Consider the following 55,617-nt stretch of genomic DNA (forward strand, 5'->3'; position numbering starts at 1 on the left):
TTCGCCGATGATGTGCAGGTCGACTACTTCGTAGGCTCCATCAGCACCACCCATCTGGGTGAGCAGCTGCACGGTGCGGCAGACCGCATCCGCGAGGTGACCGATGCAGCCTCCCGCGTCACCCACCCGACGCTCCGACCTCGCGGTTCACGCTGAGCGACCTCGCACACAGCAACACCGAGCGAATACACATTCGACTCACAGCTAACTCTTAGCAATATCAACACGACCCCGGTGGGTCGTACGCCGCCCGACCCCCAGCATCGATCACCGATGAGCAAACCGGCTCGCGATACCCAGTGGATCGACGAAAATGCTTGCCGCACCGAGTGATACAGGACACATACCTGGCCCTGCCGAACTCACAGCGACCGTTCGCAAACAACCCGACAATGCGTAACCCGGAGGCAACCGAGGGGCAACTGATCGGTCGAACGGGGCTTTTACGGTACCAACCGTCAGGTACTCAGCGGTGAGTGCTCCGCACCGATTCGCCGAGGTCGGGAAGCACTTCCGACCCAGTATTGCACCGGATTCTCCGTAGAAAGCACGAGAAAATGCGCGAATACATTCTGGATGTCGCCCGGGATCTCTGCACTGCCCGCACCGACGCCACCCTCGATGAGATCGCTGCCACGGCCGGTCTGGACTCGTCTCAGATCCACGACTACTTCCGCGGCGTGAACGATGTGCGCGATGCCCTCACCCCAGGCATGGCCGTTGCGGTCCGGACGGCCTGACGATCATGAACCTCAGGCCCACCAACACAGGTTCCGCCCGATGGCGACTGTCCCCCAACGGATTCCGACGATCACGCAACACGCCGACGCTGGCCCGGGTCGGCGACGAACGCGACGCCAGCTACAGCACCGGTCCGCAGGATTGCGTCCAAGCTGCGGGCCCCGGCCCGGAATGGTCGAACAAGCCGCCGGTCGTGGCCTCGTACGCGGTCATCCGACTGTGCGAGGAACTGTGCATGGTCGCACTTCTCGAGACGATGCCGGAAGGCTTCTGCTCCCTCGGCACCCGCCAGCACCTCGGCCATCTCGGCCCGATCGCGGTCGGCGCGCAGATCACCATCACCGCCCGGTGCGTCCGCGCCCGCGGCCGCTTCAGCAGTTGGCAAGTGACGGTGCGTGATTCACACGAGACAGTCGGCGAGGGCCGGATGGACTTCGTCGCGGTGCACCGCCCGCATTACGAGGCCCGCCGCCTCGAACCGAAACGCGCCGCCCTGTCCTCGGCCCTCAGCACGGCCTGAGAGCCCGAATCCCACACGAGCGCAGGCGAAGTCGGAGGGTCTGCGACAGTGGCCGAAGCCTCCCTCTGCCGGATTGCAGAGGGAGGCTTCGGCATTCCGGGAGTCTGCTCGACGACGGCCGGGCCGGGCGTTCCGCTCGACGATCGGCTTCTCCCGGACCACGAGTCTCACCGATCCCGCCCCAGCCGTCCGTGCGACCATGGTGAACGCCGAACCAGCCGAGTCGCAGCCGCCGAACTCCGTGGCCGGTCAGCTCACCACCACCGGCGGGCAGCGTCCCGCCGTCGAACAGACAGGAGCTGTCCCATGAGTTCCGCCCAGGCCGTCATCACCGCCGTCCTGTTCGTCTGGCTCGGCATGGTGCTGGCGATCTCGTTCCTGGAAGCGCCGTTGAAATTCCGCGCGCCGCAGGTGACCCTGCCGATCGGACTCGGCATCGGCCGCTTGGTGTTTCGCGCACTCAACACCGTCGAGGTCGGCTTCGCCGCGATCACGGTGGTGGCTCTGCTGTTCGCATCGTTCGGCGGCGTCGCGGTCGCGGCGGTGATCGCGGTGGTGATACTCGCGGCTCAACTCCTGTTCGTCCGACCCGGGCTCACCCGCCGCAGCGATGCCGTCCTCGCGGGTGAGGACGCTCCCCGCTCGAACGCCCACTTCGCCTACATCGCCCTGGAGGTCATCAAGGCGATCGCCCTGCTGGTCGGCGGAATCCTGGCCCTGCTCGACGCCGTCGCCTGAGCCCGGAACCCACCGCACTCGGCACCGCTCGTCACTGCGACGACACGTCGGCTTCTGCTGGTAGCGGAAACACCGCCGTCCGCTTCCGCTGAACGGCAAGCTTTTCATCGCACCCATCACACCGGCCTGCCGGAAAGCGCTGAGCCAGTTCAGCAGTCGAAACGACGTATCGGAGGAAGTCGTGACCATCGCTATCGTCGGAGCCGGGCCGGGCGGTCTGACCCTTGCTCGGATGCTGCACCTGAACGGCATCGATGCCGTTGTGTACGAACGGGATTCATCGCGCGATGCGCGCGGTCAGGGCGGCATGCTCGATATTCATTCCGGGCAGCGAGCGTTGCGCGAGGCCGGTCTGATCGATCGGTTCCACGCGATCGCCCGCGGCGAAGGCCAGGACATGCGTCTGCTGGAGCCGGACGGCACCCTGCTGTTGCAGGAGGACACGCCCGACGACGCGCCGCTCCTTCGCCCTGAGGTCGACCGCGCCGATCTGCGCGATCTGCTGCTGGATTCGCTCCCCGAAGACGCGGTGCTGTGGGGACGCACATTCGAATCCGCCGACGACGGCGTACTGCATTTCGCCGACGGCAGCAGTGCGACGTACGACCTGCTGGTCGGCGCGGACGGTGCGCAGTCCCGGGTTCGCACGCTGCTCACCGACGCCCGGCCGGTACATATCGGCCAGAACGTCGTCGAGGTGAGCATTGCGGACATCGACCGCAGGCATCCCGACCTCGCCGCGATGGTCGGGCGCGGCAGCTACTGGGTGTTCGGCGACGGACTGTCCCTGGCGGCGCAGCGCAACGGCGACGGCTGCGTTCGCATCGGCCTGAACTTCTACAACACCCCCGAGGACTGGTTCGCCACCAGCGGGATCCCGTTCGACGACCCGGCCGCCGCCCGCGCGCGGCTGATCGACCTGCTGCCCGGCTGGGACGCGCGGTTCACCGCGCTGATCGCGGCCTGCGACGACACGATCGTGCCGCGGTCGATCACCACTCTGTCGCTCGGCCTGACCTGGCCGTCGTCACCCAGCGTCACGCTGCTCGGCGATGCCGCGCACCTGATGCCGCCGGTGGGCGAGGGCGCCAATATGGCGCTGCTCGACGGCGCCCTGCTCGGTCTCGCACTGGCCGCGCATCCGGACGACTTCCCCACTGCCGTCGAGGAATACGAGCGCGAGATGTTCGAGCGCACCGGCGCCGCCGCCCGAATGTCCGCGCAGATGCAGGAGTTGCTGAACGCGCCGGACGCCGCCCAGCGATTGCTCGCCTTCTTCCAACCGGCCCCAGGGACAACCTGATACGACCGGGCAGCCATCGAAGACCGGACTGTCGCGGCGCGCCCGACGCTCCTCCTGCACGTCCGGCCGGTCACTCACCTACGCGGGCGTCGTCGCGTCGGATCGGCAGGATCGGAAAGTGGCACCTAAGCTGAGGCTCCGAACGTCCGGCGAACGGGGGAACCTGAGATGAGCATCAATCCCGGCAACTGGTCGCCGCCGCCGAAACCGACGGCGAATCGGAAATACCTCGCTGTCGTGATTCCCGTCGTGGTGGTGCTGGCCGTCGCTCTCGCGACCGGCGTCGGGCTGCTGGCCCGTAATGCGTTCGCGACGGAGATTCGGGGCACCGCCGTCGCGACGCCCGGAGCCTCGTCGGCCGAGCATGTGCTGGCCGACGGCGCGGTCCGGATCGGTGATCCGCATGCGAAGGTGACGGTTCGGGTCGTCATGGATCTGCAGTGCCCGTACTGCAAGATGTTCGAGGCGAACAACGGATCGGTGCTCGAGGGTGCGGTGCGCGACCACACCGCCGCGGTCGAGTACAGCGTCATCACCTTCCTCGACCGCGCGAGCACCACGCAGTACTCCTCCCGTGCGGGCAATGCCTCGTTCTGTGTCGCGAACTCGGGCCTCGAGCACTACCAGTCGTGGCTGGCCGCGATGTTCGCCCAACAGCCCGAAGAAGGCAGCGACGGCCTCACCGACGATCAGCTGATCCGCATCGCCAAGACGGCCGGTTACGCCGAAGACGCTGTGGCGCAATGCATCATCAACCGCAGCTACGACACATACCTCCGCGCCAAGACCAAAGCGGTACTCGCCGGCGGTGTGAACTCGACCCCCACGGTCACCGTCAACGGCAAGCAGATCACCTCCAGCAGCGCCCTGATGACGCCGGGCGGCCTCGCCCCGCTGATCGCGGCGGGCTGAGCCGCCGGGTCACCAGGACGGCAGTCCGATGCGTCGGTCACGCCACCCCGGAATTCGGTCGCCGCGCCGGGAACCGTTGCGGGAGTAACGAATCCGAGGGGAGCCCCTGCTAATTCAGCAAGCCCTGTTCGCGCAGGCTGCGACAGGTGGCGATGAGAGCCTCTTCCGGGGCCTCGACGAATTCCTCAGCGGGGCCGCCCTCAGCGCGATCAAACTGACCCGGCATCGGCGACTCGGACTGGAAGAGGCCAGCGCCGCCGCCAGCCTGTTCCTCGACGGCAGCCGCGGGGACGCCTCGCGCCGCTCGACCACGTCATGTCCCGACCGCGACGTGGACCATGTAGACGGCGGACGCCAGCGCGAACAACAGGTAGAGGCCCGGAAACGCGAGGTTGTAGAAGACGCGCGCTCTGATGTGTGCGACGACCGCGCCGACGAAGAACAGGATCAGACCGACACCGGCCGCCACGCCGAGCCAGGGCAACCAGATCAGCCCGGCGACGAGCCCGAGCGCCCCCGCCAGTTTCAACGTCGCGAGGTAGGGCACAGCCCATGCGGGAACGTGCACCTCGGCGGAATTCTTCAGCACGAACCCGGCCGGGACATAGTCGGCGAGCGCGATAGCCGCATTCGCCACGATGCACACGATCGTGACGACGAACAGGGCGATCATGCGCCGCACCCGGTCTGCGCTCGGTCACGATCGGCGATCGCGGGGATCTGTCGGGATATGGTCCGGGCCCGGACTTTCGATACGCTCATCAGCAGGTTGCTTCCTCGAGTAGTGGTGAACTTCGGATCCGAGATGGTGGTCTCGTTCGTCCCGACGTCGCGCGCCTCGGAAAGGTGACACCTGGTGGTACCGATTGCGGAATTCGAAGCGGCCCGCCCGCAACTGTTCGCGGTGGCATTCCGATTGCTCGGATCCGTGCACGACGCCGAGGACGCCGTGCAGACCACCTGGATCAAGGCATCGACCGCCGACGCGGTCGATGTCCGCAACCCGGCGGCGTGGTTGACCACGGTGCTCACCCACGTCTGCCTCGACCAGTTGCGAACGCGGCGCAGGCGCGGCGAGGAGCCCCTGCTCGCGGACCTGATCCCGGCCGAGGCCCGCACCGCGGACGAGCACTGTCTGCGGCGTGAGAACATCTCCCGGGCCCTGATGGTGGTCCTGGACCGCCTGACTCCACCGCAACGCGTCGCCTACGTCCTGCACGATCTGTTCGACGTCCCGTTCCGAGAGGTCGCGCACACTCTCGGCACCAGTTCCGACAACGCGAAGAAGCACGCCAGCCGCGCACGCCGACGGATCGAGCAGGCCGATCCCGCATTCGCAACCACCGCCGAGGAGCGCGCGGTCGTCGACGCCTTCCTCGACGCGGCCGCCGGCGGTGACATCGACCGCATGCTCGCCCTGATGACCGACGACTGCGTGCGCGCCGCCGATCCCGCACTCGTGCCGTCCGGTACGCCGCCGGTCGTCAGCGGCGCCCGCGCGGTCGCCGAGGAGACGAGGCTGTTCGCCGACCGAATCCGCGCCGCCGTCCCGATGACGGTCGCCGGACGGCCCGCGCACGTCATCGCCCCCGGCGGTCACCTGCTCGCGGTCGTCGAGGTCACCCTCCGGAACGGTCGCGTCAGCCGGATCGACATCGTTCGTCCCCACCCGGACACCGCCATCTCGATGCCCGCAGTCGGCTCGCCACAACCCACCTTGGACCCGCGTTCGAACTGACCATCGTCACCAGATCTCCCCCCACCCGGACACCGCGCCTTGACAGCAAATAGGCAGCGAACAATCGTGGAAAACAATGGAACCCGGAACCGTTTCAGACCGCCTGCAGTCCATGTCGCCCGAACCGCTCGGCGAGATCATTCGCGGCACCGTGGAGCGGCTGCTCGATGCGCAACAGCCACGCGAACTCGATTGCACGGCAGCCGATCTGCTCCGTGCGGCCATGGGCGCCGACATCGAACACCATCGACCGAAGGGGAATCTCATGAAGATCTCGGTTATCGGCACCGGACTCATCGGCGCACAGGTGGTCGGCGATCTGACCGCGGCCGGGCACGAGGCGAGCGGGCACTCCCGCTCGACCGGCGTCGATCTGCTCACAGGCGACGGACTCGACGACGCGCTGCGCGGTGCGCAGGTCGCGGTGAACCTGACCAACTCACCCACGTTCGACGACGACTCGCTCGACTTCTTCCGCACATCGGTGACCAATCTGCTGGCCGCGGCGCAAGCGGCAGGCGTCGGGCACCTCGTGACGCTGTCGATCGTCGGCGTCGACCAGGTGCCCGACATGGCCTATTACCGGGCGAAGACGTTGCAGGAGAAGCTGGTCGAGGCGGGGCCGATCCCGTACTCGATCGTGCGCGCCACCCAGTTCATGGAGTTCATCGCGCCGACGATGGAATCGACCACCGACGGCGAGGTCGTACGCCTGCCCGCCACCCCGATCCAGCCGATCAGCTCCGCCGAGGTCGCTGCCGCGGTCGCCGAGGTCGCCATGGGTTCTCCACTGCACGGTATCCGGAACATCGCCGGTCCCGATGTCTTCACCCTCGACGAATTGGGCCGAATCACGCTGGAAGCCAAGGGGAATCACCGACACGTCGTCACCGACCCGACCGCCGGACTGTTCGCCGTCGTCAAGGGCGACGTGCTCACCGCACCACAGGGCGCACGACTGTTCGGCACCCACTACCGCGACTGGCTACGATCGCACTGACCCGGCGCCCACTACACCTCCATCCGCCGAACACACTCGCGCTCAACAAGTTTCGGCGAATTATCACCCCTGCCACACAGCACGATGGCAGGTCCGCTCCCGGCCTCCGGACCACCGACACCCGAGGCCGACACAGAGGCGGGCGCGGACAGCTACCATCGGCTCTACCTCTCGTCACTCTCCTCGCCAGCGCGGCGGTCGCTTCTCGGCGAAGGCGCGGGCGCCTTCCTGCGCGTCGGCCGAGGCGAACACCGGGCCCGTGATCGCCCGCTGCCGTTCGAACATCGCGTCCGGCGGCCACTGCACGCTCTCGTGGATGATCCGCTTCGAAGCCCGCACAGCAAGCGGCCCGTTCGCCGCGACCGAACGGGCCAACTCGATCGCGGTGTCGAGTGCATTCCCTTCGTCGGCAAGACGATTGACCAGGCCGAGAGCGAAAGCTCGCTCGGCTCCGATCAGGTCGCCCGTCAGCGCCAGTTCCATCGCCACGGCCGGCGGGATCCGCCGAGGCAACCGCATCAGCCCACCGGCCGCGGCCACCAGCCCACGTTTGACCTCGGGTATGCCGAATGTCGCTGTGCGCGAAGCCACCACGAGATCCGCGGCGAGAACGGCCTCGCAGCCGCCTGCCAGTGCGAATCCCTCCACGGCGGCGATCAGCGGTTTCTCCGGCGGAGCCTCCACCAGGCCGAGGAATCCCCGTCCCGGGATCACCGGTGATTCCCCGCACACGAACGCCTTCAGATCCATCCCGGCGCAGAACGTGCCGCCCGCGCCGGTGAGTACGCCGACCGTGAGATCCGCGCGGGCATCGAGTTCGGTCATCGCCGCGGCAACCGCCTCGGCGACAGCGAGATTCACCGCATTGCGCGCCGCGGGCCGGTTGAGCGTGACCACGAGGACGCCGTCCTGGACATCGACCAGCACCTCATCACTCATCGCGACACCGCCGAGTCCGCGATGCCGAATCGGCGGCAGTGCCGGGTGCCGAGCACGTGTTCTCGTTCGAGGTTCATCTCCGTCTTTCTGGCTGGGCGCCGTATCATCCGGCGCGAGAAGTGTTGCCGCACAGGAAGAGCCGGATCACCGTGCGGTGAGGCCACCGTCCGCTGCGACGACCGAACCGGTCATGTACGACGATTCCGCCGACAGCAGGAAGGCGATCACGGCCGCCATCTCCTCAGGGTCGGCGCGACGAGCCAGCGGAGTCGCGGCGACCGCATTGCTCGTCACGCCCTCCACCTCCCGGGCACGGCGCGCCAGCGGGGTGTCCACCACTCCGGGGCACAGGCAGTTCGCACGCACGCCGCGATCGGCATAGCCGACCGCGATCGACCGCGTCAGCCCGAGCACGCCGCTCTTGGACGCGTCGTAGCTGGGGGTATTGGTGTTCGCGGACACCAGCGAGGCGACCGATCCGATGGTCACCACACTCGACGCGCCCGCTTCCAGCAGGTACGGCAACGCGGCGCGGATCGCGAGGAACGTCCCGTTGAGATTGACCGCGATCACCGAAAACCAGTCGTCCAAGGCCATTTCGTGCGGCAGGCCCGAGCGGGCGATGCCCGCGCAGGTCAGCACGCCGTCCAGTCCGCCGAGTTCCCTCGCCGCGGCCGTCACCGCGGTGTCGAGCGATTGTTCCTGCGTGACATCGCATTCGAACGACGTCGCGTCGCCCAGCTCGGATGCCAGCTGCCGCGCCGCATCGGCGTCGGTGTCCAGGATCGCGACCGCGGCTCCTTCGGCGGACAGTCGTCTCGCCGCCGCGGCGCCGATCCCGCCCGCTCCGCCGGTGATCAGGATTCGCCTGTCGCTCAGTCGTTTTCCGTAGTCCATCGCCCTCTCCGTTCAGCCGATCCGGCGGCCGCAGTCCACCGGCAGGGATACGCCGGTCACGAATCGCGCCTCCTCGGAGGCGAGGTACAGCACGGCGTTGCTGATATCCACCGCTTCGACCCAGCCCTGTCCGAGAACGTCTCCGGTGCGGGCACGGTCGCGCAGATCGTCGGGTGTCGGATTCGCCAGATCCGGGCAGAAGACCCGGAGCGTGGAATCGCTGAACAGCATGTCGGTGGCGACGTTGCCGGGATGCACCGCGTTGACGCGGATCCCGTGCTTACCCAGTTCCTCCGACAGGGTTTTCATCAGCCCGACCACACCACTCTTGGACGCGTTGTAGTGCGCGACGTTCGCGGCGCCGACGAAGGTCACCACCGAGCTGGTCAGAACCACCGAACCGCCACGACCGGCCGAGATCATGTGCGGTACAGCGGCTTTCACCGTGCGCCACACTCCGGTCAGATTGATGTCGAGCATGTCCTGCCATTCGGTGTCGGACAGGTCGAACGTCGGGCGGCAGCCGCAGACGCCCGCATTGGCGCTCACGATGTCGATGCCGCCCAGGGTTTCGACCGCGTCGGCGGCCACCTGGTCGAGACCGGCCTGATCGCGCACGTCGACCTGGCGGGCCAGCACCCGGCGACCCAGATCGCGCACCAGCTTCTCGGTTTCGCGCAGGTCGTCCACCGTGGCCATCGGGTACTCCAGCGACGGCACGTCCGAACAGGAGTCGACCGCGACGATATCCGCCCCCTCCTGTGCGAGCCGCACCGCGTGCGCTCTGCCCTGTCCGCGTGCCGCGCCGGTGATGAACGCGACCTTCCCGGCAACCCGTCCCATCCGCTTTACCTCCATGTCCTCAGTCCAAGCTCAACAGCCGCGCCGGAACCGTGCCGGCCATCAGCCGCAGGTCGTGCTCGTCGACGCCTTCGTCCCACAGGGCGTTCACGTACCCCTGCAAACCCACCGCCGGGTGCGGCAGAGTGTCGGTCCAGCCGTAGTCGGTGGACACGATCGCCCGTTCCGGGCCGATCCGGCCGATAGCGGCAATGACCTGGGCGAACGTCGACGGCTTTCCCATGCAGGTGTGCGCGGCGAACTCGATCACGGCGCCCAGATCGGCCAGCTCCACGACCTGATCGATGGACAGCCCCGGCCCCGCGCTCGCATGCATCGCATGGGTGACGACCAGGTTCCCGCGCCCGCAGAACGCACGAGCCACCGCGTAGTGCTCGTCGGTCGTGATGTGCCCGGTGGCCAGCACCGCGCCGCTCGCGGTGACGAGATCCATGATCTCGCGCACCTCGGGCACCAGCGCACCGTCCGGACGCAGCACCGGAATCCCCTGCGGCACACCGAATGCCGCCTCGACCGCACGCGGGCTGTTCGAGGCCGAGGACAACGTCGGCAACCAGATCACCCGCGCGCCCGCGCGCAACGCGGTCTCCACCGCCTGCGGGTTCAGCCCGCCGACCGGGTGGTCACAGCACATTCCCGCGATCGACAGGACGTCCGGTACGGCCTTGTTCGCCAGGTCGGCCACCGCGGTCGAGGGGAACTCGTGCGCCTTCAGCACGATCGCGCGCATCCCACCGGCCGCCGCCTCCCGGGCGGCCTGGATCGGGTCCACCGCGTGCGGATGCTTCGCGAGTTTCTCGACCAGCGGTTCCGGGCCGAAGTGGCAGTGCATATCGATGGCGCCGTCGAAAAGGATAGGGGCCCGGCCGGATTCGCGTGTCATTCGGCGGTGACACCCCCGTCGGCGAGGATCGCCTGGCCGGTGACGTACGAGGCGTCCGAGGACGCGAGGAATGCGACCACCGCGGCGATCTCCTCCGGTTCGCCGTACCGGCCCAGCGGCACGTTCAGCGGCTTGGAGGGGTTGCGCACCGTACCGGCGGTCGGGACGATCGCCGCGGTATTGCTGCTCAGGTTCGTCTTGACCGCACCCGGGCAGACGCTGTTGACCCGGATGCCGTGCGACGCATATTCGACCGCGAGCGTCTGGGTGAGCATCTTGACCCCGCCCTTGGACGCCCGGTACGGCGCGAGGCCGCCCTGGGTCGCGATGAAGGAGGACGTGGAACCGCAGGTGACGATCGAGCCGCCGCCGCGACGCAGCATCGATGGCAGCGCGGCCTGGATGGTGAAGAACGTACCGCTCAGGTTGATGTCGAGCACACCGCGCCAATCCTGTTCGGACAGCTCGTGACTGTCGATCCGCGCGCCCGAGACCCCGGCTCCGGTGAACACCACGCCGACGTCGCCGAACCGCGTGACGATCTCGGCCACGACCTCCTGCATCCGCGACCGGTCCCGCACGTCGGCCTCGAAGGCGGCCGCGAGCCCACCGGCCCGCCGGATGTCGTCGGCCGTTTCCTGCGCGGCGGCGGAATGCAGATCGACGACGGCCACGGCCGCCCCTTCCGCGGCCAGCCGCCGCGCGGACGCGGCTCCGATCCCCGAACCTCCGCCGGTCACCACTGCGGTGGTGTCCTCGAGCCTGCGCATGCCCGGCCTCCTGTAGTCGTCCGATTTCATCCGAATCATGCACATCATTAGATTGGATGTCAATCGTTGACGTAGGTCATATTCATGCTAATAATTCGCAGTGACCGTAGGACCCGATGAGGAGATGCCATGACCGAGGTGGCCGATAATTCCGCCGGCGTACGCGATCTCGGCGGATGTCCGGTGTTCCACACCGACTACCGCGTGGAACGTCCCGCGCTGGAGACGCACCGACTGCTCAATGCCGACCGCGAAGCCGCGCGATTCGCCTGGAACGACTCCACCGAGGAGGGTTTCTGGGTCCTGAACCGGTTCGACGACGTGCGCGAAGCGCTGCAACGGGACGCCGACTTCAGCAACGACCAGGTCAGCTCCCTGCACCGGTCACCGCCGGGAATTCTGTTGCCGGAGAACCTGAACCAGCCCCAGCACGCCGAGATGCGGCGGATCCTCAACCCGTTCTTCGCGCCCAAGCTGGTCCGGCGCATCGCGGATCGGGCGCAGGAGCGCGCCGTCGCACTGGTCGAACAGATCGCACCGCGCAAGTCCGAGGATATGGCGACCGGATTCGGCATGACCTACCCGACCGAGCTGTTCCTGGCGCTGCTCGGCCTGCCCGTCGAGGACGGGCCGACATTCCAGCCCTGGATGGAGGGCCAGTTCACCGGATTCTTCGACAAGTCCCCGCAGGCACAGCAGATCGCCGCGCAGACCCGCCGGGAACTGGACGCATACTTCGCCGCGGCGATCGCCGACCGCCGGGCGAATCCGGGCGATCCCACGACCGACCTGGTGACCCGGCTGGTCACGGCCGAATACCAGGGCGCCCCGATCCCCGACGAGATGATCCTGACCATCTGCATGACGATCATGGCGGCCGGGCTCGACACCACCCGCAGTGCCCTGGGCTACACGTTCCTGCACATGGCCACCCATCCGCAGGACCGGCAGCGGCTGCTCGACGAGCCCGAGTTGTGGCCGAATGCGATCGAGGAGATCATCCGGCTCTACGGCCTGATCATCCAGGACGGCCGGGAAGCCGCACACGACATCGATTTCCACGGCCTGCCGATCCGCAAGGGCGATCTGGTGTGGCTGGGCCTGGCGGCGGCCAACCAGGACCCGCGGGTGTTCGAGGACCCGCACCTCTTCGACCCGGACCGGCCGAACCTGCAGCAGCACCTCGGATTCGGCGCCGGATACCACCGCTGCCTCGGGATGCATCTGGCGCGTGCGGAACTCGTCGTCGCACTGACCGAGTGGCACGAACGGATCCCGCACTATCGGATCGCCGAGGGCGCGCAGCTGCGCGAGCGCGGCAGCCAGCTGCGACTGCAGCATGTCCCCCTGGTCTGGGACTGACTGCGGCGCAACCGGATTCACATCAGCACACCGACCGGCGGCCCGGCATCCTTCACGAGGATGCCGGGCCGTGGTGTTTCCCGGAGCGTTCCGGGGAACCGCGGGAATTACGAATCGCGTACCGCGATGGCCGATTCCGGGCACGCGTGCGCCGCCGACTCGGCCTCGGAGGTCAACCCCTCCGGGACTTCCCAGCTGCGGCCGCGCTCGGCCACGAATCCCTCGTCGTCGTCGGTCAGCAGCCGTTCGGCCATCGCATAGCACCGGCCGTGCCCCATGCAGCGGGCCCCATCGATCGAAATGAACATCGTCGTCCTACCTGTCGGTCACGTTCTCGCGTCGGGTCGTCGTACCGGCTCCGATCGGCCGGGCGTCCACGCTGATCAGGACGCCCGACCGATCACAACCGACTACCTCGGCCACCACGCCGAGGAGACAGGGCCCCGCATCCGGCTGGATGCGGGGCCCTGCCCGGAGTCATCAGGCCGACTCGGCCACAACGGACTTGGGAGCCCGGATGAGCGCGACGAGCAGCAGGCCGACCACCGAGAGCACTGCGCCGATCACCCAGCCCAGCTGGAAGCTGTGCTCGGTCGGAACCGCCTTGTGCCCCACCTTGATCACCTGCGATGTCAGCACCGCGGTGATCGCCGCACTGCCGATCGCGCCGCCGAGCGGGGCACTGATCTGCCCGATGCTCGCCGCCGTGGCCACCTCGTCGGGGTGCAGCGCCTGGATGAACGTCAGGTACGCACTGGCCGAGGAGAGCCCGTAGGACAGGCCGACGATGATCGGCCACATCCACAGGTGCCATTCGGACCCGTGCACGAACGCGATGAGCAGCATGCCGATCGCCAACCCGGTGAACGCCAGCAGGCACATCACCCGGGCCGGGACGAAGCGGCTCAGCGGACCGGCCGACGCGCTGCCGACCACGATGCCGCAGCAGAACATCAGCATCAGCAGACCACTGGTCAGTTCGTCGTATCCGAAGCCGAATCCGGCCGAGGTGGGCGTCTCGGTGAACGTCGGCAGGGTGAAGTTGACGATCCAGGCGAGCATGCCGGCCAGGAAGAACACCAGCCATCCGCGTAGGAAGTTCATGTTCCGCAGCGCCCGGGTGTTCGCCAGCGGTGCGGGCACCCGCTCCTCGACGATCCACCAGACCGCCGCCACGATGACACCGGCCACCAGCGGCACGAGCGTCCCGGGCGAGGCCCAGCCCCACTTCGAACCCATGCTGAGCGGCACCAGGATCAGTGCGAGGGCGGCGGCCAGCAGCAGGCCGCCGACCCAGTCGACCCGGCCGCGCCCCGGCCCCTGCCGACCCGGAATCACGGCGAGTGAACCGAGGACCCCGATGATCCCGAGCAGGGCGAGGACGCCGAACACCACGCGCCAGTTCACGTGCACGGTGTCGGTCAGCAGGCCGCCGATGGCGAACGAGAGACCGGCGGCGATCCCTTCCGCGGCGGCGATCCAGGACAGCACCGTTCGGAGTGTCCGGCCGGTCAGGTTGGACCGTGCGATCGCCAGCGCCAAGGCGATGCCGCCGAGGGTGAATCCGCTGATGAACCGGCCGACCAGCAGCACCGTCATATTCGGGGCGAAGGCTCCGAGGATGCTGCCGAGGGTCAGCAGCCCCATCGTGACGAGCGCGATCCGTTGCTGTCCGAACAGCGATGCGAGCGGTGGGAGCAGGGCGGTACCGATCGCGCCGCTGAGCGAACCGATGATCACCACCCAGTTGAGCAGGCTGCCGGACGCGCCGAGGGCGGGTCCGATCTGGCCGAGCAGTTTGAGCGGGATGGTGATCACCAGGGTGGCCAGGATGACGAAATAGCCGATCATCAGGACCAGGCCGCGTGGCATCGCGGCCGACACCTCACTGCCGTTCGAATCCGTTGCAGTAGTTGTCATCTTGCCTCTTCGTTGAGTTGATGGAGATGCCCGGTGGTCCGGGCGGTCGGGGAAAGTCGTGTGTCGACACCGCCCCGCGGGGCGGCGCTCGATGGTCCTAGGGGCGGTAGCCCAGCTGGACGAGTTCGGGCAGGACCGCGGTTTCGAACAGGCGCAGGCTGCGCCAGCCCGCGTCCAGCGGCAGTCCGCCCATCAGGGGCTGGAAGACCAGTTCGGCGTCGGGTCCGAGCGTCCGGCACAGCTCGACGCACTCCTGCGGGGTCACCACCCGGATATTCGGGTCGGTCTGCAACTCGGCCAGTCCCGCGGCGGACCGGTAGGCAGTGGTGCCCACCCCACGCTCGCGGGCCCAGTTCGCGTTGGCGTTCGTCGTGTACAGCACGTGCGGCGCGACGATCTCCCAGTCGCGCGCCGGATCATCGGACACGAACAGGAACAGCGGACCGAGCACCGGGGCACGCGGCGGAACCGGCTCACCGAGCCGTTCGCGCTCGGCGGCGTAGATCTCGTACAGCCGGTCCTTCTCGGATCCGGCCGGGCGGTACCCGTCACCGATCCTGGCGGCCCGGATCGCCGACGCCTCGGCCGAGCCGCCGATGTAGAGCGGCGCTCCCGCCGGGCGCGCGGGACGGGGACGGACCTTGACCGGTTCCCCGCGGAAGTCGAACTCTTCGCCGGTCCAAGCCTGTCGCAGCACTTCGACGATCTCTTCGAGGGTCTGCACACGCCGACGACGTTCGATACCGAACATCCGGTATTCCGAGTCACGGTATCCCAGGCCGAGCGTGACCTCGACCCGGCCCCCACCGACCAGGTCGAGCGCGGCGAGGTCCTCGGCCAGCCGCAGCGGATGGTGCAGCACCGCGACGAGCGCGGACAGATGCACCGTCATCCAGCGGGTCCGGCCGAGCATCGCCGAACCGAGGATCATCGGAGCGGCACAGTAGCCGTCGTCGGCGCCGTGGTGTTCGGCGAGATATACCGTCTCGAACCCGAGTTCGTCCGCCCACGCGACGTGCTCGAGCGCGGCGGCGTACTGATCGGGACTGCCGACCCCGATTCCTGGGGCGCGCATGTCATAGCGCAGAGCCAGTTTCACGGTCGTCCGGTTACCGCCGGTGGCGGCCGTTCCGGAGTCTTCGGCCATGGGTTCCACACCTCACCTCACGTGTTCCAGGTCACTCGCAAATTCAGTAGAACCATAGCAACCATGCGCATGAATGTGTAGGGTCCCGTTCGAAGAAAATCACCCCCCGGAAAGGACGACCATGACCGTCACCGAACCAGGAGCCCTGACCGGGATGCGCATCGTCGACTTCAGTCGCGTACTCGCGGGGCCCTACGCGACGATGCTGCTGTCGGACTTCGGCGCGGAAGTGATCCGACTGGAACGTCCCGGCGTCGGCGATGACACTCGCGGCTGGGGACCGCCCTGGTACGAGGGCGAGTCCACCTACTTCCTGGGGCTCAACCGGAACAAGACCTCCGTCGCGTTCGACCTGACGAGCGAGACGGATCGCGCGATGGCCCGGGAGTTGATCAGCGGCGCGGACGTCGTGGTGGAGAATTTCAAGCCCGGCACGCTGGAGCGGTACGGATTCGGCTACGAGCAGCTCGCCGCCGAGCATCCCGCGCTGGTGTACTGCTCGGTGACCGGATTCGGCTCCGGCAAGGGCGCGCACCTGCCCGGCTACGACCTGATCGCGCAGGCCACCGGTGGGCTGATGAGCATCACCGGCCATCCGGAGACCGGTCCGGCCAAGGTCGGCGTCGCGATGGTCGATGCCATCACCGGTCTGCACGCCGCGCTCGGCATCCAGACCGCGCTGATCCACCGGCTGCGCACCGGGCAGGGACAGCGGGTCGAGGTGAATCTGCTGTCCTCGGTGCTGGCCTCGCTGACGAACCAAGTCTCCGGGCACATCCTCACCGGCAACGTGCCGAAGCTGATGGGCAACGCGCACCCCAGCGTCGCCCCGTATCAGCCGGTGGCCACCGCCGACCGGCCACTGGCCATCGCGGCCGCGAACGACAAACAGTTCATCGCCCTGTGCCGCGCGCTCGGCCGTCCCGAACTTGCCGAGGATCCGCGGTATCGCAGCAACACCGACCGCGTGACCCACCGCGAGGCGCTGATCGAGGATCTGGAGAACGTCTTCCGCACCCGCGACGCGGACCACTGGTTCACCGTCCTGGTCGACGCGGGCGTCCCCGCCGGTCCGATCAACGACATCGGCCAGGCCGTCGCCCTCGCGGAAAGCCTCGGTCTCGAGCCGGTGGTCCTGCCCGACGACGAACCCGAAGGCCGGGGAATCGCCCAGGTGCGCAACCCGATCCGGTTGTCCCGGACACCGGCGACGTACCGGACCAACCCGCCGAAACTCCCGGTTCGCTGAACTCGAATCGAACGGCGCGGGGCGGCATCGCTCGTCCCCGCGCCGCTTCGGCGATCACCCGCTCGGCGGGTATGAGCATCGGCTACTGCACCACAGCGCCGATCCTCATGCGCGCCAACGATTCCCCGTCCACGCAATACGTATCAACCGGATGCCGGCTCGGGAATTCGATTGCCCGGCAACCTGATCCACGCCGGGCTCAGCGAACTTCGGAATCGTGCGGCCATCCGGCGACCAGATCGGTGCTCACCTCGATCACCATGTGTTTCTCGGTGAATCGCGGCTGCGGACCGCTGACGTCCACGATGTCGTCATAACTCCCCCACCCGACGACGGAACGATCGGTTCCGCGACCGGTGAACAAGACCTGAGCCTGCACGCGCACGCGGGAGTCGCCGAGCCAGGTCGTGCGCGCGTTGGTGATGAAATGCCGTTTGATCGAGGCGTCGGCTCGGAACGCCCATTCGTAGAATTCCCGGATCTCCGCACGGCCGTTCGCCTTTCGCGACGGCGTGGTGAGTACGGCGGCGGGCGCGAACAGCGCCGTCACCGTTTCCGGCCGCGGATCGTCGAGGATCCGCGCATAGGCGTGCAGGTGCTCGCGGGCGATCTCGGCCGCTTCCAGCCGACGTACCCGTTCGCGCAGTTCGGCCAATTCCTCGCCACTCATCGACGGTCCTCCCGATCGCGATTCGGTTGCGGCACAACGCTCAATCGATCGCGACCACGTCGTGCACGCCGCGCCAGGCCATCGTCCCGCCGTCGACCGGAACGGCGACGCCGGTCAGGAACGATGCCTCGTCGCTCGCCAGGAAGCACGCCGTTCGCGCCACCTCGACCGGCAGGCCGAGCCGGGGAATCAAGTGCGTTCCGTACATCGATCGCGCTCGGGCGAATTTGTCCGTCGCGGCAGCCAGATGCGCGTCACTCATCGGCGTGCGAATCGCCCCCGGGCAATAGCAGTTCACCCGGACGTGCGGGGCCAGGTTCACCGCCGCCACCTTGGTCAGCTGGATCACCGCGGCCTTCGACACTCCGTAGGCGGGCATGTGTGTACCCGCCAGACCCGCGACCGATGCGGCATTGACCACCGAAGGCCCTCGCTCGGAGGCGCGCAGATGCGGAGCCGCGAACTTGATCGCCGACCACATCGCCTTGAGATTGATGTCCATCACCGCGTCCCACGCCTCTTCCTCGAGCGTTTCCAGCCCGGTCCGGTCCGCGTCGGTGAACATGTGATCCAGCACGCCCGCATTGTTGAACAGCGTGTCCAGACCACCGGCCCAACCGGCGAAGTCCGCCACCACGTCCCGGATCTCGGACGTCGAACGCAGGTCCGCGCGCAGGTGCCGGACCTGTGCGCCCGATTCGGCGACGAGCGAGGCCGTCACCGCCAGCTCGGCGTCGTCGACATCGGTGATACCGATTCGGCTCGCGCCCTGCCTGGCCGCCTCGAGCGCGAGCTCGCGGCCCATTCCCCGGGCCGCTCCGGTGACGAGAATTCGCTTGTCGCCCAGCATGCTTCCTACTTTCATCCGGGGGAGAAACCGAGCGTCCGACGGACGAGGACCCGGGACGTGACACGCGGAGAATTCCACGCCAATCTATACACATGAATAGCATTGAATGTAGGGTGTGAGAGCTGCAAGCACAAGAGCGCCACCCAGGGGAGAACGATTATGACCGCTTTGGAACGACCGAAGAAGACCGCGCTGCTCGTGGCACAGCGCATCGTCGAGGACATCAACGCCCGAGGGAACCAGGTCGGAGACCGGCTGCCCCCGGAGAAAGCGATGCTCGAGGACTACGACGTCGGGCGCGGGACGCTGCGAGAATCGTTGCGGTTTCTCGAATTGCAGGGCGTCATCACGCTCAAGCCCGGCCCCAGCGGCGGACCGATCGTGCAGCAACCGGACAGCTCCGCACTGGCCACCTCGCTGAGCCTGCTGTTGCAGTTCCAGCAAGCGCCCTTCCAGACCGTGATCGAGACCCGCGCCGCGCTGGAACCGCATATGGCCCGGCTCGCCGCCCAACGGATGAGCGAGGAGGATGTCGCGAAACTGTTCGAGATCGTCGAACTCGAACGACAGAACCTCGACGACCACGCGGGATTCCTGAGCCAGACGCGGCGCTTCCACGCCACCGTGGCCGAAGGCTCCGGCAACCTCATCTTCGCGGCGCTGTTCAATGCGCTGTTCGACATTCTCGACGGGGCCGCGGTCGGCATCGAGTACCCGCCGAAGCAGCGGCGGCTGACCGTCGACATCCAGTCCGAGATCGCCACCGCGATCTCCGAACACGATGCCGACCGCGCCGAGGAACTGATGGCCACGCAGATGCAGGCGCTGGCCGCCTACACCCAGAAGAACTACGCCAAAGTGCTTGCCGCACCAGTGATGTGGAAGATGTGAGATGACAACGGCCAGCCGCCCGATCCCCTTCCCCGACGATGTGACCGAGGGATTCTGGGACAGCGTCCGGGCGCGCACGCTCAGTATTCAGCGCTGCGCCGCCTGTTCGCGTTTCAACCACGCGCCGAGCCTGACCTGTCCCGCCTGCGGCGGCGCGGAACTGGCCTACGAGCCGGTCTCGGGCCGCGGCGTCGTGTACAGCTACACGGTGCTGGACGAGGCGCCCGGCCCCGGGTTCGCCGGGCTGGTGCCGCTCGTGGTCGTCGTGGTGGAACTGGTGGAACAACCCGGACTGCTGATGGTGGCCAACCTGCTCGGCGCAGGACCGGACGACGTGCGGATCGGCGCCGTCGTCGACGTGGAATTCGAAGAGATCTCCCAGGACTGCGTACTCCCGCAGTTCCGGCTGGCGGAAGTGTGAAAGATATGTGGGAGCTGCGGGACAAGGTCGCCGTCGCAGGGGTCGGATACAGCGAACTCGGCCGGCGGTTGCCTCGCACGCTCGCGGCGCTCACCGTCGAGGCGTGCGATCGCGCACTCGCCGACGCGGGCCTCACCCGCGCCGATGTGGACGGGATCGCCACCTCCCCGTCGATGCCGCGCTACGGCGGGACGAAGGGCACCGGCGAGGGCATCGACGTCGTCACGCCGTACTACCTGCCGGAACTGCTCGGCCTCGAGTCGCAGATCACCTGGACCGGATCCACCAACGGCATGGTGACGCAGAGCCTGATGGACGCCGCGATGGCGATCCACTCCGGGGTGTGCACGCACGCGATCGTCTACCGTTCGCTGCATGTGCCCACAGGGCGATACATCAACTACGACAACACGATCGCCGCGGGACCGGACCAGTTCCAGGCCCCGTTCGGCTTCAGCATGCCGCCCGCGTGGGCCGCGACCGTGCTGCGCCGATACCTCGATCTGAACGGCCTGACCCGCGCGGACCTGAGTCCGTTCATCGTGGCCAACCGCGACAACGCGCAGAAGAACCCGAATGCGTACTGGCGCGGGAAGCCCCTGACCACCTCGGACTATCTGAACGCCCGGATGATCGCCGACCCGATGTCCATCCTGGACTGCGACCTGCCCGTCGACGGTGCGGTGGCGCTCCTGCTCACCTCCACGGAGCGGGCCCGGGATCTGCGGCAGCCACCGGCACTGCTCACCGGATTCGCCGCGGGAACGCACGCCGCGCCGACCGGTGCGGTGATGACGCTGGAAGATCTCCTCGAGGGCTCGGAGCAGATCGCACGGACGCTGTGGCGCACCAGCGGCCTCGGCCCGGCGGATATCGACAACGCCCAGTTGTACGACGGCTTCAGCGTTTTCGTGTACACCTGGCTGGAGGGGATGGGTTTCGTCGACCGCGGCGAGGCCGTGCCGTTCGCGCGCGACGGACACACCGCGTTGACCGGCAAGCTGCCGGTCAACACCGGCGGCGGCGCGCTCGGTGAGGGCCGCCTGCACGGTATGACCCATCTCGCCGAGGCGGTCCTACAGGTGACCGGACGGGGCGGAGAACGCCAGGTGCCCAACGCATCCCGGGCTCTGGTGACCGTCTCCAACGGACTGGCGAAATCGACCGCGTTCGTGTTCAGCCGGGACCACTGAGCCCCGGCCGCACGTCCTCAGTGCCCGGCGAACTTTCCCTTGGCGAAGCTCGCCGGGCCCGGGGCGTTGGTATAGCCCGCATCGGCGAACAGCTCACTGCCGGTGACGAATGCGGAGTCCGCACTCGCCAGGAACGAGACCGCTCCGGCCACGTCCCCGGGAGCGCCCGGCCGCCCGACCAGGGGGCTGGGCGCCATCGCCCGCGCCGCCGCGTCGAGATCGGCGGGGTCGTCGGCGAGCACGGCCGCGGTCATCGGTGAGACGATCGCCCCGGGCACAACGGAATTGACGCGAATGCCGTACTCGCGCACCTCGGCGGCGACCGACCGCACGAGCCCGGCGACACCGGCCTTGGTCGCGCTGTAGACGTGCGGGCCGACTCCGCCGACGATCCCGCCAGGACTGGCCGTGACGATGATCGACCCCCGCCCGCGCGGCCGCATGACGCGCACCGCGTGCTTGAGGCACAGCAACGTCCCGCGCAGGTTGACCGCGATCGTGCGATCCGCGTCGTCGGCGACGGTCTGCTCGATCGGCCCCAGCGCGCCGAAAACACCTGCGTTGGCGAAGAATACGTCGAGCGATCCGGCGCGGTCGACCAACGCCTCGATATCGTCCTCGCGGGTCACATCGGTGCGTACGAACTCGCCGCCGATCCGCTGAGCGACCATCCGTCCGAGCTCGTCCTGCACATCCGCGACCAGCACACGGAACCCGTCGGCGGCCAGCCGCTCGGCACATGCGGCCCCGATCCCGCTCGCACCGCCGGTGACGATCGCACTACGGTCAGCCATGGACGACCGCCCGCGCGAATTGCTCTGTCCTCATGCCCTTCTCCCAACTCGCCGCAATACCGACGGCCGACCGGGTGATGCCTCAGACCGAGGTGATCGCGGCGGCCATGCCCTGACCGCCGCCGATGCACATCGTCAGCAGTGCGCGACCGCCGCCGCGGCGCTGCAACTCGTACAACGCCGTGGTCAGCATGCGCACACCGGTCGCGCCGATCGGGTGGCCGAGCGAGATTCCGGAACCGTTGACGTTCAACCTGTCCCGGTCGTCCCAGCCCCAGCCGCGCAGCACGCCGAGCACCTGGCAGGCGAATGCCTCGTTCAGCTCGACCAATTCGAAGTCGTCGAAGCCGTATCCGTTGCGCGCGAACAGTTTCTCCACGGCGGCCACCGGTCCGAGGCCCATCAGCGCCGGATCGCATCCGGCGGCGGTCCAGCCGTCGAGGAAGCCGATCGGCTCGAGTCCCAGCTCGTCCAGGCGGTCCTCGGCGACGACGAGCACCGCTGCCGCGGCATCGTTCTGCTGGCTCGCATTGCCCGCGGTCACCACTCCGCCGGGCGTGACCGCTCGCAGCTTCGCGAGCGATTCGGGGGTGGTGTCCGGCCGGATCCCTTCGTCGCGAACGAATTTCGTCACGTTACCCTTGCGGTCGGTGACCTCGACGGGAACGACCTCGGCATCGAATCGTCCTGTCTCCCATGCCTCGTGGGCGCGGCGGTGACTTTCCGCGGCGAGGATGTCGGACTCCGCGCGAGTGATCTCGTAACGGGCAGCGACGTTCTCGGCGGTTTCGATCATTCCGCTGATCGGGCCGAAACGCCATTCCGGCTGCGAACGTTCCCGCCCACGATCGAGGCGGTCGAACAGTTGCAGACCACCGGCACGCGTACCCCAGCGAGCCCCGGTCGTGTAGTGCTCGATACTGCTCATCGACTCCACGCCACCGGCCACGACGACATCCGCGGCCCCGGTCTGCACCATCATCGCGGCGGTCACCACCGCCTGTAGTCCGGTCCCGCAGCGGCGGTCGGTCTGCAATCCGGCCACCGAGATGGGCAGGCCCGCGTCCAGGGCCGCCCACCGGCCGATACAGGGGGCCTCCGAATTCGCGTAGGACTGCCCCATCGCGACGTCGTCGATCCGCTCGGGATCGATTCCCGAACGCGAGACCGTCTCGGCCAGAACCGTTTTCGCCAGAGTTGCCGCGGGCACATCCTTCAGCGCGCCACCGAAGCGTCCGACCGCGGTGCGGACGGGGGCCACCAGCGCTGCACGTGTCGAGGTACCCATCGCGATCACAGACCTCCCATCGCGCCGGACAGCGGCATCCGGCCGCGCTCGCGCACCGTCCCCACCAGGAGAGTCTCTTCGTCGTTCAGGTAGTAGCTCACGCCCGATGCCCTCGTCATGTCGCGGGCTCACCGAGCCCGTAAGGATTGGTACGGCCATCGTCAGCCAGGTGAAAGAAAATGTCAATCATGATAAACATTTATAGAGACTTTGCCACCTGATTCCATCACTGTCGAGAGGTAGCACCATGAGCACCAACGGACGTCTGGCCGACAAGGTCGCCTTGATCACCGGCGCGGGATCGGGCCTCGGTCTGGCCTCGGCGGTTCGCTTCGCGAGCGAGGGAGCGGCCGTCGCCGTCGTCGACCTCGACAGCGCGGCGGCGACCTCGGCCGCCGAGCAGATCGTCGCGGCGGGCGGGCGCGCGCTGCCTGTCACCGCGAACATCACCGCCGACGCCGACGCACAGCGGATGATCGCCGAAGTTCTGGCGGAGTTCGGTCAGCTCGACGTCGTATTCGCGAACGCCGGGATCAACGGCGCCGGCAACGCCGCGGACACCACCGAGCAGGAGTGGGACCGGGTCATCGCGGTCAACCTCAAGGGCGTCTGGCTCACCTCGAAATACGCACTGCCCCATCTGATCGAACGCCGGACCGGATCGATCATCAACCAGGCCAGCATGGGCGGGCTGATCGGACTGCCCGCGATCTTCCCCTACGCCGCGGCCAAGGGCGGAGTCATCGCGATGACCAAGCAGATGGCCGTCACGTACGGACCGGACAACGTGCGCGTCAACGCGATCTGCCCCGGCACCATCCCGACCCCGCTGGTGTATCAGTCGCGCGTCGACCGCGGCGCGGCCGCACCGGATGCGGACCAGGCCGCCCTCGACGCCGATGCCGCCGCACGCTTTCCGCTGCGTCGCCTGGGCACCCCGGAGGATCTGGCCTCGATCGCGCTGTTCCTGGCCAGCGACGAGGCCGACTGGGTCACCGGCGGCATCTACACCGTCGACGGCGGCCGCAGCGCCTTCTGACCCGACATCTCCGGATAATTCCTGCGCATGATTATTAGCACCGTGTAGGATCGGCGGGGTGTCCGGCGCCTCGGGAGATCTGTCGCATCGCGTGCGCGACTGGGCCGAGAGCGGTGTGCCGCTGCTGACCGGACACGCCGACGGTCCACCGCTGATTCCTCCCGGCTCAGCGGCGACCGTCGCGCGGCGGCAGACCGACCGGATCGCCGCGGCGACCGGCGGCCGGGTCCGGCTCGACGGGGCCCGGTTGCTCTCCGAACGCGCCGCGTTCACCGGCTTCGGACGCGGCGGGAGCACCTCGGCGGGCGGGCACTGCCGCCTGCTGCCCACCGCCGACGGCTGGGCCGCGGTCAGCTGCGCCCGCCCCGATGATCCCGTCCTGCTCGGCGCACTCGTCTGCCGGGAAGTCGGCGACGATCCATCGCCCGATGTGTCGAGCTGGCTGCGCACGCACACCGGGGCCGAATTGGCCGAGCGGGCAGAACTTCTCGGAGTGGCCGCAGGGCCCGTTGCCCCGGTGGAGACAACCACGCCACAACCGCTACAGCCGCGCCCGGTGAACGGGCTGCGAGTGGTCGACTTCAGTGCGCTGTGGGCGGGACCGCTGTGTGCACACATCCTCGGTCTGGCGGGAGCGCACGTCATCAAGGTCGAGACGCCCACGCGACCCGACGGTGCGCGTCGCGGGAATCCGGACTTCTATCGCCTGCTGCACGCGGGTCACGAATCGGTCGTCCTGGATCCCGGCGACCGCGAACGGCGCAGCGCACTCGCCGACCTCGTCGCCTCCGCGGATATCGTGATCGAGGCCTCGCGCCCCCGGGCACTCGCCGGATTCGGGCTCGACGCAGAGGGTTTCGCCGAGTCCGGCGGAACCTGGATCTCGATCACGGCGCACGGCCGGGCATCCAACCGTATCGGATTCGGCGACGACATCGCCGCCTGCGCCGGACTCGTCGCCCACACCGATGACGGCACACCGGTTTTCGTGGGCGACGCGATCGCCGACCCCCTGACCGGACTGACCGCGGCGGTCCTGGCGATGTCGGCCCCCGCCGACGGCTCCGGCAAGCTGTGGGATGTCGCGATGTCCTCGGTCGTGGCCGCGACGCTGGATCCCGCGTCGGTCACCGAGCCGATCGACGAAGCGCGGATCCTCGCGCCGAGCCGCCGGGAGACGACCGGCGAGGCGCCGCCCAGCGGCCGCGACACCGACGCGGTGCTGGCCCGGCTGCGCAGGCAATCGGTATGACGGAGTTGCTGATTCGCGATGCCGAGGTTTCCGGGACGCGCACCGACGTACTGGTCCGGGACGGGCTCATCGCCGCGGTCGGAACGGCACCGGCGACACCCGGGATCCGCGTTCTCGACGCCGACGGCGGAGCGCTCCTGCCGGGCCTGCACGATCACCATCTGCATCTGCACGCGATGGCCGCCGACGCGAACTCCGTCCGCTGCGGTCCACCCCGAGTCCACACGGCCGGCGAACTCACCGAGGCGCTGGCCGCGGCCCCGGGTGACGGTTGGATCCGCGGGGTCGGCTACGTCGAGACCGTCGCCGGGATGCTCGATTCGACGACACTCGATGCGCTGCAACGCGAACGGCCGGTTCGCATTCAACATCGCAGCGGCGCGATGTGGACGCTCAACTCGGCCGCGGCCCGCCTCGTCGACCTGGATTCGGCGACGGAACACGGGGTGGAGCGCGATGCCGACGGTCGCGCCACCGGCCGCATCTGGCGGGCGGACACCTGGCTCCGAACGCGATTGCCCGACACCGGACCGCCCGATCTCACGCCGGTGGGTATGCGGCTGGCCCGGTTCGGGATCACCGGAATCACCGATGCCACACCGGATCTGAGCGCGGAATCGCTCACCGGCCTGATCGACGCGGCGGCCTCGGGGGCGATTCCGCAGCGGCTGAGCCTGCTGGGCGTTCCGCTCGGTCACCCCGGCGATCCCGCCGTCACGACCGGGCCGTACAAGATCGTCATCGCCGATTCCGACCTGCCCGATATCGAAACCCTGGAAGCCACTGTCCGGCAAGCACATTCGCTGCGCCGCCCGGTCGCGGTGCACTGCGTCAGCCGGGAGGCGCTGCTCATCCTGCTCGCCGTATTCGATGCCACCGGGTCGATCCCGGGCGATCGGATCGAACACGGTGCGCTGATTCCGGCGGAGTCCATCGAGGTGCTGCGACGCCTCGGAATCACCGTGGTGACCCAGCCCGGTTTCATCGCCGACCGCGGCGACGACTATCTGCGCCGGGTCGAGTCCCGCGATCTGCCGGATCTCTACCGCTGCCGGAGTCTGTGCGATGCCGGTGTGGGCCTTGCCCTTTCGAGCGATGCCCCCTACGGGCCCGCCGATCCCTGGCAGGTGATCGCCGCGGCCACCGTGCGTCGCGCTCCCGACGGCGTCCTGGTCGGGGCCGGGGAGACACTGCGGGCATCCGAGGCTCTCGGGTGCTACCTTGCGCCGCTGTTCGATCCGGGTGGCCGGGCGCGCACCGTCGTACCCGGCGCGGCGGCCGATCTGGTACTCATGGACCGGCCGATCGCGGAGGTGTATTCGCAGCCGAGTAGTGACGCGGTCCGCTGCACGCTCATCGGTGGACGAGTCGTCCACGAGCGGTAGCCGGACCGCGCCCCCGGTCAGATTCCGACGAGTTCGGCCAGCAGTTCGGTGTGATGCGCGTTGTTGCCGAGGATCGGTTCGGTCGCCTTCGCGCGACGGAAGTACAGATGCGGTTCCGCCTCCCAGGTGAACCCGATCCCGCCGTGCACCTGAATGTTCTGTGCCGCACAGAGAGTCAGGCATTCCGACGCCTGCGCCTTGGCCATCACCGCGACCCGGGGGAATTCGTCGTTGTCCTCGTTCGCGCACATCGAGGCGTACATGACCGTCGCCTGCGCGGAATCGATCGCGATGGCCATATCGGCGCACTTGTGCTTGATCGCCTGGAAGGATCCGATCGGACGGTTGAACTGGACGCGCTGCTTCGCGTAGTTCACGGCCATCTCGAGCACGGCCTCGCTGGCCCCGAGCGCCTCGTTCGCGAGCAGGGTGCGCACGAGGTTCACCACGCGGCCGATCGCGTCCGGGTCGGCTCCCAGGATCCGGGCCTGCGCGTCGGCAAGTTCGACCGTCGCCACCGGACGAGTCGGATCCAAAGATGTTCGCGCCGTGATGCTTACACCGCTCGCGCGCGCGTCGAGCACATACAGCGCCACCTCGTCACCGGCCGGGACCAGCGCCGGAACCACCAGCAGATCGGCCACATGCCCGAAGGCGACGTAGTCGAGTCGGCCCGTCAGCGTGGGAGCCGATCGATCACCCGTCGCGCGCACCCGCACGGAGCCGACCGCGGTGTCGTCCGATCCGCTCAGCGCCAACGCGCCGATCACACTGCCGTCCAACAGTTTCGGCAGCAGTTCACGGTGCTGCGCATCGGACCCGAGCCGCAGCACGGCTTCGATCGCCCCGGTGGTGGTGACCATCGGCACCGGTGTGAGGGCACGCCCCAATTCCTGTGCCACGATCACGGTTTCGAGGAAGCTGAACCCGCCGCCGCCGAACTTCTCCGCGACGTGCAGACCCGGAACGCCCATATTCGAGGCCAGCAGCCGCCAGGTGTCGGCATCGTGGCCGTCACTCGCGACGATCTCCCGCACGCGGGTCATGGGGGCACGTTCGGTCAGGAGACGGCGAAGCGAACTCCGAAACTCCTCCTGGTCTTCGTCGAATGCGAAGTACACGGTTGTCTTCCGTTCTTCCGTTTCGCCGTGGCTGCGGCGAAGTATCGAATCAGGCGCTGCGACGGCGGCCGATGTCCTGGAAGGGGCCGCCGTCGAGGCGGGGTTCCTTCGGCAGCCCGAGCAACTGCTCGCCGATGATGTTGCGCTGGATCTGCGAACTGCCGCCGTAGATGGTGGCGGCGCGGGCATACAGCGCGATGTCGGTCCAGCAGCGCGACGAATTGTCCGTGCCCGGGTTGGGCGTCACCAGGATGCCGTCGTTGCCGCCGCCGGTCGGGGTGAGCGCCTCGAGGCCGAGCACGTCCATGCCTACCTCGGTGAGTCGCTGGAAGAATTCGCTCCAGATCACCTTCGAGAACGACCCGTCCACGCCGTACGAGCCGCCGTTGAGCAGTTTGGTCAGGGCGCGATATCCGCGAAAACGCATGGTCTGCACCCGAGACCAGCACCACGCCAGTTCGGCGCGGATCCGCGGGTCGGTGGTCAGGCCGCGTTCGCGGGCGAGTTCGATCAATCGCTCCACCTCACGGCCGAAGCGGACCGCATCGGTGGTGGCGCGCACGCCGCGCTCGAAGCCCAGCAGCGTATTGGCGGTTTTCCAGCCGCCGCCCACACCGCCGAGCACATGCGACGCCGGGGTTCGCGCATCGGTGAAGAACACCTCGCTGAAGGCGACGTAACCGGCCGCGTTGACGATCGGCCGCACCTCCACGCCCGGCTGATCCATGGGCACCAGCAGGAACGACAATCCCTTGTGCTTGGCCACCGTCGGATCGGTGCGCGCGATCACGAAGATCCAGTTCGCGTTGTGCCCCTGCGACGTCCACGTCTTCTGACCGTTGATCACCCACTCGTCGCCGTCCAGGACGGCGCGGGTACGCATCCCGGCCAGATCGGAGCCCGCCTCGGGCTCCGAATAACCTTGGCACCACACGTGTTCCCCGGACAGCATGCGCGGCAGGAAGTACTCCTTCTGCTCCTCGGTGCCCAGCACGGTGAGGGTGTTGCCGAGCAGTTCGATGCCCAGGGTGTCGTTCTCGGTGCCGTCCGGCACGCCGAGTCGCATGAGCTCCTCGTTCAGCACGACCTGTTCGATGCTCGACAGACCGGCGCCGCCGAACTCCCGCGGCCACGACACCGCGAGAAGATCGTTGTCGGACAGGACCTTTCGCCAACTCTTCAGGAACTCTTCCTGTTCGGCGGCGGGCAGGGCGCCGATGCCTCGCCAGTCCCCGGGCAGTTCGGACTCGAGCAGCGCGCGGACCTCGGTGCGATAGGTCTCCGCCGCTGCGGGATAGGTGATGTCCATGGTTCAGGCTTCCTTCGCCGCAGCTACCGCGACCGTGGATAGAGCGCACACGGTCTCCATTAGGGTGGCGACCCGGTCGGCGGAATAGCCGAGTTCGCCGAGAATGTCGGCCGAATCCTGGCCCAGCCGCGGACTGCCGCCCTTGAACCGGCCCGGCGTCTCGGACAGGTGGATCACCATGCCGACCTCCCGTGACCAGCCGTATTCGGGATGGTGATGTTCGACCACCCGCCCCGACTCGACGGCCCACTCCTCCCACAGCAGCTCCGGCATGATCGGGTAGTCCAGCGGGATCTCGGCGGGGACCCGATTGCCGTCGAGCAGCGTGAATGCTTGCGCGCTGTCCAGTTCCGCGAATCGGGCGGTGAGCAGATCCGCGAGTGCGTCCGCGTTCGCGGCGCGGGCCGCGGTGCTCGTGAAGCGTTCCTCGGCGGCGAGATCGGCCAGGTCCAGCGCCGAGGCCAGCCTGCCGAAGGCGGCGTCACCGAATACCGCGATCGCGATCCAGCCGTCGGCGGTGCGGTACAGGCGGTAGAGCGGGGACAGGCCCATCTGCTGCGAGTCGAGCTGATGTGCGGGCACCGCGACGCCTTCCGGAGTGGCCGAGTGCTCGCTGATCACGAACAGACTCGAATGCAGTTGCGGGCTCTCGACATACTGCCCGGCACCGGTGTTCGCGCGATGGTGCAGCGCCAGCAGGACCGTGACGGCGCCGAGGAATCCGTTGTAGAGATCCTCGTTGCCGATCACGCGGCGGATCGGCGCATTGCCGGCGCCCGCGCCCTCGAAGTTCAGACCCACCAGTCCCGACACCAGCGGAGCGAAGGATTTCAACATCGACTTCGGTCCGCTCGAGCCGAATCCGGGGAGGTAGGCGTAGATCAGGTCCGGGTTGATCGACCGCAGCTGCTCGTACCCCAGGCCGATCTTCTCGGCCTTGCCGGGACGATAGTTCTGCATCACCACATCGGCCTCGGCGACCAGTCGGTGCGCGATCTCCTGTCCCTCGGCGGTGCGCAGGTCCAGGGCGATATTGCGCTTGCCGCGGTTGGCGGCCTCGAACAGGTCGCCGAGCGGGCGCATCTGATCACCGACCAGCGGCTCGATCTTGATCACGTCGGCGCCCAGATCCGAGAGCAGGCGTGCGCCGAACCCGGTCGCGAAGTAGGAACTGAAGTCCAGAATCTTCACGCCCTGCAGCGGTGCGCCGATCGCCTCGTCCACCGGCGCGGGCGCCCACAGCGGCGATCGGGTGATCTCGCCGATGCGCTCGTTGTGCGCGCCGACGCCGGGGGCCGGTTCGGGCGTCGCGGGCGAGGACTTCTCGAAGCGGATCACCGGGCCGATCTGCCGCAGCGTGCCGTGTTCGGCATCGGGGAGTTCGATCGCGACCTCGGCGAAGATCACCTGGTCGTCGGCGAAGGTCTCCTCGGGGTGCAGCACGGGCAACGCCGCGATGTCCGCGGCGTGGAACAGCTCGAGCCATTCGTCGCGGGGACGCGAGCGGAATGCCTGCGGCACCTTGTTCCGGGCGATGTCGAGTTCCACGTCGTCGAGCGGAACCGCCATCTCCGGACCGGCGATCGTCCGGGTCTGCTCGCCGAAGCCCAGCAGGTCCATCATTCGCTTGTAGGAGCCGGGCCCGCCGGTGTGCGGGATCAACCACTTCCCGTCCGCGCACTGGAAAGGGTCGGTGATCAGCCGTTTGTTGCCGAAACCCTTCTGGTTTCCACTGCGGGCGAGGTAGGAGATGTCCTTCTCGTTCCACCACCAGTTCATCGACGAGATCGCGAGCATCCCGTCGAGCAGCGAGGTGTCTACCTTCTGACCTGCGCCGTTGAGCTTGCGGGCCCGCAGCGCGGCGAGGATTCCGATCGTGGTGATGAATGCGGTGCCGTAGGAGACGGTCGGGTGGCCCATGAAGATCGGGCCGTCACGGTGACCGCCCTGCTCGGCCATCTGACCCAGGCGCGCGTTGAGCAGCGCCTCGTAGCCGGGGCGTCCCGCGAGCGGGCCGTCGTTGCCGTAGCCGGTGACCGAGCAGTACACCAGTTCGGGGAACAGCTCGTGGATCCGGTCGTAGCCGAGACCGAGCGCTTCGGCCCGGCCCGTGCCGAAGGATTCGACGAAGACGTCCGCACCGGCCAGGAGTTGTTCGGCGACCGCTCGTCCCTCGGGGGTGTCCAGGTCCGCCTCGACACTCCACTTGCCCCGGTCGGTCGACTTGCGCAGGGCCGAATCCGCGTCGACCGGGCCGCCGGGGCGCTCGAGTTTGACGACGCGGGCGCCGTAGTCGGCCAGCATCATCGTCGAGATGGCCGCCGGCATACCCCAGCTCGCATCGATCACGACGAGTCCGTCGAGTGGACCAGCCATCTGAACACTCCTTCTGTTACGCGAGTGCCGCACCGGTCCGGCGCGTTCGCGCACTGTCGACGGTGTTGCGGCACAAAGAATTTCGGCTCCGGCCGAAGTCCTAGTCCGAGGACGGCAGGGGCTTGGCGGTGAGTAGTTCCATGGGGGCTGCGTGGCAGCTGAAGCGGCCCGCACCCTTCTTGACGCAGATGACCTGGGTCTGGCAGGTGGCGCAGGTGTAGCGCTTACCGATCTCGTTCATCGTGGTGTTCTCTCTCCGGTCAGCTGCCGGCGAAGGTGATCTCGAGGGGGACGCCGCAGCAGGTCAGCGAGGACCCGCCCGCGGTGGTGACGATCGCCTCGGAGCCGCATTCGTTGCAGCGCAGGCGGCTCCCGCCGGAAGCCTGCGTACCTGGTGTGTTGTCGGACATCTCCGCTCCTCAGCCGTGAATGCATCGAACGGAGCGGACCGCGTCCACGTCGCACCGATGCGAAATCCTGTCGTAGATCACCATAATGATAGTCATGAATTAAGCCAAGGGATTCGGCCCGTCACATCAGACGGCCACCGGTCACCTCGAGCACAGTGCCCGTCATATAGCTCGACAGGTCGCTGGCCAGGAACAACACCACCGAGGCGATCTCGCTCGGCTCACCGGCGCGACCCATCGGGATATCGGCCATCTTCTGCTCCCAGATGCGCTCGGGCATCGCCTCGGTCATCGGCGTGCGCACCAGACCCGGCTGCACCGCGTTGACGCGGACGCCTTTGAAGGCGACCTCCTTCGCGGCAGCCTTGGTCAGACCGACGATCCCGGCTTTGGCCGCCGAGTAGTTGGTCTGCCCGAGCATGCCGACCTTGCCCGAGATCGAGGAGATGTTGACGATCGCGCCCGCGCCGCGCTCGCGCATCCGGTTCGCGGCCGACCGGGTGCCGTTCCACGCGCCCTTGAGGTGCACGGCGATGACGTCGTCGAAATCCTGCTCGCTCATCTTGCGCATCGTCGAATCCCGCGTCATACCCGCGTTGTTGACGAACACCCCGAGCGGTCCGAAGACGTCCTCGGCGACATCGACGGCCGCCTCCACGACGGCGCTGTCCCGGACATCGCAGCGCACATATCGGGCGACACCCGCGCCACCGAGTTCGGCCTCCGCCTTCGCACCCGCATCGTCGTTGACGTCCGCGAGCACGACCCGGGCGCCCTCGCGCACGAAGGTCCGCGCGATCTCGAGGCCGATCCCCTGCGCGGCTCCCGTCACGACGGCGACCCTGCCATCCAGTAGTCCCACTACCACTCCTGTTCGTCCGTGAATCCGATTCGACCGACGGCAACCGCCTCAGCGCGCTGCGCCCGCCGCTTTCCTCGCGGCGTTCACCAAACCGGCGCCGATGATCAGGCGCTGAATCTCGCTGGTGCCTTCGTAGAGCCGCAGCAGGCGCACATCCCGGTAGATCCGTTCGACCGGAACCTCACGCAGATATCCCGACCCGCCGTGCACCTGCACGGCGAGATCGGCTGCGCGGCCGACCATCTCGGTGCAGAACAGCTTGGCCGCGGACGGGCCGATCCGCCGGTCCTCCCCGGAGACGTAACGGGCCGCGACCTCACGCACCATCGCCCGACCCGCCATGACGCCGGTCGCGATATCGGCGATCATCGCCTGCACCAACTGGAAGTCCCCGATCGGAGTGCCACCCTGGGTCGCGGTCGCGGCGTAGGTACTCGCCTCGTCGAGGGCGCGCTGCGCCGTACCCACCGACAATGCCGCGATGTGCACGCGGCCGCGGGCCAGGGAGGTCATCGCGGCGCGGTAGCCGACATCCTCGCTACCACCCACGAGCGCCGCGCCGGGAACTCGGACGTCGGTGAAATGAACGTCGGCGGTCCAGGCTCCCTCCTGCCCCATCTTGCGATCCTTGGGGCCGACCTCGACTCCCGGCGTATCGGCGGGCACGAGGAAGACCGCGATCCCGGTGCCGTTCTCGTCGGCGGGCCGGGTCCGAGCGAACACGATGAACAGGTCCGCCAGCGGAGCATTGGTGATGAAACGCTTCTGACCGTTGATGACCCAATCGTCGCCGTCACGAACCGCCCTGGTCCGCAACCCGGCCGGATTGGATCCCGCCCCGGGCTCGGTGAGCGCGAACGAGGCCACGACGGCGCCGGAGGCGATACCCTCGAGCCACCGCGCCTTCTGCTCATCGGTGCCGAACCCCACCAGCACCTGCCCCGCGATGCCGTTGTTGGTGCCGAACATCGACCGCAGCGACAACGACGTGTAGCCGAATTCCATTGCCAGCTCGACGTCCTGGGTGAGGTCGAGTCCGAGCCCGCCCCACTCCTGCGGGATCGCGTAACCGAACAGACCCATCGCCGCCGCGTTCGCGCGGATGTCCGCGGGGATGCTGTCGGTATCCGCGATCTCCTGTTCGCGCGGCACCACTTGTTTGCGGATGAACTCGCGAGTCTGCGCCAGGATGTCAGCGAAATCTTCCGGGCTCACTGCCGAAGTGCTTGCCATGGTCGCAGTATTGCGCCAAAGAATCATGCTGTCAAATGCTATAGTTCGCACTATTATAATCAATTATCCACCCTTGCTCACTCCGAGCATCTACCGGAGGATTCCTGGATGCCCCCCACGAACCGCACGGATGGTCGTCCCCTCGCCGGACTTCGCATCGTCGAGATCTCGAGCTTCGTCGCCTCTCCCCTGTGCGGACTCACGCTGTGCCAGCTGGGCGCGGAGGTCATTCGCATCGACCCGCTCGGCGGCGCCGCAGACATCGACCGGTGGCCACTGACCGCCACCGGGGAATCGATCTACTGGACCGGACTCAACCGCGGCAAACGATCGCTGGCGCTGGATCTGCGCAGCGACTCGGGGCGCGACATCGTGCAACGCCTGATCACCGCTCCCGGCGACGGCGGCGGGATCCTGGTGACCAATGCGGGCGGACGAGACTGGCTCAGCCACGAAACACTGTCCGCGCTTCGCTCGGACGTCATCACGCTGGAACTGCTCGGCCGGCACGACGGCCGCCCGGCCGTGGACTACACCGTCAACGCCGCGCTGGGATTCCCGCAGATCACCGGCCCGCTGGAGCACAGCGGCGTGGTGAACCACGTCCTGCCCGCATGGGACGTCGCGGCGGGCCTGCATGCCGCGCTCGCGGTCACCGCCGCCGTCCATCGCCGCGCACTCACCGGGGCCGGTTCGCGGATCGTGTTACCGCTCGAGGATGTCGCCCTCGCGACGGCGGGCGCACTCGGTTACCTCACCGAGGTGCAGCTCAACGGCAGCGGTCGGCCCGCCACCGGCAACGCCGTATACGGAACGTACGGAACCGATTTCCTCACCGCCGACGGCGAACGCTTCATGGTCGTCGCGCTGACCTCGCGCCATTTCCGGGACCTGATGGCCGTCACCGGAACCGAGCAGCTCGTCGCCGCGGTGGAGTCGGCCCTGGGCGCCGACTTCGGCCGCGAAACCGACCGCTACGAGCATCGGGACGTGCTGACCGCGCTGTTCGCGCGCTGGTTCCGCACGCACAGCGCCGACCACGTCGGCCGGGAACTGGCCGCGTCCTCGGTGCTGCACGAGCGATACCGCAGCTTCGAGCAGGTGGTCCGATCCGGGGATCTGGACACCAATCCGCTGTTCGCCCAACTGACACAACCGCGGATCGGCGAGTATCTGGCTGCTGCCGCACCCGCCTCCTACGACGGCGTCCACCTGCGGACCGGACCGGCCGCGCGATTGGGCGGGGACGGCCCCGATGTCCTGCGCGAGGTGCTCGCGCTCGGCGATTCGGAGATCAGCGCACTGGAGAAAGCCGGTGTGCTCGCGATCTAGCGCGGTACGCAGCGACGAAGGGCCGCAGAGCATTTCCGGTTCGAGGAAGTGCTCTGCGGCCCTCTCGCGGCCATAGCTATCAGTCGAGTTCACCCAGTACATCGGCGAACTTCGCGCGCGCCTGCTCCTCGAGCACGGGCACGTGGTAGCTCGGGAACAATCCCTCGTGCGGTGTCGCATCGCGCAGCAGCTGACGGGCCAGCCCGATCTTGTGGATCTCGGTGGCGCCGTCGGCCAGACCCATGTGATACGCCTCGAACAGCCACTTGCCCAGCGGAAGTTCCTTGGACACACCCAGCGAACCGTGCAACTGCACCGCCCGCGAGGTCACATCGAGCAGCACCTTCGGCATCGCCGCCTTCACCGCCGCGATGTCCTTGATGACCTTGCGGTAGTCGTTCTCCTGATCGATCCGCCACGCGGTGCGCAGCACCAGCAGCCGGAACTGCTCGAGCTGCAGCCACGAATCGGCGATCATCTCCTGCACCAACTGCTTGTCCCCCAGCCTGCTGCCCCGCGTCGTGCGCGAGACGGCGCGCTCGAGCATCATGTCGAGCGAACGCTTGACCAGCCCGACCGTGCGCATCGCATGGTGGATGCGACCGCCGCCGAGGCGAGTCTGCGCCACCTCGAAGCCCTGCCCGACCCCACCGAGGATGTGGTCCTTCGGAATCCGCACATCGGTCCAGCGGGTGTAGGCGTGCGTGCCGACCTCGTAGTCGTGGCCCCACACACCGGTATTGCGGACGATCTCGAGTCCGGGCGTCTCGGCCGGGACGATGAACTGCGACAACCGCCGGTGCGGCTCGGCCTCCGGATCGGTCACGGCCATGACGATGTAGAACGACGCGAAGCGCGCGTTGGAGCCGAACCACTTCTCGCCGTTGATCACCCACTCGTCGCCGTCGAGCACGGCCGTGGTCTCGAACTCGACCGGATTCGACCCGCCCTGGGGCTCGGTCATCGCGTAACAGGAGACGATCTTGTTCTCGATGAGCGGCTCCAGGTACCGCCGCTTGAGCTCCGGAGTGCCGTAGTGCGCGAGGATCTCGGTGTTGCCGGAATCGGGCGCCTGCGAACCGAAGACGATCGGGCCCGAGTGGGTGCGCCCGACGATCTCGTTGAGCAGCGCCAGTTTCAGCTGACCGTAGCCGGGCCCGCCCAGTTCGGGTCCGAGATGTGTGGCCCACAGCCCCTTTTCCCGAACCTTGTCCTGCAGCGGCGGTATCAGCTTCTGCCGCAACGGATCCCGCAGATCCCACGCGTGGGTGATGACCTGGTCGATCGGCTCGACCTCGGTGGTGACGAACTCGTCGGCCCAGTCGAGCACCTTCTGATACTCGGGGTCGGTCTCGAATCCCCAGCTCATATCGTGGCTCCTGATCAGTTGGTAGGGAAAAGGTTTCGGTGTCTCCTCCAGAGGGAGGATCAGCGCATCGCGGTCCGGCCGCCGTCGACCGGGATGATCGCGCCGGAGGTGTAGGCAGCACCCGGGCCCGCGAGATACAGTGCAGCGCCGACGATCTCGTCGGGATTACCGGCGCGGCCCAGCGGCAGCGCCTTCATCTTCTCGGCGACGACGTCCATATCCCACGCCTTGCTGATATCGGTCAGGAAGGGACCGGCCATGATGGCGTTCACCCGCACGTCGGGCCCATACGCCTGGGCGAATCCCTTGGTCAGGACGTTGAGACCGGCCTTGGCCGCGGCGTAGGGCAGATCCTCCGGGGTGGGCCGCTCCGACGCGATCGAGCTGATGTTGATGATCGACCCGCCGCCGCCCGCGGCCATCCGCGGGCCGATCAGCGTCGTGAGCCGGAAGGCGCCCTTGAGGTTGACGTCGAACACCTTGTCGAACAGCGCCTCGGAGACCTCCTCCAGGCTCGGGTACAGCGGCGACATCCCGGCGTTGTTGACCAGGATGTCGACCTTGCCGAATTCGTCGTAGACCCGGGAAACCAAGCGCTCCTGCGCATCCCAGTCACCGACGTGGCACGCCACCGGCAGCGCACGCCGTCCGGTGGCCGCGGCGATCTCCGCCGCCAGCTTCTCGCAACTGTCGAGCTTGCGGCTGACGATCACCGTGTCGGCGCCGGCCCGCGCGAACGCGAGCACCATCTCACGGCCGAGTCCCCGGCTGCCGCCGGTGACCAGAGCGACCTTGCCGTCGAGCGGAAGAGTCGGAACAGTCATCGTTGTATCTCCTTGTCGGGCAGGCGAATACCGCGCTCAACGTGGGGCCATCCGGATCGCGCCGTCGAGCCGGACGACCTCGCCGTTGAGCATCGGGTTGGATACGATATGCGCTGCGAGAGAACCGAATTCGGCCGGATTTCCCAGCCGGGCGGGGTGCGGGGTCTGCGCGCCGAGGGATGCCTTGGCCGCGTCGTCCAGGCCCGCGAGCAGCGGGGTGTCGAACAGCCCCGGCGCGATGGAGACGACTCGGATCGCGAGCGATGCCAGATCCCGGGCCAACGGCAGCGTCATCCCGGCGACACCGGCCTTCGAGGCAGCGTAGGCGGCCTGGCCGATCTGTCCTTCGAAGGCCGCGACCGACGCGGTCGTCACGATGACACCGCGCTCCTCATCGTCGCGATCCAGGCGCGACATCCGCTCGGCGGCCAGCCGCACCACGTTGAACGTTCCGATCAGATTGATCGTCACGACGCGAGTGAACACGTCCAGCGGAAAGACGCCCTGGCGGCCGACGACCCGCAGCGACCGGCCCGTGCCCGCGCAACTGACGACCGCACGTAGCTCGCCGAATTCCTCGGCCGTGTCCAGAGCCCGCGCGACGGCGGACTCGTCGGTGATGTCCGCCGGAGCGAACACCGCGTTCTCCCCGAGTTCGGCGGCCACGGCCGCCCCCTGCGACGTCGGCAGATCGAGCAACACCACCTTCGATCCCAGATCGAGCATCTGCCGTGCCGTCGCCAGTCCGAGACCGGACGCGCCGCCGGTGATGAGCGTGACCTTACCGTTGATATCCACGAATGTGCCTTCCTCGGCTACTGTCGGAAATTCGTTGCGGGATGCTCAGATGCGTTCGACGAGTAGGGCATTGGCCATGCCGCCGTGTTCACACATCGTCTGCAGGCCGTACCGCCCGCCGGTGCGCTCGAGCTCGCCGACCATGGTGGCCAGCAGCCGCACACCGGAGGCGCCGATCGCGTGACCGAGCGCGATGGCGCCGCCGACCGGATTGAGCCGGTCCAGGTCCGCGTCGAACTCGCGCGCCCACGCCAGCGGCACCGAGGCGAATGCTTCGTTGACCTCGTAGACGTCGATATCGCCGACAGTCAGACCGGTGCGGTCCAGAAGCTTGCGCGTCGCGGGGATCGGCGCGGTCAGCATGTACACCGGGTCGTCACCGGCGACCGCGAAGTCGACGAAGCGTGCGCGGGGAGTCAGCCCCAGCTGTGCGGCCTTCTCCTCGGACATGATCAGCGTCGCTGCGGCCGCATCGGTGAGCGGCGAGGAGTTGCCGGGAGTGATCATCCAGCCCAGGCCGGGAAAACGCTGCGCCGACTCCTCGGAGTGGAACGAGGCGCGCAGCGTGCCCAGCCCCTCGACGGTGGTGGCGGCGCGGATCGTCTCGTCGACGGTGTGGACTCCATCGGGCACCGGAACCGGAACGATCTCGCGATCGAAATGACCTGCGGCGGCAGCCGCGGCGGCGCGCCGATGCGACTCGAACGCATACCGGTCGACATCCCCGCGACTCGCGCCGAACTTGCGCGCGACCAGTTCGGCGGCAACGCCCTGACTGATCCACCCCTGCGGATACCGCTGTGCGAGTGCGGTTCCCACCAGATCCCGCCCCATCGACGCGGTACCCATCGGAACACGGCTCATCGATTCGACGCCGCAGGCGATCACGACGTCGTAGGCGCCCGCGATGACGCCCTGCGCCGCGAAGTGGACCGCCTGCTGACTCGAACCGCACGCGCGCGTCACGGTCGTGGCCGGTGTGGATTCGGGCAGACCCGCGGCCAGAGCCGCGGAACGGGTGATGTTTCCGGCCTGCTCCGAAGCCTGGCTGACACACCCGCCGATGACGTCGTCGACGAGAGCGGGGTCGATACCGCTGCGCGACACGAGTGAGCGCAGCACCTCGGCCAGCAGGTCGATCGGGTGCACGCCGGACAGCGCGCCACCGGGCTTGCCACGGCCGGACGCCGAACGGACGACGTCGACGATCACGGCATTTCGCATGGATCCTCCAGGAGAACGGAAACCTATGGTGAACAGATGTTTCGGGGTCAGCCCGCGACCCGCGCGACCAGATCGCGGCGGACCAGCTTTCCGGTGGCGGTCCTGGGCAGTTCGTCCACGAACACGACCTCGTCGGGCGTACGGGAGCCACGCAGACGTTCGCGGCACCACGTCCGGATCTCCTCCGGGCCGACATGATCGGCGGCGTTCGGCACGATGACCGCGCAGATCCGCTCGCCCCACTCGTCGTCGGGAACGCCGATGACGGCGACCTCGCGCACATCGTCGTGGTGCACCAGGACGTCCTCGATCTCGGCCGGCGCGATGTTCTCACCACCGCGAATGATGGTGTCGTCGGCGCGGCCGCCGATGTAGAGGTAGCCGTCCTCGATGCGGGCCTGATCCCGGGTCGGGAACCAGCCTTCGGCGTCCAGTGCCGAGCCCTTGCCCATGTATTCCCCGCTGACCTGCGCGCCCCGCACCCACAGCAGACCGGTCTCGCCGTCGGCCAGCACGGTGCCGTCCTCGTCCCGGATCTGGGCCTGCATACCGGGCACGATCCGTCCGACCGACGACAACCGGCCACGAATACTCGGATCCGCCAACGCTTCGCGGTGATCGTCGGGACCGAGCACAGCGATCGTCGAACTGGTCTCGGTGAGTCCGTAGGCGTTGACGAAACCGGTGTCGGGGAACGCTTCGAGCGCACGCTCGAGTACGGGTTGCGGCATCCGCGCGCCGCCGTATGCCAGCGATGCCAAGGTGGGCGCGTCACCCGGTGCGCCGTTCAGATGCTCGACGATGCGCGCGAGCATGGTGGGCACCACCATCGCGCCGATGATCCCCTCCCCCCGCACGACATCCAGCCAGCCCTGCGGGGTGAAGTCCGGCAGATACACCATCCGGCGGCCCGCGTATATGTTGCTGAGCACCGCGCCCATACCGGCGATATGATACGGCGGCGTACTGACCAATGTCGCGTCCTGCTCTGCGGCGGAACCGAATTCGACCGTATTGAGCAGATAGGACAGCAGGTGCTGGTGACGCAGCAGCACGCCCTTGGGGGCCGAGGTGGTGCCGCTGGTGAACAGCACGACCGCGGTGGCGTCGTCGGGGGCGACGCCCGCCACGGTGTGCCCGGCCGAACCCGCGAGTTCGAGGAACTGCGCGCTGGTGAGAACGGTGTCGGCGGCGCCGTCGAGTGTGTCCCGGTACGCCGGATCGGCGACGATCATCGGCCGCTCGAGCTGCCCGATCAGATCGCGCAACTGGTCGGTCGCGAGCCGGTAGTTCAGCGGCGCGATCGGGATCCCGGCGCGGGCGGCCGCGAAGGTCAGCACCGGCAGTACCGGCCCGTTGACCCCGACGAACACCAGGTGCGCGGCGCCGTGTTCGGTCAGCACCCCGGCGCCACGGGACGCGGCATCGTTGAGCTGCTGGTAGGTCATCCCGGAGTCGCGGCGTCCCACGGCCAACCTGTCCGGATGGACCGATACAGCCATGTCCAGAACCATTTCGATACCCATTGCACCACCTGGTGAGAACGCTTCGATTGATCATCTGCGCCCAGCGTGCCGGATCGTGTACGACCGGCAACCTCCGGGCAGCCTGCCTCAAACGATAACAACCATGCGCCTCAATTTGAAATAATTCATGACAATGGTTGCTAGAGATGTGTAGGCTCCGGTGAGCGTGAACGACCTGGGTCACTCCGCTTCGCCCACTCCGAGCACAGGGCCGCGCACGCGGCAGACAGGGAAGACACGAGGTGAATTCGATGACCGATCCGGATCCGGTGGACGTCGCCACACTGACGGCGTGGCTCGACCGGAACGAGGTCGGGACCGGCCCCGTCACCGATCTGTTCGCGTTGACGGGCGGCACCCAGAACATCCTCGCCCGGTTCTCCCGGGGCGGCGCCGACTACGTCTTCCGCCGTCCGCCACTGCACAAGCGCAGCAACAGCGACGAGACGATGCGGCGCGAAGCACGGCTGCTCGCCGCGCTCGCCGACAGCGCGGTACCCCATCCGCGCCTCGTCTCCGTATGCGATGACCTCGACGTTCTGGGATGCGTCTTCTTCGTCATGGCGGCCGTCGACGGATTCACCGCCACCACCGAGGTGCCCGAACCGTTCGCCTCCTCCCCCGATCTACAGCACGCGATGGGCCTGTCCATCGTCGACGGCGCGGCGACTCTCGCGCAGGTGGACCCGGCGCTTCTGGGCCAGGCCCAGCTCGCTCGCGCCGACGGCTGGATCGAACGGCAGGTCGACCGCTGGCGGCGACAACTCGACTCGTATCACGAACTCGACGGCTGGCCGGGCCCCGAACTCGACGGTGTCGACGAGATCGGCCGGTGGCTCGACGCGCACCGGCCCGCGCAGTGGCGCAAGGGAATCATCCACGGCGACTATCACTTCGGAAACGTCATGTTCCACCGCGACCGTCCGGCAGTGGCGGCGATCGTCGACTGGGAACTGGGCACCGTCGGAGATCCGCTTCTCGACCTGGGCCACCTCCTGGCAACCTGGCCCGACCCCACCGAATCCCGCACCGTGGGACTCGCGCGCCGGCTGGACGGCCTGCCCGCACGCGCGGAGGTCATCGCCCGCTACGGCGCCGTCAGCGGCCGGGACATGTCCGAATTCGACTGGTATCAGGTGCTCGCCTGCTACCGCCTCGCCATCATCCTCGAAGGCACCCATGCGCGCGCCTGCGCCGGCAAGGCCGACGCCGCGCTCGGCCGTCGCTTCCACGGCGTCTCCCAGGCCCTGCTCGACCAGGCGCTCAGGCTCGTCCGGCCGTCATCCGAAACCCGCTGACCGGAAAGAACATTCACTGATGTCCCACGATCCCACCACGCCGGCCGACTACCGGTACCTGCGCTACGAGACCCACGACGACGGCACGATCGTGCGAATCGTGTTGAACCGCACCAAATATCGCAACGCCCAGAACCGCGGTCTGCTCGTGGAGCTCACCGAGGCATTCCTGCGGGCCGAGGCCGACGACACGGTACGCGTGGTGATCCTGGCCGGCGACGGGCAGGTGTTCTCCTCCGGCCACGATCTCGGCAGCTCCGAATACCAGGCCGAACGCAATCCCGGCCCCGATCAGCACTGGTCGTTCACCTGCACCGGCGCCACGCACGACGCCGTCGAATCCCGCTACCACCAGGAGTGGCACTACTTCTACGAGAACACCGTGCGGTGGCGCAAACTCCGCAAGATCACCATCGCGCAGGTGCACGGCAACGTCTTCTCCGCGGCCCTGATGCTGATGTGGGCGTGCGATCTCATCGTCGCCGCGGAAGGTACGCGGTTCGCCGACGTGGTCGCGACCCGGCTGGGCATGTGTGGCGTCGAATACTTCGGCCACCCTTGGGAATTCGGCCCGCGCAAGACCAAGGAACTGCTGCTCACCGGTGACTGCATCGACGCCGAGGACGCCCGCGCGCTGGGCATGGTGAGCAAGATCTTCCCGGCGGACGATCTGGGCGAGCGAACCCTGGATTTCGCCCGCCGGATCGCGCGGGTGCCGACAATGGCCGCTTTGCTGGTCAAGGATTCGGTGAATCAGAGCCAGGACGCGATGGGCTTCTCCCAGGCGCTGGATTCCTGCTTCTCGATCCACCAGCTCGCGCACGCGCAGTGGACCCATCTGTCCGGCGGCAAGAGCCCGGTCGGAACCCCGGAACTCGGTCTGCCCGACTGGAAGTCGGCGCCGCCGATCGAGCGGGCGGACCCCTACACCCCCTGAACAGGTCCGGCCGGTGCACGGCCGTCGACCCACACCGGCGTCACGCCGGGGCTACACCTTCTCGGCAATGCAGCCGAGGAGCCCGAAGAGAGGAAACCCCTGATGAGGAAGATTGCTGCGACCTGCGCGTTGGTCGCCGGAGCCGCCGTGGGCATCGCGGGGACCGCGCATGCGGCCCCGCCGCCGGAGTCGATCCACTACACGACCTCCGCCACCCCCACCGGGACCGTCGTCAAGACCGATGCGGGATCCATGACCGTCGAGAACGGCGTGTTCAAGATCAAGAGCGCCAATGGAACCGTGCTCGCCGGATCCGATCTGTCGTTCCGGGTGGACGATTTCGTCTTCCCGATCGCCGCGAAGATCAGCGGCCACACCGCGACGCTGACCCCCCAGTTCGACCTCGCACACGCCAGCTACCGCCCGGTCGCCCTGCCGTTCGAGGACCAGGCGCCCTTCAAGAATCAGTACGACCGTGAGCAGGCCGCCTGGAGCCGCATGGCCAGCACGATCACCACCGGCGCGACCGTCGGAACCATGGTGGGCGGCCTGAGCGGCGCGGCAATCGGTTGCGTGCTCGGCGGCATCGCCGGTGCCACCGTCGCCGCCGCGACCATCGTCGGCATGTTCGGTCCGTTCATTCCCGCGGCCGCCGTAGGCTGCCTCGGTGGCATCGTGGCCATCGGCGCACTGGGCACCGTCGTCGGCCAGTTGCTGGTGACCGCTCCGCTCACGATCATGGCTGCGGTGCAGTACTTCACCACCATCAACGAACCCGCACCGCGCCCCGCTCCGGCGACCGCGAAGTAGCTCGCTAGCACCGGGGACATCCGACCACCGAACGATCGGACACTGTCCCCGCATGCCGATGCGGCCGATTCTTCCGAATCGGCCGCGGGCCGCAACGCCGTCCACCCCTCAGAACCCATTGCACGTGCCGTTATATAGCGGTACATTAAATAAGTGCATAAAGAGGGCGGGGTCGCCGCACCCCCATGGTGGCGACGAGTCAGCGACGAGGTCGAGACGGTCGGGGTGGCCCCGGTACCCGACGACCAGCGAAATGCCACTGCCGGAAAGCTTTTCATCACCTGGGCCATGACCGCGGCCTCGGCGATGACGCCGCTGATCGGCGCGATTCTGTACCCCTACGGCCTGTGGTACACGATCGGTGCGATGGTGGTCAGCTGGCTGATCTTCCTCGTCCCGTGCGGGCTGTTCTCCGAGATGGGCCGGGAGCTGCCGCTGACCGCGCTGGTGGTCGCCCGCCGCACCTACGGCCGGTCGGCGACGTTTCTGCTCTCGACCCTGTTCTCCTTCGTCAACATGGCCTTCTTCGGGCTCAATGCCGCCGGCGGCGCCCATATCCTCGCCGCGCTGACCCACACCGGCGCAGCGCCCTGGTACTGGATCATCGGCGGATCGAACGTGGTGCTGGTGCTGTTCGGGTTCAAGTGGCTCGAATATTTCTATCGCTACACCGCACTGCTGTTCCTGATCTGTTACGGCGCGCTGACCGTCTATCTGGCAACGCACTATTCGCTGCACGTCCCGGCGCAGACCACCCCGATGCAGTGGGGCACGGCGATTTCGGTGATCGGCGGATTCTGCATCCTGTCCTGGACCTACAAGACCTCCACGGTCTCGCGCTTCTGCCTCCCGGCCGACCGAACTCCCCAGCGGCGCTGGTACTTTCTCGCACCGAGCCTGGGAATCATGGTCCCCAACCTGGCCATGGGCATCATGGGCGCGTACTCGAAGGAGGCGACCGGCGACTGGAACATCGCCGTCGCCGGCGCGCACATCCCCGGGTGGGGCGCGGTGGCGGCACTGGGTGTGGCACTGGCGATCATGCACATCAACGCCATGAACCTCTACCCCGCGACCGTCGATATCCTGGTGTCCCTCAACACCATTCGAACCCCGCGCAGCTGGGAACAGCCCATCGCGACGATCGTGCTGGGCATTCTCGGCGTCCTGCTCGCCCAGGCCGGAATCCTCTCGCACGCAGAAACTTTCGTCACCGATGCCGGAGAACTGCTCGGCCCCTTCACATTCGTCATGATCGTCGACTGGCTCTGGGGCCTGCGCGACAAACACGACATCGACAGTTACTTCCGCCCAGCGCACACGACCGCCGACCGGTGGCGCCCGGCCGCCCTGTCCTGTTTCCTGGCGGGCTTCATCGTCAGCTTCTGGGGCACACACTTCCTCCCCGCGGCCTTCTACCACGCCGTACCCCTGAGCCTGGTCGGCTCCCTCACCGCAGCCCTGAGCTACGCAACCGTTCTGTTCGTACGGCGTCGCCGCTCATCCGACGAGGACCGCACCGTCGTCATCGAAACCATCCCGGCTCCCCTGCACAAAGCCTGAGCAACGCCCGATCCTCGAGGCAGGCCGCTGACGAAGCGTCTCACCGGCTCTCGAAAAACTTTCCGGCCGGTGCGGCGGCGGCGCGTACCAGATCGGCGTACACGGGTCCGGCCATCGCCGTATGGACCAGGGCCAGATGCAACTGGTGTACTCCGATTCGTTCCTCCCAGCCTGTCGCGAGTGGATGAATCTCCTGATAACCGGCGACAATTCGATCCAGGTACGGCGCGCCGCCGAACAAGCGCAAGGTGGCCAGGTCGGTCTCTCGATGCCCACCGTGCGCGGCCGGATCCACCAGCCATACTTCGTCACGACCCCAGAGCAGGTTGTGCAAATGCAGGTCGCCGTGAATTCTGGCCGGGCCTTCGACCGGCGGGTCGAACCTGTCCAGAGCCGCCTCGACGGCCGCGACATCATCGGCGGTGAGAGCCCCCGAATCCCTGGATGCGCGCAGAAAAGGCTCGATTCGGCGCAGCCGGTACCACTCGAGCCACGCGGTGGCGCCGCTGGTCGGCGTGTTGTCCAAGGGTTCGGTCCCGATGTACCCCGCCCAGTCGGCGCCGAAGTCCGAACAGGGTGCCTGATGCAGTACAGCCAGTCGCCGACCGAAGTCCTCGGCACCGGCTGGACTCGGTTCACCGTGATCGATCCATTGCAGCGCGATTCCGCTCGAATCCACCGCAATCACCTCGGGCAGCGACGGGCCGCCGCGCACCGCGATCCACCGCAGCCCCGCTGCCTCGGCGGCGAAGAAATCCGCGGGCGGCGTCCTCGACAACCGTTTGGCGAACAGCTCGCTGCCATCGTCCAACGTCAGTCGTTCCGCGATGCACACATCGCCACCGGACACCGGGGTCACCCGAATTCGCTGATGCTCGAGGAACATTCCCAGATGACGTGGGTTGGCACGAAGCCAATCGAGGTCCATCGGCGCGATGGTACGCCACTCAGCGCAGCGCCTGCGCCGCTTCCTTGCCCTGTTCGATGTCGCGGGACGAACAGCACAGCAGATCTATCCCTGCCTGGTTGGCAGCAATCGCCCGGTTGCCGGTCGACCCGTAGCGCGCGAGCGCTCCCGCTTCCAGTGCGTCGCTGATGATCAACCCCCGGAATCCGAGTCGCTGGCGCAGGTGATTCTGCACGATCACCGGCGACATACCCGCCGGACGGTTCGCATCCAGCGCCGGATAGACCGCCCAGGACATCATGACGTGTGCCACCCCGGCTCGAATCGCCCGAGCGAACGGGACCATATCGACCCCGGTCAATTCCTGCGCCGACGAGGTGATGGTGACCGGCTTTTCGTCGGTGTTCGCACCCGCGGGCGCGGATCCCAGGCCCGGGAAGTGTTTCGCGCAGGCCGAGATCTTATTGCCCTGCAAGGTCCGGATATACGCTTCCGCGCAGTCACCCACCACGGCCGGACGGTCGGAATAGCTGCGCCCGTACTGGTCCAGAAAATCCCCCGGACGGCGGTACACATCGAGCACAGGAGCGAGATCGGTGTCGAGATTCGCCGCGGCCAGCACGTGCGCAGCACCGGCTGCCTGCGCGTCCGCGGCACGAGCGACATCCCCGGCGGCACCGACCTGCTTGTTGGACTGGGTCGGCCCGCCCGGCAACCGGTTGACCTGCCCACCCTCCTGATCCGTGGTCAGCAGCAACGGCACCGGCGAAGCCTTACGCAGCTCCGCGGCGACCTCAGCGACCTGCTGTGCCGACGCAATGTTGTCGGCGAAAAAGATGACGCCCCCGACCTGGCTTTTCGACGCCAACGTGAGCAATTCCGCCGGAGGCTGGGTCCCCTTGTACGAGTAAATGATGCGCCGCCCAGCAGGCAGAGCCGCAGCCCGGCCGCGCACAGCCGGAAGTGCCACAACGCCCAATGCGGCAGCGGACACCGAGGTCAAGAACCTACGCCGGTCGAGCATACGTATCGTTCCGTTCGTTGGCAGGGTCGGATGAGCCGCCATCCACAGTAACCGCCCAGCACACCGACTCAGGCATACGAGCCAGAAGCGGGAACTAACGGTGCCATAGCAACGATTACAGGAGAGGTGGATGAGTCGGTCGACACCGCGCCACCGATCCCGCAGCGAGACAGGGCCTCTCCCCGATTTCGGAACGTTCACTGCAGAACGGCGACGAGCCCTGAAACTGACCCAACGCGACCTGGCCGACCTGGCCGACGTCGGCATCTCATCGGTGCGCACCCTCGAGGCAGGCCACACCTCGCAGACCATGGCAGTGACCTTGCGTATCTTGGATGCGCTCGGGTTGACGCTGGTGGCCATGCCACTGGTCGACGCCAGGGACCTGACCGCCGCCACCGAGCTACGCGTTGTGGAGGCCCATCCACAGTGACCGGTCATCCCGATCCCACCGAACTCCGACATGTCGAGAAGGCTGACGTCTACAAAGCAGGCCGCCTCGCCGGTCACCTGCACCGCGAGCGCGACGACGTCCTGTTCACCTATGCCGAGTCGTACCTCGCCGATCCGGCGACTGCACCGGACCGAACCATGGATCGATCAGGTCGACACAATCGGCTTCGACGACAAGACCACACCCACCATCTGGCCGCCATGCTCACCGAGCGAAGCAAAGAACTCCGCCGCTCCCACAGCTAGTTGTACGCAACTCGACCAGCCGATCTCCGGAAGGCGCTCTCGTCACCAGCAGCCGGGCGATCACGCCCGCTCCCGATACCGGTGCAGGAGCTTGTTGAACCGCCTCAGCTTGTCGACCGCGTCTTCGGGTATCGGGTCCGGATGAAAGTGCATGACCTTGTTACGGATGATCCGGATCTCTTCCAGCCGAGAGATGAAAGCGGAACAGGTTCCCGACCGTGAGCCGGACATCCAGGTCGCTACCACCTTCATCGTCCGTACCGACCGGAACGTCCTCGGTCCCGGGCAGATCGGCCGCCGTGGTCTCTTCCGCCTCGCTGGGCGGTGTGGTCAGTGAAACCGTCGTGTCCAGAGTGACCGCACGGAAACTCGGGGAAGTCACCAGCCCGTGGTTCGCCAGATCAGCCTCGATTCGGCTGACTTGATCGCCTCGATCCGATGCTCCCCACAATGACAGTAGATCGCGGACGGAGATGCGCTCCGGGGAGTGTTCGTCCGCAAGCCTGCGTGCCTGCCGCAGCCGCTCGTGGATGCGTTGGCGCTCGGTATCTTCGTTGTGCTGGTGAGCTACCGCCGCCACTCGCGAAATCACCTGGTCGAGAAGTTCCTGGCGGACAGCGTCCAACATCCGGTTCTGGTCGACCACGAGCCACACCCGCCACCCGTCGACAGCCCGCATCCCGGCTGCCACCATGGCTGCCCGCGACGGTGAGCGGAATTCCTCACCGTCGGGCCCGAGCCGGATTCGGCCCGTCTCGGTAACCGTCGCGTCGTACGCCACGCCAATCCTGCTACGCCGGAATCTGAGTGTCTCGCCGACTTGAATGAGGTCGGCATCCAACAAGTCCGACACCGTGACGCGACGACCGCCGATGAGGTACATGGATCGGCTGACTGTCTCGTCGTCTCGCTCGGTCACTGCCCCACTCGTCATGGGTATTCACCACTTCCGTAGACCAGCGAACTTTCGGCGGGCACCGATGGCTTGCTCGAGCACTCGTCTCTCGAGTTCGGTGCGGCTCAAGCGATCCACGCGCGTGAGATGCAGTTCGGTAGCGACAGCGAGCATGGTCGCCCGGTCCAACTGCTGTGCGCGCAGATACGCGGCGCCCTCTTCCTCGGTCTCGGTCTCGCGCAGGTGCGAGGCGACGTGCGCCGCTTTGGAATTCGGCTCGATCGGCGGCGCTGTACCCGCGGATCGGCTCTCATCCGAAGCGGTTTCACCTTCGAGAACTGTGCTACCGGTCGCGGTAAGCCCGTCTGCCGGGTCGGAGGACGAGGACTCGAGCGGCCGCGACTGGCTCGCGACCACGTCGGCGCTGACAATTCCATGGCTGATCAACGCCTCGAAAAGTTTGGCCTTCGTAAGCTTGCTGTACCCACGCAGGCCCAGCCGCTTGGCCACATCCTGCAGTTCCGCGACGGTCAGGTTGGCCGCACTCAGGTAGGACCTCCGCCGCTCCGACGACAACTGCGAAAGTTGGTACGCCACTTGCACCGGATCGCGTGACGGCACGATGCCGACATCGACTGGCTGCAAATAAGGAGCGATACGTACGTTTTCGTGAGACGCCGAGCCAGCCTGTGATGAAGCACCGTCGACTACGACATCGAGTCGCGCTGTTCCACTGATGATCGCCCTCAAGGTGGCCTCGTCCTGTCGCTCCAGAAACTCGTAGACGCGGCTCTGTAAGGCGGCAAAACTCCTCAGATCGTTCACCGGTGATCACCCGACGACAATTCGAGCGCACCCAGGACCTCATCGGCCAACTGATCGAACTCCTTGACGACTTCGTCCTTCACCCCACTTCGCAGCATCGCGGGCACACCGCTCTCCCCCGCGTCGCCAAAGTGCCGGGAACTGTTGCGAATCCTGCTCGCCAGCACAGGAACTCGCGAAGCCGCGGTGACCTCGTCGATCCAACGTTGCTGGGCGAGAGTCACCTGTTGCGAATAGATCTGCACCATGGTGAAGACGACCCCAAGGAAACCGGGATCGATCGGGTCATGGCCGCCGGTGCCACCTTTGTGGTCGACGAAGTCGTTGAACTGCTCAACAAGTCCAGCGCAATTACCGACCAGGTAGTCCAACCCCAAGGTGGACAGATAATCGGCCTTGGCCGGTACGAGTATGTGCTCACTGGCCACGATCGCGGTTTTGGTGACGAGGCCGAAATTCGGCGCACAGTCGATCAGTACCAGGTCATAGGAGACGAACTGACTGTCATCCAAGGCACGCCGTAGGCAACTGTGCAGGTCCAGGAATCTCCGCTTCGAAGCCTCGAGGGTGGTGGTCCCGCCCAACTGCGCAGCAAGCTCGAGGTCGATATCAATGAGGCCGAGATGCGATGAGATGAGGTCGAGCCGCCCCGCCGTGACCTCCGAGCAGGCCATTGACCCGCTCCGGGGTCACGATGAGATCCGCCAGCGAGACTTCCCGTCCTGGCATATCGCCGTCATACCACTGCCTGATCGTCCGGCTATCCTTCAATCGTTCCTGCCACTCGTCAATCGAGTAGAACGAGAAGGTCAGGTCGGTCTGCGGATCCAGTCGATGAGCAGCACACGGAGCCCGCGATTGGCTACCACCGCACCGAGATTCGAGGTGAGCGTCGTCTTCCCCACGCCACCTTTGTAATTCATGACCGCTACGACCCGCATAGCACTCCCCACAGGTCTCAGGCGCCGACAACGTCGGCGAAACTGATCACATTTCGCTGTGCCGATCCCGGTGAAGAGACGAAAAGCTCACCTGCACAGAAGGATTCCCACTCCGCGCCGCCATATGAACCCCCGTCCACAACACACGGGCCGTCTCGGCCCACATCGATAGTGCCATCAGCAGTCAATGCCGCAAGCTGAAACTGGCTCTTTCACAGCAGCTTTCGCGGAGGCTTACCGGGTTTACCCCGCTCCAAGACCAGGCCGGGCGGTATTAAATCCGGGTTCCACCGGGAATGTACCGACCGGTTCTATCCAAATTCCCGGATTATGTACTGCGCAGTACTTTTCGCCCGATTTACTCGACGCGCCAGCGGCTCACCCATGCCCACCGTCTTACAAAGTCGCCCGACCACCTTCTACGTCGATCGAACCGCGCTGCCTTACATTCTCCCAAATGAGATAGTATCTCATGCGATACTATCGACACCGATAGTATCGAGCGTTAGGGAGGTGCGGGTTGGGCGACTTCATCGGACGAGAGCGCGAACTGAACACACTGTCGGCCGCATTGGACGGAGTGCGAGCGGAGATCGGAACGACCAGGCCGGGGCGATGTCTGATCCTGCGCGGGCGACGCCGAATCGGCAAGTCCGCACTTGTGGAGGAGTTCATCGACCGACACCGGGTACCAAACGTCTTTCATACCAGCGAGATCGGCTTCGGCACCGAGCCGCTGACCGAGTTCACCGACGCCGTACGAGGTTCGTCGCTGCCTGACGCCGACATCTTCGCCGATGCCATACCAGGCAACTGGACTGCCGCATTCCGCCAGCTCGCAAGTATCTTGCCCGAGAACCAGCCAAGTGTCGTGGTGCTCGACGAGCTGCCATACCTCATGGACCCCGCAGGAGCGTTCGAGAGCGTTCTGCAGCGGGCTTGGGATCGCGAACTGTCGCGCAAACCCGTGCTGCTGATCCTCATCGGTTCCGATCTCGCCATGATGCAGGCACTGACCTCATACGGACGGCCATTCCACCAACGCGGCACCGAAATGCGGCTGGGACCACTCAATCCGGCCGATGTGGCCGCAATGACGGGCCTCGCCCCGGCCGCCGCCTTCGACGCCACCCTGGTCACCGGTGGGCTCCCCATCATCGCGGCGCGCTGGAACACGGGCGAGGATGTCCAGGCATTCCTTTCCCGCGAACTAGCAGATCCGGTCAGCCCATTGGTTGTTTCCGCACAACTATCCCTGGCCGCCGAATTTCCGGACCAGACCCAAGCCCGCCAGGTCCTGGCGGCAATCGGCAGCGGCGAACGCACCTTCACCAACATCGCCCGAGCAGCCGGCGGAATTGCGCACTCGACACTGTCACGCGCCACTGAGCTGCTGACCGACAAGGGCATCGTCGCAGCCGAGCTCCCGATCAGCCTCACCCCCTCGAAAGAACGCCGCTACCGGATCACCGACCCATACCTCCGCTTCTGGCTGACCTTCCTCGGCCCGCACCTCGCCGAATTGGACCGCATGCGCCCAGACCTGACCCTCGAACGCATTCACCGCGGATGGACCAGCTGGCGCGGGCGCGCCGTAGAGCCATTGATTCGCGAATCACTGGCACGCCTGCTGCCCGTACACGGAATCCCCGCAGTTCCCGCAATCGGTGGCTATTGGACCCGCAGCAACGACATCGAAATCGACATCGTCGGCGCTGACAGAGAGCCCGTCGCACACGAACTGACGTTCTTGGGATCTATCAAATGGCTGGAAAACTCCCCCTTCGACAACCACGACCTGACCGCACTCCAGCGCCACCGCCACCGAGTGACAGATGATCCGGTCCCACTGATCGCAGTCACCCGCTCCGGAGCGACAACCGATCACCTCGATGCCGTCTTCACCCCCGCAGATCTACTCGAGGCATGGCAGCCGCGCGACAACCGAACCAGGTGAGCCGACTTCAGATCCAGCAACACTCGAATCTGATCATAACGACGCTGAGGAGATCCCGCGCCTGACGCTCGGACTCCGAGACTTCCCCACTCCTAGGCCCCCACCAACACCAGATCGATTGCAGCAGTTCATAAAGCGTTACACGATCATTCTCGCGGATCGCGCTTCAACTGTCAGCGTTCCCCAGGAAAACCACTGTTCAGAGCCGTTCCCGTCCTTATAATGCCCCGCCTAGGGCACAAACCTGCGACGTATCAGAATTGACCCATCCGAAAATTTCCCCAACTTTCGGCATGACCGCGCGTAATCTTCCGTGACCTGTCCTGTCCCCCATTGGGACATAACCACCGATAGGGCAAGCGTTCGGGACTACCGGCGGTTAGCCGTGAGCACAGGCGAACCCCGAACCCATAACAACGGGTCCGAGGCTCGAACCTCGGATGGCACACAGACACTCGAACCCAATACTCCGATTGGAAGACGCTACCCTTCAGCCGCGAGCTGGCCGCAGGCCGCGGCGATCTCCTGACCCCGCGTATCCCGCACCGTACACGCCACCCCCTGCGCCTCCACCCGCCGAACGAACTCCCGCTCAACAGGTTTCGGCGACGCATCCCACTCCGAACCCGGAGTCGGGTTCAACGGGATCAGATTCACGTGCACACGAGAACCCAACGCCTTGTGCAACTTCGAACCCAACATGTCCGCACGCCACGGCTGATCGTTCACATCACGGATCAACGCATACTCGATCGACACCCGACGACCCGAGGAGTCCGCGTAATACTTCGCCGCATCCAGAACCTCGGCCACCGACCAACGATTGTTGACCGGCACCAACGTATCTCGAAGTTCATCATCCGGAGTATGCAGCGACACAGCCAAAGTCACCGACAGACCCTCATCGGCCAGCTTCCGGATCGCCGGAGCCAAACCAACCGTCGAGACCACCACACTCCGCTGCGAAATACCCAGACCATCCGGAGCCGGAGAAGTGATGCGCCGCACCGCATTCACCACACGCTTGTAATTCGCCAGGGGCTCACCCATGCCCATGAACACGATGTTGGACAGGCGGCCGGGGCCACCGCTGACCTCGCCGTCTCGCAGGGCGGCTGCGGCGGCGCGGACCTGGTCGACGATTTCGGCGGTGGACAGGTTGCGGTTCAGGCCGCCTTGGCCGGTGGCGCAGAACGGGCAGGCCATGCCGCAGCCGGCCTGGCTGGAGATGCACAGGGTGTTGCGGTCCGGATAACGCATCAGGACCGATTCCAGGAGGGTGCCGTCGCCCGCGCGCCACAGCGTCTTGCGGGTGGTGCCCTCGTCACACACCACGTGCCGGACCTCGGTCAGCAGGGGCGGGAACAGCGATTCGGCCACCGTGGCCCGCAGCTGCGCGGGCAGATCGGTCATCTGCTCGGGATCGGCCACCAGACGGCCGTAGTACTGCCGGGCGATCTGGTCGGCCCGGAACTTGGGCAACCCCAGATCCTGAACCGCCTTGCGACGCTCGTCCGCATCGAGGTCGGCGAGATGCCGCGGCGGCATGCCACGACGCGGGGCATCGAAAACGAGCGGAAGGGGGGTAGCCATAACCTCACCAGTGTCCCATCCACATCCAGGTCGGTGGGGTCCGGGGCACGGAACGGTTTCGGACGCCAACCTGCGTGCAGAACACATAGCAATGGGTAATCATCGAGGTATGACCAGCGACGCCGCATCGAGCTCGGGCCCGGACACTCCCCCGCGGACGTCTGCCGCACCGGAATCGCCCAAGATCCCGGAACCTGCCACCAGCTCGGAACCTCCCGCCGTCCCGGACACCACGACACCCGACACCACTCCCGCGACCAGCACCCGCCCCGCGCGCAAGGACCCACTGCGCACACGCGCCGGAGCCACCTGGGTCAGCCTGGTCGCCGCCGCGATCATCGGCATCATCCTGCTGGTCTTCATCCTGCAGAATCTGAATCAGGTGAAGGTCACGCTGTTCTTCTGGAGCTTCTCGCTGCCGTTGGGCGTGACCATCCTGCTGTCGCTGATCGCCGGATCACTGGTGATGGGACTCGCGGGCGGCTGGCGGATCATGCAGTTGCGGCGCGCGGCCAAACGCGCCTGAACGTCATCGGCGCACCAGACGCCGGAAAGTCACCTTGTCGAATTCGCGCCCGAACTCGTCGATGGCGATCACATCCATCTCACTGGAGAACACCCCCGGCCGCACATCCACGCGGATGAACGAATACCGGCCGTAGCGCACCCGCGACCACTGCACCGCCTCGTACTGCTGCTTCCCGTCGGCGTCCCACAGCCCGCTACGCGCGACAGCGGTATCGGGCAGTTCGTGGCCGCGGTAACTCTCGCCGAACTCGAACTCGCCGTGTGCGGCGCCACCCCCGCCGACGACATAGTACACCGTGCCGTCGGTTTCCGGATAGACGATCGCGTTGTCCGCCGCGACCCGCGTCGCACGGCCACCACGAATCGGGTCCGTGCGTTCGAAACAGTGGTTGTGCCCCTGCAACGCCAGATCCACGTCGTAGCGGTCGAACAGTTCCGCGAACGTCCCACGCACCCCGCCGTCACTGGCCCCTCCCACACCCGTGGCATAGGC

At 67.0% G+C, this 55,617-nt stretch carries 59 protein-coding genes (2 of these 59 running past the window's edge); 25 read left to right on the forward strand and 34 right to left on the reverse strand.

Going from position 1 to position 55,617, the window contains the following annotated elements; all coding sequences use genetic code 11:
* From ON40_RS23255 to ON40_RS23280, 6 genes are all read left to right on the forward strand, one after another.
* A protein-coding gene (locus ON40_RS23255) for a hypothetical protein (protein ID WP_157186390.1) crosses the window boundary here: on the forward strand, nt 1–156 show its end. It extends 195 nt beyond the left edge of the window; 156 of the gene's 351 nt are visible here — the last part of the coding sequence; its start codon lies beyond the left edge, outside the window; it ends in the stop codon at nt 154–156.
* Between the two features lie 401 nt (nt 157–557).
* Nucleotides 558–740 (forward strand): hypothetical protein, encoded by a 183-nt coding sequence (locus ON40_RS23260; RefSeq protein WP_040826111.1) that lies wholly within the window; start codon nt 558–560, stop codon nt 738–740.
* 5 nt (nt 741–745) lie between these two features.
* Nucleotides 746–1,261, forward strand: a complete 516-nt coding sequence (locus ON40_RS48290) for a thioesterase family protein (RefSeq protein ID WP_051193452.1) — start codon at nt 746–748, stop codon at nt 1,259–1,261.
* Nucleotides 1,262–1,567: 306 nt separating this feature from the next.
* Nucleotides 1,568–1,999 (forward strand): hypothetical protein, encoded by a 432-nt coding sequence (locus ON40_RS23270; RefSeq protein ID WP_040826112.1) that lies wholly within the window; start codon nt 1,568–1,570, stop codon nt 1,997–1,999.
* 181 nt (nt 2,000–2,180) lie between these two features.
* Nucleotides 2,181–3,302, forward strand: a complete 1,122-nt coding sequence (locus ON40_RS23275) for an FAD-dependent oxidoreductase (protein WP_040826113.1) — start codon at nt 2,181–2,183, stop codon at nt 3,300–3,302.
* A 168-nt stretch (nt 3,303–3,470) separates the two neighbouring features.
* Entirely contained in the window at nt 3,471–4,214 is a 744-nt protein-coding gene (locus ON40_RS23280; protein ID WP_040826114.1) for a DsbA family protein, read from the forward strand.
* A 313-nt stretch (nt 4,215–4,527) separates the two neighbouring features.
* Here the strand turns inward: ON40_RS23280 and ON40_RS23285 are convergent, their stop codons facing one another.
* Nucleotides 4,528–4,887 carry a DoxX family protein gene (locus ON40_RS23285; protein ID WP_040826116.1) on the reverse strand — a complete coding sequence of 120 codons (360 nt, stop codon included), beginning with the start codon at nt 4,885–4,887 and terminating at the stop codon, nt 4,528–4,530.
* Between the two features lie 183 nt (nt 4,888–5,070).
* Here ON40_RS23285 and ON40_RS23290 point away from each other — a divergent pair, with 183 nt between their 5' ends.
* On the forward strand, nt 5,071–5,952 hold the full coding sequence (locus ON40_RS23290; protein WP_063713072.1) for a sigma-70 family RNA polymerase sigma factor: 882 nt from the start codon (nt 5,071–5,073) through the stop codon (nt 5,950–5,952).
* A gap of 94 nt (nt 5,953–6,046) precedes the next feature.
* On the opposite strand, the gene ON40_RS52030 is transcribed toward ON40_RS23290, so the two are convergent.
* Nucleotides 6,047–6,199: a hypothetical protein gene (locus ON40_RS52030; RefSeq protein WP_157186391.1), complete on the reverse strand. Its 153-nt coding sequence runs from the start codon at nt 6,197–6,199 to the stop codon at nt 6,047–6,049.
* Between the two features lie 18 nt (nt 6,200–6,217).
* Between ON40_RS52030 and ON40_RS23295 the strand changes: the two genes are divergently transcribed.
* Nucleotides 6,218–6,952 carry an SDR family oxidoreductase gene (locus tag ON40_RS23295; RefSeq protein ID WP_040826188.1) on the forward strand — a complete coding sequence of 245 codons (735 nt, stop codon included), beginning with the start codon at nt 6,218–6,220 and terminating at the stop codon, nt 6,950–6,952.
* Nucleotides 6,953–7,126: 174 nt separating this feature from the next.
* Here ON40_RS23295 and ON40_RS23300 read toward each other — a convergent pair whose 3' ends face one another.
* The 5 genes from ON40_RS23300 to ON40_RS23320 form a co-directional block, all read right to left on the reverse strand.
* Nucleotides 7,127–7,891, reverse strand: coding sequence for a crotonase/enoyl-CoA hydratase family protein (locus tag ON40_RS23300; protein ID WP_040826119.1), 765 nt, complete (start codon nt 7,889–7,891; stop codon nt 7,127–7,129).
* Nucleotides 7,892–8,035: 144 nt separating this feature from the next.
* Nucleotides 8,036–8,788, reverse strand: coding sequence for an SDR family NAD(P)-dependent oxidoreductase (locus ON40_RS23305; protein ID WP_040826120.1), 753 nt, complete (start codon nt 8,786–8,788; stop codon nt 8,036–8,038).
* Between the two features lie 12 nt (nt 8,789–8,800).
* Nucleotides 8,801–9,631 (reverse strand): mycofactocin-coupled SDR family oxidoreductase, encoded by an 831-nt coding sequence (locus tag ON40_RS23310; protein WP_040826189.1) that lies wholly within the window; start codon nt 9,629–9,631, stop codon nt 8,801–8,803.
* Nucleotides 9,632–9,650: 19 nt separating this feature from the next.
* Nucleotides 9,651–10,532, reverse strand: coding sequence for a DUF6282 family protein (locus ON40_RS23315; protein WP_040826121.1), 882 nt, complete (start codon nt 10,530–10,532; stop codon nt 9,651–9,653).
* Nucleotides 10,529–11,302, reverse strand: coding sequence for an SDR family NAD(P)-dependent oxidoreductase (locus ON40_RS23320; protein ID WP_040826191.1), 774 nt, complete (start codon nt 11,300–11,302; stop codon nt 10,529–10,531). Before ON40_RS23320 ends, ON40_RS23315 begins: the two co-directional genes overlap by 4 nt.
* 129 nt (nt 11,303–11,431) lie before the next feature.
* On the opposite strand from ON40_RS23320, the gene ON40_RS23325 reads away from it, so the two are divergent.
* On the forward strand, nt 11,432–12,664 hold the full coding sequence (locus ON40_RS23325) for a cytochrome P450 (RefSeq protein WP_040826122.1): 1,233 nt from the start codon (nt 11,432–11,434) through the stop codon (nt 12,662–12,664).
* Between the two features lie 107 nt (nt 12,665–12,771).
* On the opposite strand, the gene ON40_RS23330 is transcribed toward ON40_RS23325, so the two are convergent.
* From ON40_RS23330 to ON40_RS23340, 3 genes are all read right to left on the reverse strand, one after another.
* Nucleotides 12,772–12,972: a ferredoxin gene (locus ON40_RS23330; RefSeq protein WP_040826123.1), complete on the reverse strand. Its 201-nt coding sequence runs from the start codon at nt 12,970–12,972 to the stop codon at nt 12,772–12,774.
* Between the two features lie 172 nt (nt 12,973–13,144).
* Complete coding sequence (locus ON40_RS23335; RefSeq protein WP_083895862.1) at nt 13,145–14,584, reverse strand: MFS transporter; 1,440 nt, start codon at nt 14,582–14,584, stop codon at nt 13,145–13,147.
* A 97-nt stretch (nt 14,585–14,681) separates the two neighbouring features.
* Nucleotides 14,682–15,731 carry an LLM class flavin-dependent oxidoreductase gene (locus ON40_RS23340; RefSeq protein ID WP_218008845.1) on the reverse strand — a complete coding sequence of 350 codons (1,050 nt, stop codon included), beginning with the start codon at nt 15,729–15,731 and terminating at the stop codon, nt 14,682–14,684.
* 121 nt (nt 15,732–15,852) lie between these two features.
* Here ON40_RS23340 and ON40_RS23345 point away from each other — a divergent pair, with 121 nt between their 5' ends.
* Nucleotides 15,853–16,980 carry a CaiB/BaiF CoA transferase family protein gene (locus tag ON40_RS23345; RefSeq protein ID WP_040826125.1) on the forward strand — a complete coding sequence of 376 codons (1,128 nt, stop codon included), beginning with the start codon at nt 15,853–15,855 and terminating at the stop codon, nt 16,978–16,980.
* Between the two features lie 199 nt (nt 16,981–17,179).
* Here the strand turns inward: ON40_RS23345 and ON40_RS23350 are convergent, their stop codons facing one another.
* Both ON40_RS23350 and ON40_RS23355 read right to left on the reverse strand, forming a co-directional pair.
* A complete protein-coding gene (locus ON40_RS23350) occupies nt 17,180–17,650 on the reverse strand; it encodes a nuclear transport factor 2 family protein (RefSeq protein WP_040826126.1) in 471 nt (156 codons plus the stop codon).
* 40 nt (nt 17,651–17,690) lie between these two features.
* The gene (locus ON40_RS23355; protein WP_245567955.1) at nt 17,691–18,515 is read right to left on the reverse strand and encodes an SDR family NAD(P)-dependent oxidoreductase; all 825 of its coding nucleotides are present in this window, start codon (nt 18,513–18,515) and stop codon (nt 17,691–17,693) included.
* 144 nt (nt 18,516–18,659) lie between these two features.
* On the opposite strand from ON40_RS23355, the gene ON40_RS23360 reads away from it, so the two are divergent.
* Genes ON40_RS23360 through ON40_RS23370 form a run of 3 tightly spaced genes read left to right on the forward strand, consistent with a single transcriptional unit; the run spans nt 18,660 to nt 21,005 of the window.
* A complete protein-coding gene (locus ON40_RS23360; protein ID WP_040826129.1) occupies nt 18,660–19,391 on the forward strand; it encodes a FadR/GntR family transcriptional regulator in 732 nt (243 codons plus the stop codon).
* Nucleotide 19,392: 1 nt separating this feature from the next.
* Nucleotides 19,393–19,812 (forward strand): Zn-ribbon domain-containing OB-fold protein, encoded by a 420-nt coding sequence (locus tag ON40_RS23365; protein ID WP_040826130.1) that lies wholly within the window; start codon nt 19,393–19,395, stop codon nt 19,810–19,812.
* A gap of 5 nt (nt 19,813–19,817) precedes the next feature.
* Nucleotides 19,818–21,005, forward strand: coding sequence for a thiolase C-terminal domain-containing protein (locus ON40_RS23370; protein ID WP_040826131.1), 1,188 nt, complete (start codon nt 19,818–19,820; stop codon nt 21,003–21,005).
* 17 nt (nt 21,006–21,022) lie between these two features.
* Here ON40_RS23370 and ON40_RS23375 read toward each other — a convergent pair whose 3' ends face one another.
* Both ON40_RS23375 and ON40_RS23380 read right to left on the reverse strand, forming a co-directional pair.
* Nucleotides 21,023–21,799 (reverse strand): SDR family NAD(P)-dependent oxidoreductase, encoded by a 777-nt coding sequence (locus ON40_RS23375; RefSeq protein WP_040826132.1) that lies wholly within the window; start codon nt 21,797–21,799, stop codon nt 21,023–21,025.
* Between the two features lie 82 nt (nt 21,800–21,881).
* Nucleotides 21,882–23,087: an acetyl-CoA C-acetyltransferase gene (locus tag ON40_RS23380; protein ID WP_040826194.1), complete on the reverse strand. Its 1,206-nt coding sequence runs from the start codon at nt 23,085–23,087 to the stop codon at nt 21,882–21,884.
* Between the two features lie 247 nt (nt 23,088–23,334).
* On the opposite strand from ON40_RS23380, the gene ON40_RS23385 reads away from it, so the two are divergent.
* From ON40_RS23385 to ON40_RS23395, 3 genes are read left to right on the forward strand one after another with little or no spacing between them, the layout of a single operon-like run.
* Nucleotides 23,335–24,126: an SDR family NAD(P)-dependent oxidoreductase gene (locus tag ON40_RS23385; protein WP_040826133.1), complete on the forward strand. Its 792-nt coding sequence runs from the start codon at nt 23,335–23,337 to the stop codon at nt 24,124–24,126.
* Between the two features lie 58 nt (nt 24,127–24,184).
* Nucleotides 24,185–25,378 (forward strand): CoA transferase, encoded by a 1,194-nt coding sequence (locus tag ON40_RS23390; protein WP_245567956.1) that lies wholly within the window; start codon nt 24,185–24,187, stop codon nt 25,376–25,378.
* Nucleotides 25,375–26,763: an amidohydrolase family protein gene (locus ON40_RS23395; protein ID WP_040826135.1), complete on the forward strand. Its 1,389-nt coding sequence runs from the start codon at nt 25,375–25,377 to the stop codon at nt 26,761–26,763. Before ON40_RS23390 ends, ON40_RS23395 begins: the two co-directional genes overlap by 4 nt.
* Before the next feature lie 17 nt (nt 26,764–26,780).
* Here ON40_RS23395 and ON40_RS23400 read toward each other — a convergent pair whose 3' ends face one another.
* The 7 genes from ON40_RS23400 to ON40_RS23425 all read right to left on the reverse strand — a co-directional run bounded on the left by ON40_RS23400 (nt 26,781) and on the right by ON40_RS23425 (nt 34,074).
* Nucleotides 26,781–27,884, reverse strand: a complete 1,104-nt coding sequence (locus ON40_RS23400; RefSeq protein ID WP_040826136.1) for an acyl-CoA dehydrogenase family protein — start codon at nt 27,882–27,884, stop codon at nt 26,781–26,783.
* A gap of 49 nt (nt 27,885–27,933) precedes the next feature.
* On the reverse strand, nt 27,934–29,193 hold the full coding sequence (locus tag ON40_RS23405) for an acyl-CoA dehydrogenase family protein (RefSeq protein ID WP_040826137.1): 1,260 nt from the start codon (nt 29,191–29,193) through the stop codon (nt 27,934–27,936).
* A 3-nt stretch (nt 29,194–29,196) separates the two neighbouring features.
* Nucleotides 29,197–31,569 (reverse strand): CaiB/BaiF CoA transferase family protein, encoded by a 2,373-nt coding sequence (locus ON40_RS23410; protein WP_051193456.1) that lies wholly within the window; start codon nt 31,567–31,569, stop codon nt 29,197–29,199.
* A 100-nt stretch (nt 31,570–31,669) separates the two neighbouring features.
* Nucleotides 31,670–31,810, reverse strand: coding sequence for a hypothetical protein (locus ON40_RS52035; protein WP_157186392.1), 141 nt, complete (start codon nt 31,808–31,810; stop codon nt 31,670–31,672).
* Nucleotides 31,811–31,829: 19 nt separating this feature from the next.
* The gene (locus ON40_RS50080) at nt 31,830–31,979 is read right to left on the reverse strand and encodes a hypothetical protein (RefSeq protein WP_083895863.1); all 150 of its coding nucleotides are present in this window, start codon (nt 31,977–31,979) and stop codon (nt 31,830–31,832) included.
* Between the two features lie 121 nt (nt 31,980–32,100).
* Nucleotides 32,101–32,841, reverse strand: a complete 741-nt coding sequence (fabG, locus tag ON40_RS23420) for a 3-oxoacyl-ACP reductase FabG (RefSeq protein WP_040826138.1) — start codon at nt 32,839–32,841, stop codon at nt 32,101–32,103.
* A 48-nt stretch (nt 32,842–32,889) separates the two neighbouring features.
* Nucleotides 32,890–34,074, reverse strand: a complete 1,185-nt coding sequence (locus tag ON40_RS23425; protein WP_040826139.1) for an acyl-CoA dehydrogenase family protein — start codon at nt 34,072–34,074, stop codon at nt 32,890–32,892.
* Between the two features lie 108 nt (nt 34,075–34,182).
* Between ON40_RS23425 and ON40_RS23430 the strand changes: the two genes are divergently transcribed.
* The gene (locus tag ON40_RS23430; protein ID WP_040826140.1) at nt 34,183–35,406 is read left to right on the forward strand and encodes a CoA transferase; all 1,224 of its coding nucleotides are present in this window, start codon (nt 34,183–34,185) and stop codon (nt 35,404–35,406) included.
* 79 nt (nt 35,407–35,485) lie between these two features.
* On the opposite strand, the gene ON40_RS23435 is transcribed toward ON40_RS23430, so the two are convergent.
* Genes ON40_RS23435 through ON40_RS23455 form a run of 5 tightly spaced genes read right to left on the reverse strand, consistent with a single transcriptional unit; the run spans nt 35,486 to nt 41,147 of the window.
* A complete protein-coding gene (locus ON40_RS23435) occupies nt 35,486–36,775 on the reverse strand; it encodes an acyl-CoA dehydrogenase family protein (protein ID WP_040826141.1) in 1,290 nt (429 codons plus the stop codon).
* A gap of 59 nt (nt 36,776–36,834) precedes the next feature.
* Complete coding sequence (locus ON40_RS23440) at nt 36,835–37,599, reverse strand: SDR family NAD(P)-dependent oxidoreductase (protein WP_040826142.1); 765 nt, start codon at nt 37,597–37,599, stop codon at nt 36,835–36,837.
* A 36-nt stretch (nt 37,600–37,635) separates the two neighbouring features.
* Nucleotides 37,636–38,397 (reverse strand): SDR family NAD(P)-dependent oxidoreductase, encoded by a 762-nt coding sequence (locus tag ON40_RS23445; RefSeq protein ID WP_040826143.1) that lies wholly within the window; start codon nt 38,395–38,397, stop codon nt 37,636–37,638.
* A gap of 45 nt (nt 38,398–38,442) precedes the next feature.
* Nucleotides 38,443–39,621 (reverse strand): thiolase family protein, encoded by a 1,179-nt coding sequence (locus ON40_RS23450; RefSeq protein WP_040826144.1) that lies wholly within the window; start codon nt 39,619–39,621, stop codon nt 38,443–38,445.
* Nucleotides 39,622–39,668: 47 nt separating this feature from the next.
* Nucleotides 39,669–41,147, reverse strand: coding sequence for a class I adenylate-forming enzyme family protein (locus ON40_RS23455; protein ID WP_040826145.1), 1,479 nt, complete (start codon nt 41,145–41,147; stop codon nt 39,669–39,671).
* A 251-nt stretch (nt 41,148–41,398) separates the two neighbouring features.
* Here ON40_RS23455 and ON40_RS23460 point away from each other — a divergent pair, with 251 nt between their 5' ends.
* The 4 genes from ON40_RS23460 (at nt 41,399) to ON40_RS23475 (ending at nt 45,755) form a co-directional block, all read left to right on the forward strand.
* Nucleotides 41,399–42,445: a phosphotransferase family protein gene (locus tag ON40_RS23460; RefSeq protein ID WP_040826201.1), complete on the forward strand. Its 1,047-nt coding sequence runs from the start codon at nt 41,399–41,401 to the stop codon at nt 42,443–42,445.
* A gap of 19 nt (nt 42,446–42,464) precedes the next feature.
* Nucleotides 42,465–43,382, forward strand: coding sequence for an enoyl-CoA hydratase (locus ON40_RS23465; RefSeq protein WP_040826146.1), 918 nt, complete (start codon nt 42,465–42,467; stop codon nt 43,380–43,382).
* 102 nt (nt 43,383–43,484) lie between these two features.
* Nucleotides 43,485–44,192 carry a DUF8020 domain-containing protein gene (locus ON40_RS23470; protein ID WP_040826148.1) on the forward strand — a complete coding sequence of 236 codons (708 nt, stop codon included), beginning with the start codon at nt 43,485–43,487 and terminating at the stop codon, nt 44,190–44,192.
* A 153-nt stretch (nt 44,193–44,345) separates the two neighbouring features.
* Nucleotides 44,346–45,755, forward strand: coding sequence for a purine-cytosine permease family protein (locus ON40_RS23475; protein ID WP_083895864.1), 1,410 nt, complete (start codon nt 44,346–44,348; stop codon nt 45,753–45,755).
* A 40-nt stretch (nt 45,756–45,795) separates the two neighbouring features.
* Here the strand turns inward: ON40_RS23475 and ON40_RS23480 are convergent, their stop codons facing one another.
* Together ON40_RS23480 and ON40_RS23485 are read right to left on the reverse strand one after the other, a co-directional pair.
* Nucleotides 45,796–46,683 carry a fructosamine kinase family protein gene (locus tag ON40_RS23480; RefSeq protein WP_040826149.1) on the reverse strand — a complete coding sequence of 296 codons (888 nt, stop codon included), beginning with the start codon at nt 46,681–46,683 and terminating at the stop codon, nt 45,796–45,798.
* 19 nt (nt 46,684–46,702) lie between these two features.
* Nucleotides 46,703–47,686: a glycoside hydrolase family 3 N-terminal domain-containing protein gene (locus ON40_RS23485; RefSeq protein ID WP_040826150.1), complete on the reverse strand. Its 984-nt coding sequence runs from the start codon at nt 47,684–47,686 to the stop codon at nt 46,703–46,705.
* Between the two features lie 130 nt (nt 47,687–47,816).
* Between ON40_RS23485 and ON40_RS23490 the strand changes: the two genes are divergently transcribed.
* Together ON40_RS23490 and ON40_RS23495 are read left to right on the forward strand one after the other, a co-directional pair.
* On the forward strand, nt 47,817–48,119 hold the full coding sequence (locus ON40_RS23490; protein WP_051193458.1) for a helix-turn-helix domain-containing protein: 303 nt from the start codon (nt 47,817–47,819) through the stop codon (nt 48,117–48,119).
* Nucleotides 48,116–48,385, forward strand: coding sequence for a hypothetical protein (locus ON40_RS23495; protein WP_040826151.1), 270 nt, complete (start codon nt 48,116–48,118; stop codon nt 48,383–48,385). Before ON40_RS23490 ends, ON40_RS23495 begins: the two co-directional genes overlap by 4 nt.
* A 160-nt stretch (nt 48,386–48,545) precedes the next feature.
* On the opposite strand, the gene ON40_RS23500 is transcribed toward ON40_RS23495, so the two are convergent.
* The 4 genes from ON40_RS23500 to ON40_RS53975 all read right to left on the reverse strand — a co-directional run bounded on the left by ON40_RS23500 (nt 48,546) and on the right by ON40_RS53975 (nt 51,046).
* Entirely contained in the window at nt 48,546–49,304 is a 759-nt protein-coding gene (locus tag ON40_RS23500) for a restriction system modified-DNA reader domain-containing protein (protein WP_218008846.1), read from the reverse strand.
* Nucleotides 49,305–49,325: 21 nt separating this feature from the next.
* Entirely contained in the window at nt 49,326–50,105 is a 780-nt protein-coding gene (locus ON40_RS23505) for a hypothetical protein (protein WP_051193459.1), read from the reverse strand.
* Nucleotides 50,102–50,779 carry a ParA family protein gene (locus tag ON40_RS23510; RefSeq protein WP_218008847.1) on the reverse strand — a complete coding sequence of 226 codons (678 nt, stop codon included), beginning with the start codon at nt 50,777–50,779 and terminating at the stop codon, nt 50,102–50,104. Before ON40_RS23510 ends, ON40_RS23505 begins: the two co-directional genes overlap by 4 nt.
* A 135-nt stretch (nt 50,780–50,914) precedes the next feature.
* Nucleotides 50,915–51,046, reverse strand: a complete 132-nt coding sequence (locus ON40_RS53975; protein ID WP_218008848.1) for a ParA family protein — start codon at nt 51,044–51,046, stop codon at nt 50,915–50,917.
* Between the two features lie 520 nt (nt 51,047–51,566).
* On the opposite strand from ON40_RS53975, the gene ON40_RS23515 reads away from it, so the two are divergent.
* The gene (locus ON40_RS23515; RefSeq protein ID WP_040826152.1) at nt 51,567–53,003 is read left to right on the forward strand and encodes an ATP-binding protein; all 1,437 of its coding nucleotides are present in this window, start codon (nt 51,567–51,569) and stop codon (nt 53,001–53,003) included.
* A gap of 483 nt (nt 53,004–53,486) precedes the next feature.
* Here the strand turns inward: ON40_RS23515 and rlmN are convergent, their stop codons facing one another.
* Nucleotides 53,487–54,596 (reverse strand): dual-specificity RNA methyltransferase RlmN, encoded by a 1,110-nt coding sequence (gene rlmN / locus ON40_RS23520; RefSeq protein ID WP_040826153.1) that lies wholly within the window; start codon nt 54,594–54,596, stop codon nt 53,487–53,489.
* Between the two features lie 109 nt (nt 54,597–54,705).
* Here rlmN and ON40_RS23525 point away from each other — a divergent pair, with 109 nt between their 5' ends.
* On the forward strand, nt 54,706–55,122 hold the full coding sequence (locus ON40_RS23525; RefSeq protein ID WP_040826155.1) for a LapA family protein: 417 nt from the start codon (nt 54,706–54,708) through the stop codon (nt 55,120–55,122).
* A gap of 3 nt (nt 55,123–55,125) precedes the next feature.
* Here ON40_RS23525 and ON40_RS23530 read toward each other — a convergent pair whose 3' ends face one another.
* Nucleotides 55,126–55,617: the final stretch of a metallophosphoesterase gene (locus ON40_RS23530; protein WP_040826156.1), read on the reverse strand. Its footprint extends 1,185 nt past the window's final position; only the last 492 of its 1,677 coding nucleotides appear in the window; the start codon falls outside the window, past its right edge; its stop codon occupies nt 55,126–55,128.

The sequence above is a fragment of the Nocardia jiangxiensis NBRC 101359 genome, from assembly GCF_000308615.1.
GTDB classification, from domain to species: domain Bacteria; phylum Actinomycetota; class Actinomycetes; order Mycobacteriales; family Mycobacteriaceae; genus Nocardia; species Nocardia jiangxiensis.

Excerpts from the sequence above, each read along its gene's own strand:
- ON40_RS50080 (WP_083895863.1), bottom strand. The coding sequence starts at position 31,979 with ATGTCCGACAACACACCAGGTACGCAGGCTTCCGGCGGGAGCCGCCTG.
- ON40_RS23315 (WP_040826121.1), bottom strand. The coding sequence starts at position 10,532 with ATGACACGCGAATCCGGCCGGGCCCCTATCCTTTTCGACGGCGCCATC.
- ON40_RS23305 (WP_040826120.1), bottom strand. The coding sequence starts at position 8,788 with ATGGACTACGGAAAACGACTGAGCGACAGGCGAATCCTGATCACCGGC.
- ON40_RS23335 (WP_083895862.1), bottom strand. The coding sequence starts at position 14,584 with ATGACAACTACTGCAACGGATTCGAACGGCAGTGAGGTGTCGGCCGCG.
- ON40_RS23405 (WP_040826137.1), bottom strand. The coding sequence starts at position 29,193 with ATGGACATCACCTATCCCGCAGCGGCGGAGACCTATCGCACCGAGGTC.
- ON40_RS23485 (WP_040826150.1), bottom strand. The coding sequence starts at position 47,686 with ATGCTCGACCGGCGTAGGTTCTTGACCTCGGTGTCCGCTGCCGCATTG.
- ON40_RS23510 (WP_218008847.1), bottom strand. The coding sequence starts at position 50,779 with ATGGCCTGCTCGGAGGTCACGGCGGGGCGGCTCGACCTCATCTCATCG.
- ON40_RS23325 (WP_040826122.1), top strand. The coding sequence starts at position 11,432 with ATGACCGAGGTGGCCGATAATTCCGCCGGCGTACGCGATCTCGGCGGA.
- ON40_RS23490 (WP_051193458.1), top strand. The coding sequence starts at position 47,817 with ATGAGTCGGTCGACACCGCGCCACCGATCCCGCAGCGAGACAGGGCCT.
- ON40_RS23440 (WP_040826142.1), bottom strand. The coding sequence starts at position 37,599 with ATGACTGTTCCGACTCTTCCGCTCGACGGCAAGGTCGCTCTGGTCACC.
- ON40_RS52030 (WP_157186391.1), bottom strand. The coding sequence starts at position 6,199 with ATGGTGTTCGATGTCGGCGCCCATGGCCGCACGGAGCAGATCGGCTGC.
- ON40_RS23410 (WP_051193456.1), bottom strand. The coding sequence starts at position 31,569 with ATGGCTGGTCCACTCGACGGACTCGTCGTGATCGATGCGAGCTGGGGT.
- ON40_RS48290 (WP_051193452.1), top strand. The coding sequence starts at position 746 with ATGAACCTCAGGCCCACCAACACAGGTTCCGCCCGATGGCGACTGTCC.
- ON40_RS23270 (WP_040826112.1), top strand. The coding sequence starts at position 1,568 with ATGAGTTCCGCCCAGGCCGTCATCACCGCCGTCCTGTTCGTCTGGCTC.
- ON40_RS23370 (WP_040826131.1), top strand. The coding sequence starts at position 19,818 with ATGTGGGAGCTGCGGGACAAGGTCGCCGTCGCAGGGGTCGGATACAGC.
- ON40_RS23350 (WP_040826126.1), bottom strand. The coding sequence starts at position 17,650 with ATGAGTGGCGAGGAATTGGCCGAACTGCGCGAACGGGTACGTCGGCTG.
- ON40_RS23480 (WP_040826149.1), bottom strand. The coding sequence starts at position 46,683 with ATGGACCTCGATTGGCTTCGTGCCAACCCACGTCATCTGGGAATGTTC.
- ON40_RS23525 (WP_040826155.1), top strand. The coding sequence starts at position 54,706 with ATGACCAGCGACGCCGCATCGAGCTCGGGCCCGGACACTCCCCCGCGG.
- ON40_RS23295 (WP_040826188.1), top strand. The coding sequence starts at position 6,218 with ATGAAGATCTCGGTTATCGGCACCGGACTCATCGGCGCACAGGTGGTC.
- ON40_RS23345 (WP_040826125.1), top strand. The coding sequence starts at position 15,853 with ATGACCGTCACCGAACCAGGAGCCCTGACCGGGATGCGCATCGTCGAC.
- ON40_RS23395 (WP_040826135.1), top strand. The coding sequence starts at position 25,375 with ATGACGGAGTTGCTGATTCGCGATGCCGAGGTTTCCGGGACGCGCACC.
- ON40_RS23260 (WP_040826111.1), top strand. The coding sequence starts at position 558 with ATGCGCGAATACATTCTGGATGTCGCCCGGGATCTCTGCACTGCCCGC.
- ON40_RS23425 (WP_040826139.1), bottom strand. The coding sequence starts at position 34,074 with ATGGCAAGCACTTCGGCAGTGAGCCCGGAAGATTTCGCTGACATCCTG.
- ON40_RS23340 (WP_218008845.1), bottom strand. The coding sequence starts at position 15,731 with ATGGCCGAAGACTCCGGAACGGCCGCCACCGGCGGTAACCGGACGACC.
- ON40_RS23385 (WP_040826133.1), top strand. The coding sequence starts at position 23,335 with ATGAGCACCAACGGACGTCTGGCCGACAAGGTCGCCTTGATCACCGGC.
- ON40_RS23460 (WP_040826201.1), top strand. The coding sequence starts at position 41,399 with ATGACCGATCCGGATCCGGTGGACGTCGCCACACTGACGGCGTGGCTC.
- ON40_RS23380 (WP_040826194.1), bottom strand. The coding sequence starts at position 23,087 with ATGGGTACCTCGACACGTGCAGCGCTGGTGGCCCCCGTCCGCACCGCG.
- ON40_RS23465 (WP_040826146.1), top strand. The coding sequence starts at position 42,465 with ATGTCCCACGATCCCACCACGCCGGCCGACTACCGGTACCTGCGCTAC.
- ON40_RS23285 (WP_040826116.1), bottom strand. The coding sequence starts at position 4,887 with ATGATCGCCCTGTTCGTCGTCACGATCGTGTGCATCGTGGCGAATGCG.
- ON40_RS23280 (WP_040826114.1), top strand. The coding sequence starts at position 3,471 with ATGAGCATCAATCCCGGCAACTGGTCGCCGCCGCCGAAACCGACGGCG.
- ON40_RS23360 (WP_040826129.1), top strand. The coding sequence starts at position 18,660 with ATGACCGCTTTGGAACGACCGAAGAAGACCGCGCTGCTCGTGGCACAG.
- ON40_RS23355 (WP_245567955.1), bottom strand. The coding sequence starts at position 18,515 with ATGAAAGTAGGAAGCATGCTGGGCGACAAGCGAATTCTCGTCACCGGA.
- ON40_RS23330 (WP_040826123.1), bottom strand. The coding sequence starts at position 12,972 with ATGTTCATTTCGATCGATGGGGCCCGCTGCATGGGGCACGGCCGGTGC.
- ON40_RS23455 (WP_040826145.1), bottom strand. The coding sequence starts at position 41,147 with ATGGGTATCGAAATGGTTCTGGACATGGCTGTATCGGTCCATCCGGAC.
- ON40_RS23365 (WP_040826130.1), top strand. The coding sequence starts at position 19,393 with ATGACAACGGCCAGCCGCCCGATCCCCTTCCCCGACGATGTGACCGAG.
- ON40_RS23470 (WP_040826148.1), top strand. The coding sequence starts at position 43,485 with ATGAGGAAGATTGCTGCGACCTGCGCGTTGGTCGCCGGAGCCGCCGTG.
- ON40_RS23320 (WP_040826191.1), bottom strand. The coding sequence starts at position 11,302 with ATGCGCAGGCTCGAGGACACCACCGCAGTGGTGACCGGCGGAGGTTCG.
- ON40_RS23435 (WP_040826141.1), bottom strand. The coding sequence starts at position 36,775 with ATGAGCTGGGGATTCGAGACCGACCCCGAGTATCAGAAGGTGCTCGAC.
- ON40_RS23300 (WP_040826119.1), bottom strand. The coding sequence starts at position 7,891 with ATGAGTGATGAGGTGCTGGTCGATGTCCAGGACGGCGTCCTCGTGGTC.
- ON40_RS52035 (WP_157186392.1), bottom strand. The coding sequence starts at position 31,810 with ATGAACGAGATCGGTAAGCGCTACACCTGCGCCACCTGCCAGACCCAG.
- ON40_RS53975 (WP_218008848.1), bottom strand. The coding sequence starts at position 51,046 with ATGCGGGTCGTAGCGGTCATGAATTACAAAGGTGGCGTGGGGAAGACG.
- rlmN (WP_040826153.1), bottom strand. The coding sequence starts at position 54,596 with ATGGCTACCCCCCTTCCGCTCGTTTTCGATGCCCCGCGTCGTGGCATG.
- ON40_RS23430 (WP_040826140.1), top strand. The coding sequence starts at position 34,183 with ATGCCCCCCACGAACCGCACGGATGGTCGTCCCCTCGCCGGACTTCGC.
- ON40_RS23450 (WP_040826144.1), bottom strand. The coding sequence starts at position 39,621 with ATGCGAAATGCCGTGATCGTCGACGTCGTCCGTTCGGCGTCCGGCCGT.
- ON40_RS23310 (WP_040826189.1), bottom strand. The coding sequence starts at position 9,631 with ATGGGACGGGTTGCCGGGAAGGTCGCGTTCATCACCGGCGCGGCACGC.
- ON40_RS23375 (WP_040826132.1), bottom strand. The coding sequence starts at position 21,799 with ATGGCTGACCGTAGTGCGATCGTCACCGGCGGTGCGAGCGGGATCGGG.